Genomic DNA, 57671 nt, shown 5'->3' on the forward strand with positions numbered 1-57671 from the left:
GCTATTCAAATGAGTTGATATTTTTTAATAAATAACTATCGGTCTTACAGTGACCAAACGGTCACGCTATTTTCCCGTTGAAATTGCAGTTTCAGCGTTGCCCGGATTTACATTTCATTACTGGACGCTTGGGGGTAGCAGACCTAGGATCTTTTCGCTGCCCATAACAATTACAACGCCCAGGGAAGGTTTATCCGCATGCACAGCCCCGTGTTGTCTATGGTATTGCCTGTCAGCCTCATTGCCCTGCTCGCGGCCTGTGACGCCCCTGCCCCGCCTTCGCCCCCTCCCCTCGCGGTGCTGATTGTCCATCCGCAGGCGGCGACCGACCTGGCCGATGCCTACCCGGGGGAAGTGCGCGCACGCTTCGAGCCGGAGCTGGCCTTTCGCATCGATGGCAAGGTCAGCAAGCGCCTGGTCGAGGTTGGCCAGAAGGTTCGCGAGGGCCAGCCACTGGCGCAACTCGACCCGCAAGACCTGCATTTTCAGCTCGACGCCCGCCGCGCCCAGGTGGCCGCCGCCCAGGCCAACCTGCGCCTGGTGCAGGCCGAGCGTGATCGCTACCAGCGGCTGTTGCAGCGCAATATGGTCAGCCATTCGCAATTCGAGAATGTCGACAACGCCTACCGCGCAGGCGAAGCCCAGCTCAGGCAGGCCACCGCGCAATTCAACAGTGCCCGCAACCAGGCCGACTATGCCGTGCTGCGCGCCACCCAAAGCGGGGTGATTGCCCGGCGCATGCTCGAAGTCGGGCAGGTGGTCAGCGCCGGGCGCACGGTGTTCAGCCTGGCCGCCGACGGCGAGCGTGAAGTGCTGATCAACTTGCCGGAGCAAGCCTTCGAGCGTTTTCGCATTGGCCAGCCGGTATCGATCGAGCTGTGGTCGCAACCACAACGGCGCTTCAACGGCCAGATCCGCGAGATGTCACCGTCGGCCGACCCCCGCTCACGGACCTTTGCCGCCCGGGTGACCTTCACCGACAACGCAGTGCCGGTGGAGCTGGGGCAAAGCGCGCGAGTGTTCATCGCCCATGAAGCCAGCGCGACCCTGGCAGTGCCGCTGTCGGCGCTCAGCGCTGAAGCCAACCGGCCGTTTGTGTGGGTGGTCGACCCGCAGCAATCGACCCTGCGCCGTGCCTTCGTCAGCATCGGCAGCTTTGGCGAACAGCAGGTCGCGGTGCTGCAGGGGCTGGCGCCGGACGACTGGGTGGTCAGCGCCGGGGTTCAGGTGCTGCGCGAGGGGCAGAAGGTCCAGCCGGTCGATAACCAGAACCGTCAGGTTGCCTTGGCCGGCAAGGAGTAGCCCGGATGAATTTCAACCTGTCTGCCTGGGCGCTGCGCAATCGCCAGATCGTCCTCTATGTGATGTTGCTGATGGCCGTGACCGGCGCCCTGGCCTACACCAAGCTGGGCCAGAGCGAAGACCCGCCCTTCACCTTCAAGGCCATGGTCATCCGTACCCTGTGGCCCGGGGCGAGCGCCGAAGAGGTGGCGCGCCAGGTCACCGAACGGATCGAAAAGAAGCTGATGGAAACCGGCGAGTATGAACGCATCACCTCGTTCTCGCGCCCGGGGGAATCGCAGGTGATCTTCACTGCCAGCCAGACCCTGAACTCGGCGAAACTGCCCGAGCTGTGGTACCAGGTCCGCAAGAAGGTCAGCGATATCCGCCACACCCTGCCCCAGGGCACGCTCGGGCCGTTCTTCAACGATGAATTCGGCACCACCTTCGGCAACATCTATGCCTTGACCGGCCAGGGCTACGACTATGCCGTGCTCAAAGACTACGCCGACCGCATCCAGTTGCAGCTGCAACGGGTCAAGGACGTCGGCAAGGTCGAGCTGCTGGGCCTGCAGGATGAAAAGATCTGGATCGAGCTGTTGAACACCAAGCTGGTCAACCTCGGCCTGAGCCTCGGCGCGGTGCGCCAGGCCCTTGAGGAACAGAACGCGGTGGCCGCCAGCGGTTTCGTCGAGACCCCGACCGACCGCGTGCAATTGCGGGTCAGCGGGCGCTTCGAGACCGTCGAGCAGATCCGTAACTTCCCCCTGCAGGTGGCCGGCAATACCTTTCGCCTGGGTGACGTTGCCGAGGTCAAGCGCGGCTTCAACGACCCGCCGGCGCCGCGCATGCGCTTCATGGGCGAACCGGCGATCGGTCTTGCCGTGTCGATGAAGGCCGGCGGCGACATCCTGGTCCTCGGCCAGGCTCTGCAAGGCGAGTTTGCCCGCCTGCAGCAGCACTTGCCGGCGGGCATGCAACTGCACAAGGTCTCTGACCAGCCGGCGGCGGTAAAGACCGGCGTCGGCGAGTTTGTCCGGGTGCTGAGCGAAGCCCTGGTGATCGTGCTGGTGGTCAGCTTCCTGTCGCTGGGGCTGCGCACCGGCCTGGTCGTGGCCCTGTCGATCCCGCTGGTGCTGGCCATGACCTTTACCGCCATGTACTACCTGGGCATCGGCCTGCACAAGATCTCCCTGGGGGCACTGGTGCTGGCGCTGGGATTGATGGTCGACGACGCGATCATTGCCGTGGAAATGATGGCGATCAAGATGGAGCAAGGCCTCGACCGATTGGCCGCGGCCAGTTACGCCTGGACCAGCACGGCCTTTCCGATGCTCACCGGCACCCTGATCACCGCCGCAGGTTTTCTGCCGATTGCCACCGCGCAGTCGGACACCGGCGAATACACCCGCTCGATCTTCCAGGTGGTGACCCTGGCACTGTTGATGTCGTGGATCGCCGCGGTGGTGTTCGTCCCCTACCTGGGCGCACGGCTGCTGCCACAGCGCAGCCACACCGGCGCGCAAGCCCAGGCGCACGGCGCCCAGGCCACTTACGACACGCCCTTCTACCGCCGGGTGCGGGCACTGGTGGCCTGGTGCGTGGACCATCGCAAAACCGTGATCGCCCTGACCCTGGGGTTGTTCGTCGCCTCGATCCTGCTGTTTCGCTTCGTCCCGCAGCAGTTCTTTCCGGCCTCGGGGCGCCTGGAGCTGATGGTAGATATCAAGCTGGCCGAGGGTGCATCGCTGACCGCGACCGAACAACAGGTCCATCGCCTGGAGCGCCTGCTGGCCGAGCATGACGGCATCGACAACTACGTGGCCTATGTCGGCACCGGTTCGCCGCGCTTCTATCTGCCCCTGGACCAGCAACTGGCGGCGGCAAGCTTTGCCCAGTTCGTGGTGCTGGCGAAAACCATCGAAGACCGCGAAGCGCTGCGCCAGTGGCTGGTCGCGACCCTCAATGAACAATTCCCGGCCCTGCGCACACGGGTCTCACGCCTGGAGAACGGGCCGCCGGTGGGCTACCCGGTGCAGTTTCGGGTATCGGGTGAACACATTCAGGAGGTCCGCGCCCTGGCCCGCCAGGTGGCCGACAAAATTCGCGAGAACCCCCATGTGCTCAACGTCCACCTCGACTGGGAAGAGCCAAGCAAGGTGGTGCGCTTGAACATCGACCAGGACCGCGCCCGGGCGCTGGGGGCCAGCACCGCCGACCTGTCGCGGTTCCTCCAGGGCTCGCTGACCGGCGCTGCGGTCAGCCAGTACCGCGAAGACAACGAACTGATCGAGATTCTTGTGCGCGGCAGCGAGCAGGAGCGCCAGCAACTGTCGCAACTGTCCAGCCTGTCGATGCCGACCGCCCAGGGCCATAGCGTCAGCCTGGCGCAGATCGCGATTCTTGAATACGGCTTTGAAGAGGGGGTGATCTGGCACCGCAACCGCCTGCCGACAGTGACCATTCGCGCCGATATCCAGGGCGACCAGCAACCGGTGAGCCTGGTCAAGCAGATCCAGCCGACCCTGGAGCCGATCCGCGCCAGCCTGCCTGACGGCTACCTGCTGGAAGTCGGCGGCACGGTAGAGAACTCGGCGCGCGGCCAGCAGTCGGTGAAGGCTGGCCTGCCGCTGTTCGTCGTGGTGGTGCTGACCCTGTTGATGGTCCAGTTGCGCAGTTTCTCGCGCTCGATCATGGTGTTCCTCACCGCCCCGCTGGGGCTGATCGGCGTCACCCTGTTTCTGCTGATGTTCCAGCAGCCGTTCGGCTTTGTCGCGCTGCTGGGCACCATCGCCCTGTCGGGCATGATCATGCGCAACTCGGTGATCCTGGTCGATCAGATCGAACAGGACATCAAGGCCGGCATGGACCGCTGGCAGGCGATCATCGAGGCCACGGTACGGCGCTTTCGGCCCATCGTGCTGACCGCCCTGGCGGCGGTGCTGGCGATGATTCCGCTGTCGCGCAGCATTTTCTTCGGGCCCATGGCGGTGGCCATCATGGGCGGCCTGATCGTCGCCACCGCCCTCACCCTGTTGTTTCTGCCGGCGCTGTACGCCGCCTGGTGCCGGGTCAAGCGGCCCTAGCCAGGCACGCGCTCGTCGGCAAAAAAGGCCTTGCGCCCATCCACCTGGCTGGAGGCGCGAGGCAGGTTGGCCGCCTCTGCCGTGGGCTTCTCGACATACCAGTAGCAGTGTTTCGCCGCGCGGGTAATGGCCACGTAGGCCAGGCGCAGGACTTCGTCCTTTTGCGCGTTGTCGAACGCCTGGGCATCGCCGCTGCGGCCCAGGCCCGCCTGACGATAGACCTGGTTCTTGTACGGCGAATGGGTCAGGTGCTGGCAGTCTCCGAGCATGAACACCGCGTCGGCCTGCAGGCCCTTGGCGCTGTGATAGGTCAGCTGGCGCAGGCGCCGTTGCGCCGCCGGCAAACCGGCTTCGTGGTTGACCAGTGCCTGCAGGTGCTCGGCAATCGCCGCCTTGTCGCTGCTCTTGCGGTACAGCAGCATGACCGATTCGCCGTTGCGGTAGTGCTCCAGCAGGGTTTCGGCCAGGCTCGCCTCGTCGCGCTCGAGCACCTTGACCGGCAGCGGCGTCTCGGCCGCCGGGCCGCAAGCCCTGGCCTTCTTGCCGCTGATGGCCGGCGCCGATTTGACGATATGCTCGGCCGCATCGATGATGTGCTGGTGGCTGCGGTAGTTGTCGGCGAGCATCACCCGCGTGCTGCTCGGCGCCGGGAACTCCTTGGCAAACTCCATGAAGTACTTGGGCGAACTGCCACGCCAGCCGTAGATCGACTGCCAGTCATCACCCACGCACAAGAGCGACGAATGCTGCGCCACCCGCCCGACCTGCATGGCCGGGCCACGGCGGCGGATTTCGCGCAGGCAGGCGCGCAGCCAGGACACGATCTGCGGCGAGACGTCCTGGAACTCGTCGATCATCAGGTGTGCCAACGGCCGCAACAGCGGGTCGGGCAACAGTTGCAGGTTCTGCGGGTTGTTCTCGCCGAACAGGGCGAACATGCGGTTGTAGCTCATGATCGGCGGCGACTGGCCCAGCAGGTGCGCCTCCAGGGCTTTCCAGTACAGGCCCAGGGCTTCAAAGAACAGGGCGTCGGTGTCGCCGGCCGGGAAGCTCATGGCACCGACCGCCTTGTTGACCTCAAGCCCGAGGTTCTCGATAAAGCCGGCAGCGCCAACAAAGGCATCCAGCAGCGGCGCTGCGCCCAGCTCGCCCTTGACCTTGTAATCAAAGCCCGGCCCGGCCACGGCATCACCGGCCAGGGACGATGTCAGGCGCTTGGCCGCAGCGTAGTTTTCCAGCCAAATCACTGGCTTATCGCAGAAAGCTTGAAACAGGGTGCGCTTGATCACCCACTCCGCCCACACCGGCAGCTTGGCCCCGGGGCGCTTGTACTGCTGGTTTTCTCCGGGGTCGAAACCGAGCACTACGTAAGCGTCCAACTCGGCGATATGGCCATGGAAATGAAAGCGGCTACCGTTGATTTCGACGGTTTCGCGGCTCGGCTCGATGCCCTTGATCGGCCAGGCACCGGCAGCAAACCACAGGTCTTCAAGGGTGTCGCACAGCTCTTCGTCGCGGCTGGCCGACAGCTGGGTCACCGCCACACGCTTTTGCACATCGGGGTGATCGCGGTCCAGCGCCTTGAGCTGCAGAGCCTCGCGGCGCAGGCCGGCGATCAGCTCGGCAAAGCGCGGGCTGCTGCCCAGCAGGTCGCGGTAACAGAGGTTGAGTTGCTGGCGTTGGGCATCGTTGATACGCAGGTCGAACGGATTGCTGTCAGCATTGGCTTCGCTGCCGCCGGGCATTTCGCTGCCCAGGGTCTCGAACGCGCGCACCTGGCTGAAACCCGGCAGGCTGCGTACCAGCGGCAGGATACGCGAATGGAAGGTGCGCACCAGCTCGCGCGCCTGCACCTGGCTGAGTTCCAGTTGCCACAGGGCAAAGACCTGGACCAGGCGGTTGATGAAGTCCTTGCGCGATTCGCGGGTGAAGGTCACCACGGTCATGGCGTCCAGCTCGTAGCCCAGGTAATGGCGCAACAGCAGGATGCGCAGTACCAGCGAAGTCGACTTGCCGGCGCCGGCACCGGCGATAACGCAGGTCGACGGCGTGTCGCTGAAGATCATCTTCCACTGCGCCGCGCTCGGCTGGGCGTGGGCTGGCAGGCGCTGGGCGACGTCGGCCTTGAAGCGCTTCTTGAGCTCGGCAGTCAGCGCCAGGCGCCAGTCGTCGAACAGGGCGTCGTCGAGCCCGGGCACGCCATGGCCGTCGGGGCGGGTGTCACGGATCACCAAAACCTGGCGCCCGGCTTCGTAGCCATCAATCCGCCCTTCTTCGTAGCCTTCGCGCAAGCCATCGGCGTGACCGGTGCGCTGACCATTGGCATGGCCCTGGAACCAGGAGTCGCGGTGCTGCGCCTGCAAACGGCTCAGGCCTCGACCCAGCAGGCGCGCAGCGAGGCGCCGCAGCCAAGGCAACTGCGCCGGCGCAATCAACTCCAGGGGTAGCTTGGGACGCTCTTCAGACACACCGACTCCAACAGAATGAAAACCAGCGGCCATGTTCGCTCCATCGGGCAAAAATCACCAGCCGATTACTTGTAGATCAGTGAATTAGGCGATGAAGCGTACAAATTACCGCAGCTCTATATATCGACAAACATGATTATTATCAGTCGAAATTTACGCTTATTTTCGATCATTGATTGATGGATCATTTGTCCCATCCACTCACTTCGAGGACAACCATCATGCTGCAACTGCGCCCGTTCAAGAGCCTTGGCCATGCCAACCATGGTTGGCTCGACGCCCATCATCACTTCTCGTTCGCCGAATACCATGACCCGGCGCGCATGCACTGGGGTACCCTGCGGGTCTGGAACGACGACCTGATCGCCGCCGGCAGCGGCTTCCCGCCGCACCCGCACCGCGACATGGAAATCATCACTTATGTACGTGAAGGCGCCATCAGCCACCAGGACAACCTGGGCAATAAGGGCCGTACCGAAGCCGGTGACGTGCAGGTGATGAGTGCCGGCACCGGCATCACCCACAGCGAGTACAACCTGGAGCAGGTCGATGCGCGCATCTTCCAGATCTGGATCATCCCGCAGCGCGTCGGCCAGGCGCCGTCCTGGGGCACCCGGCCGTTCCCCAAAGGCGAGCGCGGCGAAGGCTTCGTGACCCTGGCCAGCGGCCGTGAAGGCGATGAGCAGGCGCTGCAGATTCGTGCCGATGCACGCCTGGTGGCGGCGACCTTGCGCGCCGGGGAAAGCGCCGAATACCGCTTCGAAGCCGGGCGTCGAGGCTACCTGGTGCCGGCCAAGGGCCTGGTTGAAGTCAACGGCGTGAGCGTCGAAGCCCGTGACGGGCTGGCGATCGAGGATGAGCAGGTGCTCAGGGTGATGGCGGTGCAGGACAGCGAGATAGTGCTGGTTGATATCGCGTGAGGGCCATCGCGGGTCAAGTCGGATCGCCGCACCGCCGCTCCTACACCCATCTGTAGGAGCGGCGGTGCGGCGATCCGACTTGACCCGCGATGCTGTTAGCGGTCAGGCAATCGCCGCATCCACCAGTTCCTGGGCTTCGGCCACCAGGCGCTGCAGGTGCGCTTGATCGATGAAGCTTTCGGCGTAGATCTTGTAGATGTCCTCGGTACCCGACGGCCGCGCGGCGAACCAGCCGTTGGCAGTCATCACCTTGAGGCCACCAATGGCCTGGTTGTTGCCCGACGCATGGCTGAGGATCTGCTCGATCGGCTCACCGGCGAGCATGGTCGACTTGACCTGCTCCGGTGCCAGTTTGCTCAGCAGGGCCTTTTGCTGCGGGTTGGCCTTGGCCTCGACGCGGGTGGCAAACGGCTCGCCCAGCGTAGCGGTAAGCTCGGCATAGGCCTGGCTCGGGTCGCGGCCGGTGCGCGCGGTGATTTCCGCCGCCAGCAAGGCCGGGATCAGGCCGTCCTTGTCGGTGGTCCAGACGCTGCCGTCCTTGCGCAGGAACGAGGCGCCAGCGCTCTCCTCGCCACCAAAGCCCAGGGAGCCATCGAACAGGCCGTCGGCAAAGAACTTGAAGCCCACCGGCACCTCGAACAGGCGGCGGCCCAGGCGCGCGGTGACGCGGTCAATCAGGCCGCTGCTGACCACGGTCTTGCCCACGGCGGCGTCGCTGCGCCACTGGGGACGGTGCTGGAACAGGTAGTCGATGGCCACCGCCAGGTAGTTGTTCGGGGCGAGCAGGCCATTTTTGGTAACGATGCCGTGGCGGTCGTGGTCCGGGTCGCAGGCAAAGGCCACGTCGAAGCGCTCGCGCAGGCCGATCAGGCCTTGCATGGCGTACGGCGAGGATGGGTCCATGCGGATCTGCCCGTCCCAGTCGACCGACATGAAGCGGAAAGTCGGGTCGACCTCGGTGTTGACCACTTCCAGGTTGAGCTTGTAGTGCTCGGCAATCGCCGACCAGTAGCGCACCCCTGCCCCGCCCAGCGGGTCGACGCCCAGGCGCAGGTTGGCGCCGCGGATCACGTCGAAGTCGATGACGTTTTCCAGGTCGGCGACGTAGCTGGCGACATAGTCATGACGGTGGGTGGTGCTGGCCGCCAGCGCCTGCTCATGGGCCATGCGCTTGACGCCGTCGAGGCCCGCTGCCAGCAGGTCGTTGGCCTTGGCCTCGATCCACTTGGTGACATCGCTGTCGGCCGGGCCGCCGTTGGGCGGGTTGTACTTGAAGCCACCGCTTTGCGGCGGGTTGTGCGACGGGGTGATGACGATGCCGTCGGCAAGGCCGCTACTGCGCCCGCGGTTGTAGCAGATGATGGCGTGGGACACCGCCGGGGTCGGGGTGTACTCGTCGTCCTTGGACAACATCACCTCAACGCCGTTGGCCGCCAGTACCTGCAGGGCGCTGGCTGCTGCCGGGGTCGACAGCGCATGGGTGTCGGCGCCGATGAACAGCGGACCGTCGATGCCCTTGGCCTGACGGTACAGGCAAATGGCCTGACTGATGGCCAGCACGTGGTTTTCGTTGAAGCTCAGGTCCAGGGAGCTGCCACGGTGCCCGGAGGTGCCGAAGGCCACGCGCTGGGTAGCGATGCTGGCATCGGGCTGGCCGGTGTAGTAGGCGGTCAACAGTTGCGGGATATCCACCAGCACGGAGGCCGGGGCCGGTTTGCCCGCCAAAGGACTGAGCTTCATGCAAAACCTCAAGAAAGGATGTTCAGGGTGATGAAAACACGCAGTTTACTGGCAGTTTGACCAGCAAGCGACCGTGACTATCCCCGCGCCGGCGATTATTTCTGCTCAGGCGCCCACCAGGCCGGAAACATGCGCTGTACGCGGGCTTCGGCGAAGCGGTCATCGATCAGCAACAGCGTGCCACGGTCGTCGTTGCCGCGAATCACCCGGCCCGCCGCCTGGATGACCTTCTGCACTCCGGGGTACAGGTAGGTGTAGTCGAAGCCTGCGCTGAACAGCCGGGCCATGCGCTGCTTGATCTGTTCGTTGACCGGGTTGACCTGGGGCAGCCCGAGGGTGGCGACAAAGGCGCCAATCAGGCGCGTGCCCGGCAGGTCGACGCCTTCGGCAAAGGCGCCGCCGAGCACGGCAAAGCCGACGCCCTGGCCCTGGGGAACAAAACGCTCAAGAAAACCCTGGCGCTGCTGCTCGTCCATGCCCGGCGCCTGGCTCCATTGGCTGATGGCCGGGTAGCGCGCGGCCAACAGGCTCGAGACCTGCTGCAGGTAGTCGAAACTGCTGAAGAACGCCAGGTAGTTGCCCGGCGCCTGGGCATACTGCTCGGCGATCAGCTCGACGATTGGCGCCAGCGACGCCTCCCGGTGCTGGTAACGGGTCGAGACGCTGCTGATCACCCGCACCTGCAGTTGCTCGGCGGCAAACGGTGAGGCGACCTCGAGCCAGGCGCAATCGGCCGGCATGCCGAGCAGGTCGGCGTAGTAATGGCGCGGGCTCAAGGTGGCGGAAAACAGGGTGGCACTGCGCGCTGCAGTCAGCCGCGGGCCAATCAGCGTCGCCGGCACCACGTTGCGCAGGCACAGGGTCGACAAGGCGCGCTTGCCCGGGCCCGGGCGCTTGCTGATATCGAACAGGAAGTGCTCGTCGAACAACTCGCTGACGCGGCTGAACTGCAGCGCCTGAAAGAAGAACTGTAACACCGCAGGGTCAATACCGGTCGGCGTCTGGTTGAGTTGCTCCTGGATCAGCCCGATGCACTGTTGCAAGGCCTTGAGCAGGGCGTCGGGCAGGCCGTCGACCACCCGGTAAGGCGCCAGCTGCGCCTTGTGCAGGGCATTCCACTGGCGATTGAGGCGCTCCAGGGCGCTGCCCAGCCCGGCCGGCTTAAGCTTGCGCAGGGCCAGCAACTGGCCCTGGTCGAGGCTTGCGCTGTACATCTGCCGGGCCCGCTCGACCAGGTTGTGCGCCTCGTCCACCAGCAGCGCCAGACGCCATTGGTTGGCCTGGGCCAGGCCGAACAACAAGGCGCTCTGGTCAAAGTAATAGTTGTAGTCGGCCACCAGCACATCGACCCAGCGGGCCATCTCCTGGCCCAGGTAATAGGGGCACACCTGATGGGCCAGGGCCACCTCACGCAGGGCGGCCTTGTCCAGCACCGCCACGGCCTGGGCGGCCTGGCGCGCCGCTGGCAGGCGGTCGTAGAAGCCCTTGGCCAACGGGCAGGCATCACCATGGCAAGCCGTGCCGGGGTATTCGCAGGACTTGTCGCGGGCCACCAGCTCCAGGCTGCGCAGGGCCGGCTGGGTGCCGCTGGCCATTACCTGGCGCAGCGCCTCCAGCCCCAGGGCGCGGCCGGGGGTCTTGGCGCTGAGGAACAGGATTTTGTCCAGTTGCTGCGGGACCATGGCCTTGAGCAGCGGAAACAGCGTGCCCAAGGTCTTGCCGATGCCGGTGGTGGCCTGGGCCATCAGGCAGCGGCCGGTGCTGACCGCCTTGTAAACGGTTTCGGCCAGTTCACGCTGGCCATGGCGAAACTGCCCGTGGGGGAATGCCAGGGCCTGCAGGCCCTGATTGCGCAAGGCCTGGCGCTGCAGCTGCTGCTCGGCCCAGTGCAGGAAGATCGCACACTGGGCGTTGAAGAACTGTTCAAGCTCCTGGGCACTGCGCTGCTCTTCGACCAGGGTCTGTTCATCGTTGTCGACATTCAGGTACACCAGCGCCAGGCGCAATGCCGGCAACTGGCGCTGCTGGCACAACAACCAGCCGTAGACCCGGGCCTGAGCCCAGTGCAACTGGCGATGGTTGTCGGGCTGGCGCGTCAGGTCGCCGCGATAGGTCTTGATTTCTTCGAGGCGGTTGAGCCGCGGGTCGTAGCCGTCGGCGCGGCCGCGCACCTGCAAGGCCGCATACTGGCCTTCGAGGCTGACCTCGGCCTCGTAGCCCTCGCCGCGCCCGGCCACCACCCGCCGGTGGCCGCTGATGCCCTCCTGGGCCGTGGGTGACGGGGTGAAGCGCAGGTCGAGGTCGCCGACCTTGGCGGTAAACTCGCACAACGCCCGCACCGCCACGCTGTAGCTCATGGCGCCCAGTGCACGTGACAGACTTCCACTGGCAGGCCGTGCCCGGCGCAGAATTCGATCCAGCGCAGCTGGCTGTCCTGCAGGCGGTCACCCGGGCCCTTGACCTCGACCATGCGGTAGCGTTGCTGCTCGGGCCAGAACTGGATCAAATCAGGCATGCCCGAACGGTTGGCCTGGATGTCTTCGAGCAGGCGCTCGAAACAGCTTTTCAGGTGTGCCGGGGGCAGGCAGATCAGCGCCTGTTCGAGCAACTCTTCGCTGAGCACCTGCCAATAGACAAAAGGCGATTGCAGCCCCTGCTTGCTGACAAAATGACGGCGAATGGTCTGCCGGTAACTGCCGTCGTCCAGTTGCCCCAGGCAGCGGGCGAACAGCTCGCTGCGCCGGCCATGGAACTCGGCGTCGTGCAAGTCCTGCGGGGCGCTCTGGAACGGGTGGAAGAACGCCCCCGGCAACGGCGCGAAGATCGCCTCCCAGCACAACAGGCCGAACAGGCTGTTGAACAGGCTGTTCTCGACGTAATGCACCTGCCCGCCGCCCTGCCCCAGGTGCAACTGCACGGCCTGCTCGACGCCCAGCGCCGCCAGTTCGGCCGGCAGTTGCAGCTCGACCAGGCTGACCTGGGGCTTGGCCCGCCGTGGCTGCGGCGGCCCGCCCAGCTTGCGCTGCAAACGCGGCAGCATCCGCGCCAGGGCCTGGACCTCAAGGCTGTTGGCCGGTTGCCGGGCGATCTGCGCGGCCAGTTCGAACGCCTGCGCCCACTGCTCGCTACGCTCCAGTACCCGCACATGACGGATGCGCGCCTGCGGATGCTGGCTGCGCGGGTAGATGCGCAGGGCCAGCGGCCAGTCACCGAGGCGCTCGCTGTGCTGGCCAAGCTGGTACAGCAGTCGCGAGCGACGGCGCAGCAGCCAGGGGTTGTCGCTGTCCAGGCACTCGATGTGCCCGACCACCTGCTCAAGCGACACGCCCTGCTCCAGCAGCTCGGCGCACTGGTGCAAGGCCAGCGCCACATCGATGTCGCTGCGCTGGCGCAAGGCCCGCGAGTCGGCGCTGAAGGCCACCTGCTCGTAGCGCAGCAGGCCCAAGTCGGCCAGCACGAACTCCGACCAGTCCTGGTACAGGTTGCCGAAGAACAGCAGGCGCAGACGGTCGCACAAGGCCTGCAGGCGTAGCTCGATGATCGGCTCGGCAAAGCCCGGCAGCCATTGCTGCAACGGCTGCGGCGGCAGCTCAAGGGCCTGCAACTGGGCCAGCAGTTCGCCCTTGGCCGCCCGTGGCCGTTCGAGCCGGTCGGCAAAGCCCTGGGCCAACTCGTCCTTGCGCAGCAGCTGGAACAGCTGCTCAAGGCTCAGCACGCCGTCATCGACTACCCAGCCCAGGGCCAGCAATGGCGCCAGGGCAGCCTGGGTCGAGCCGATCTCGGCGTAGTCGAGCTTGCTCGGGCGAAACAGCTGACCCTTGCGCATCACCATGCGCACCAGCAAGGCCTGGGCCGCCTGCGGCTGCTGGCGGAACTGGCTGATGAAGGCGTGCTCCTGGTCGTCGAGCAGGTCGGCATAGCGCAGCTCGATCCAGTCGAGCACTTGCTGGAAGTTGTGCAGGTAGTAGAACGGGTCGTCGACGGAATGGGCGATCACGGCGCGGTACGGGCTGGCGGCTGGAGTACTGGTTATACATACAGACGCCGCCCTCTGGCAACCCGCGGGCGACCAACGCGCTGCCTAGGGCATCAGAAGTCCACCGTCGCCGACAGCTGCAGGGTTCGCGGATAGCCCGGCGAGATGGCGCCATAAGAGGCTACCCCCGACCAGTACTCACGGTCGAAGACGTTCTGCAGCGTGGCCCGGAAGGTGGTCGGGCGCCCGTCGATGCGGGTGCTGTAGCGGGCACCGGCATCAACGCGGGTCCAGGCGTCCAGCTCCTGGGTATTGGCCTGGTTGATGTACTGGCTGGCGGTGTAGATCGCTCCACCGGTCAGGGTGAAGCCCTCGGCCCAGGGGGTGTCCCACTCGGCCCAGAGGTTGGCCTGGACATCCGGCACCCCCACCGGCTCATTGCCCCGGTTGGCAGCGGTGGCCGAGTCGGTCAGCTCGCCGTCGAGCAGCGTCACCCCGCCGAGCAAGCGGGTGCCAGGCGCAACTTCACCGAACATGCTCAGCTCGATCCCGCGGTTGCGCTGCTCTGCCTGCACCGCGAAGACATTGCCGCTTGCCAGTTCGCCACTGGGTTTCTCGATCTGGAACAGCGCCAGGGTGGTCATGAAAGTGCCGTGCTCGTACTTGACCCCCAGTTCATGCTGCTTTGACTCGTAGGGCGCAAAGGCCTCACCGGCGTTGGCCGCCGTGGCCGGGGCGATATCGCCCTTGCTCAGGCCTTCGACGTAGTTGTAGTAGAACGAGACGTCGTCCCAGGGCTTGACCACCAGGCCGACCACCGGCGTGGTGGCGCTGTCCTTGTAGCGTGAGCTCACTACCCCGGTGGCGCTGTAGTTGCGCGACTCGATTTCCTGGCGACGCACACCCAGGGTCAGTTGCAGGCGGTCTTCGAGCACCGACAAGGTGTCGGTCAACGCCACGCCGGAGAGTTCCGACTCGGAGATGCGCAGCACCTTCGGCGCACTGATGTACTGCTTGGGCACATCGATCGGGTGGTAGATGTTGGAGAGGATTTCGCTGCCGTTGTTGATGCCCCGGGACAATTCGTCCTGATAACGGGTCGCCATCAGCGTGGCCGTATGGGTGACCGGGCCGGTGTCGAACAGCGCGCGCATGCCCACGTCCGCCGTCGAACGGTCGACGTTGAACTTGTAGTAGCCGGGAATGTTGCTGGTGTCGCCCGCCTCGTTGAGGATTCGCGGTACCTGGTCAGACATCCGCTTGACGTCCGCCTTGCCGCCGCCTGCGTGGGCAAACACCGTGACGGCATCGTTCAGGTCATACTCGCCGCCGAGCAGTGCCGATTGCTCGCGGGTATTGGACCAGCCCCAGTCCTGCGGCAGGTTGCTGCGCCCGTTCGGCGCCGACGGTACGTCGATGCCTGGAGCCACGGTAAAGGGTCGCGAGGAGGCGTCCCATTTTTCTTTCTGGCTGATGAAGTCAAGGTTCAGGCGCAAGCGCTCGCCCTGGTAATCCAGGGCAATGGCGCCGATATCCAGGGCGCGTTGCTGATCGTCAATGGCCGTATCGCCCTGGGCGACACTGCCGTTGAAACGCACGCCCCACGCTTTCTCGCTACCGAAGCGGCGGCTGATGTCCAGGTGCCCGCCTACCTGGGTGTCGGAACTGTAGCTGGCGGTAAAACGGGTCAGGTCTTCGGCCAGCGGGCGCTTGGGCACGATGTTGATCACCCCGCCGACGCCGCTATTGGGGGAAATGCCATACATCAGCGCCCCGGGCCCCTTGAGTACCTCGACCCGTTCGGCGTATTCGGTGAACACCCGGTAGTTGGGCGCCACGCCATACACGCCGTCGAAGGCCAGCTCACCCAGGTTGCCTTCGCCCACAGCAAAGCCGCGAATGAAGAACGAGTCGACGATCCCGCCGGTCTGCCCGGTCGAGCGCACCGACGGGTCGCGTTCCAGGGCATCGGCGACGGTGACCGTCTGCAGGTCGGCCAGGGTCTTGGCGGTGTAGCTGGTGACGCTGAACGGCGTGTCCATCACGTCCTTGTTGCCGAGCATGCCCACGCGCCCGCCACGGGCCACCTGGCCACCGGCATAGGCCTCGGGCAGGCCGCCGGCACGGGTACTGGTGGCCTCGATGGTGGTGGCGTCCAGGGTCAGGCCGTCGGCGCCGGCAGGCAGCCTGGCGAGGGTGAAACTGCCGTCGGCACGCTCAAGCAATTGCAGGCCGCTGCCGGCCAACAGCCGCGCCGCGCCGTCGTGCGCTGTGTAGCTGCCGCGCAGGCCCTGGCTGTGCTGCCCTTCGGTCAGTGCCGGTTCGAACGACAAGGCCATACCAGAGGCCATGGCAAAGCTCGACAGCACGCGCCCCAGCGGCCCTGGCGCAATGTCGTAGGCCTGGGCGGCGACGGCATCCAGTGGCTGCGCGGCGGCAAGCCACGAGGCGCCACTGCCTGCGACCAGGGTAAGACCGAGCATGGCGCTACGCACGGCCAGGGCCAGGGGACGTTGAGCGCGAGGGCGACTTGCAACAGACATGACTGAGGGATCCTTTGGACTGGATAAATGAGGGGTGCACTCCCATTGCCAGTCGAAACGCAAAAAAGTATCAGCGCCAGCCAGGTTTATTTTCCTGCGCCTGACTTAGGCCGGCGTGAGCAACAGCCAATAGCCGTTCAGGTGCGCCTTGACCGCCAGCGGGTAGGTCGCTGCCAGCATGTTCAAGCTGCGCTGGCTGTCGTTGAGCGGGAACGCGCCCGATACGCGCAGGTCGGCGATCTGCGGGTCGCAGCGGATGAAACCGCGCCGATAACGGCCAAGCTCAGCGGCAAAATCTTCCAGGCGCATGCGGTCGGCAAGCAGCATGCCGTGGGTCCAGGCGCTGATGCTGGCGTCGACCGCCTGTGGTGCACGGCTGCTGTGGGCATCGAAGTCGGTCTTTTCTCCGGCGCGGACAACCTGCACCGCGCCAGGGGGTGCATTGGCCGGTTCGATGCGGACGGCCCCTTCGAGCACCGCCAGGTAAGTCCGCCCGCCCTGCTCGCGCACGCAAAACCGCGTGCCCAGCGCTTGCATGCGGCCTTCGCGGGTGCCAACCCGCAACGGCCGTGGCGGCTGCTGGCGGTCGGTGGCGGTGTGCACGAGGATTTCGCCACGCCGCAACTGGATGAAGCGCTGCTGCGCGTCATAGCGCACATCGATGGCCGAGTCGGTGTTGAGGAACACCCGGGTGCCGTCGGCCAGGGTCAACTCGCGGCACTCGCCCAGCGCAGAGCGGTAGTCGGCCATCCACGCTTGCTCGTCGCTGACCTTCCAGCCGGCCCAGGCGGCTGGCACTGCCGCGAGCATCAACGCCAGGCGGGCGATGGCGGCGCGCCGGCGCGGGTCTGCCGGGCGATCGAGCGCCGACATGGCCAGCGCCGGCGGCAAGCCGCCGAGTTTGCCCAGCAACAATTCGGCGCGCTGCCAGGCGCGCTCTCGTTCGACGCTGCTGGTGCGCCAGGCCGCCCACGCCGCCTGCTCAGCCTCAGAGGCCTCGCCTTCGCTCAGGCACATCAGCCATTGCGCCGCTTCATCTAGCGCTTGCGGGTCAATCGCGGTTGACGTCATCACTCCACCAGCGTCAGGCACTGCAAGAAGGCCTGTTTCATGTAGCGTTTGACGCTGATCAGCGAAACGCCGAGCTGTTCGGCAATCTCGGCGTACTTCATGCCGTTCAGTTGCGACAGCAAAAAGGTGCGCCGGACCACCGCCGGCAGGGCATCGAGCATGGCATCGATTTCGTGCAGGGTCTCGAGCACCAGCAGGCGCTGCTCAGGGGACGGCGCCTCGGGCACCGGCAGTTGCGCCAGCGCCGTCAGGTAGGCGCGCTCCAGCGATTTGCGCTGGCACCAGTTGGCGAGAATGCCGCCAGCGACGCAATTCAGATACGCCCGCGGGTTGTCGAACACCGCCACCTTCGAAGCGAGGATGCGGGTGAAGGTATCCTGCGCCAGGTCTGCCGCATCCAGCGCATTGCCCAGGCGCTTGCGCAGCCTGGCGTACAGCCAGCCGTGATGGCCACTGTACAGCGCCTCGACAGTACGCAGGTGGGAGTCGGCAGAAGGCAGCGCATCGCTCATGGGGTGGCGGTTTTTTGTAATTGATAACGATTTTCAATACTAATTTAAACCGTTGCTGCGCCGCAACTCATCACTGAGCACACTCAAGCCGTAGGGCAAGTCCCCTTGCGGCCCGGCTGGCCAGCCCAGGCGCAGGTGCTGGCGAAAATCGCCCTGCAGGCTGAACAGCTCGCCCGGGGCAATCACCAGGCCCTGCTGCAGCAGGCGATGGAACAACGGCCGGGTCTCTACCGGGGCGCATACCCGGGCCCAGATGCAGCCACCGCCGGCGGGCATCTGGAACTCCAGCTGCGAGCCCAGGTACAGCTGCATCTGCCGGTACAGGAGGCCCAGGCGCTCGTGCAGACGCGCCCGCAGTTGCTCCAGGTGCACATCGACACGGCCCTTGCTGTACAGCCTGGCCACGGCTTGCTGGCGCAACGGCGGCAGGCGAAACCCGCGCAGCAGGAACTGGCGCAGCAAGGGCCCGTGCCACTGGCGCGACAGCAGGAAGGCGTAAGGCGCTTCGGCGCCAACGCTGCGCTCCAGCGACGAGAACACCAGCAGGCGCTGCGGGTCGACCAGTTCGCGCAGGTCAGCGCCAGAGCCTGGGCTGAGGCACAGTTCGCTGTCCAGGTCGTTTTCCAGCAGCCACACGCCGTGCTGGTTGAGCAACCTGGCCACGGCCTGGCGCGCGGCCTCGGGCATGATGCTGCCATGGGGCAGGCTCAGGCGCGAGGCCAGCATCGCCAGGCGCACCGGCTCCTCGCGCAGCAGCCGGGCAAAGCGCTCGAGATCAAGGCCGCCGTCGGCCTGCAAGGGCACTTCAAGCACCCGTATCCGCGCCGCCTGAAACACCCGCAGCAAACGCCAGGAACAGGGCGTGGTCACCACCACGGCGCTGTTGTGCAGCTCAAGGGCGGCCAGGGTGGTCTCCAGCAACGAGCGCAGGTCCAGCGCCAGGTAGACATCCTCGGCGCTCCAGTACAACTGCGCCGAGCGGGTATAGCGCGCCGCCAGGGCGGTGCGCAGTTCCAGCTCGCCACAGGGCTGGGGGGCGCCGCCCAGGCGCGGGTACTGGCGCAGCAACTGGCGCTCGATGCCCAGCAAGGTTGCCTCCAGTGACTGCGGCGCCTGCTCCTGGCCGCCGCTGAGCACCAGCATGCGCGCCGAGTTGGCGTGCTGCTGCAAATCCTGGAGCAGATCGCCAGCGCTGGGCCGTGCCGGCTCAAGGGCCGGCCCCCTGGCGTAGTAGCCCGACTTGGGCACCGGCTGCACCCGCCCTTCGTGCTCAAGCAGCGAATAGGCGTACTGGACCGTCGAAATCGACACGTTCAGGCGCTGGGCCAGGTCGCGCAACGACGGCATCCGGCTATAGCTGCCCGGCGCCATCTGCTCGATCAGCTCAACCAGGTAGCGATACACCGCCCGGTAGGCGAACTCGCTACTGTGCGGGGCTTTCATCAGTACCGGCCTGGCTGCTCTGCCTTGAGCCAGGCCCAGGACGGCGGCTGCACCCGCAGGTGGCGCAGGTCGGCGCCGCGGCCCTGGATTCGCGCCAGCAACGAACGCGGACGGGCCCAGCTTTCCGGTTCACGCAGATAGAGCATCTGCAGCAGTGGCAAGTCCAGGCCACTGATGTCGACCATCCACTGCACCACCGGCTCCGGCGCCGGCAATCGTTGCAGGGCCTTGTGCAGGTAAGGCAAGGCCACCAGCATGCCGGGGTGACAGCGGCGCAAAAACACCTCAAGGCGCAGGCCCCGGGAAACAAACGGCGCAAACAACTGGCAGACCAGCTGCGCTTCGCTCAAGCCGTAGGCCTGCAAGGCGAAGTCGCTGGCCTGGCTACGGCGTTGCTGTAACTGCTCGGCGTGCTGCCAGCGGCCCAGCAGGCGCACCTGCAACGTGCGCGGCAGGCCCTTGCGCTGCATGCGCTGGCGCGCCTGGCTCAGGTAGGCATCGACGCCTTCGCGGTAGTCGCTGTCTTCGATGAACTGCCCGTGCAGCCCGCTCAGGTGCGCCAGCAACAGCGGGTTGGCGGTGCCCGCCTGCGCGCAGGCAAAGTACTGCTCGTCGAAGCGACAGCCCAGAAAGCGGTTCAGGCGCTCGTCATACGGCAAGTCGGGGTCATGCACCAGGTCATCGATGATGATGAAACGCATCGCCGGCGCACAGTAATCGCCGTTGGGCCCGATGGCCATGGGCCGGGCCTGGCCGTACAGCTGCTGCAGGTAACGCTGGCGCAACTCGCTCATGCCCTCGCACAGCGACGTGGCACAACTGTGTATCGGCCGGATGCACAGCAGGTCTTCCTCGCGCAGGGCGCGGCGGCTCCAGGCCAGCAGGCGCCTGCGCTCGGGCAGCGGCTGGGCGGTGATGATGGCATCGACACCGCCGCGCCAGCCGATGGCCTGACGGCACAGCTCGGCAAGGCGCAGGGTGCCATGGCTACCGAAACCGGCCCGTGGCCCGCCAGCGAGCAAATGCCCGAACAACAGCAATTCGTGACGCTCGGCCAGTTGCTGGCTCTGGGAAATAGCGTGGCGGCGGTCGAATGGCAGCAACTGCTGGTCATCGAGCATCAGCAGCTCGACCCGCGGATCATCGTGCAGAAACAGCGCCGAGAAGCCCTGCTCGATATTGTTCAAGGCCGTAATACTCATGCCGGCCTGGCGCACCACGGCGATACGCAGCTCGAAGGTGCCCGGCGAGCGCGCGGCAATGCTCAGTTGCGCCGCGCGCAGGCAGGCCAGGGCATGGCTGGCATTCTGGCTGCCATCATGGGCGAACATCAGCCTGAAGCCGTTGATGCGCTCGGCGCCGCCCGCCGCGACAATCAAGCGTTGAATCAATAACTGCAAAGAGGCCCGCTGGGCCTGGGACAAATGCTCCAGCAAGCGCGCCAATACTTGCTGGTAGATATACTGCATGGCTTGATCGTGAATGCTGCTCATAACGCCTACCCGATTTCAATAAACGGCCACCTGAAAGAAAAAGATTCCATCGAAGAACTTTCAATCAGCAAAGAAGGATAAATAAGCTTATCCTCAGAAACTTCCTACAACTTCCTACGGAAATAACTTCAGAAGCTCTTGCTCACCATCGTTCTTCCCTCCCCCAGCCCGGCAGCACAGCGCCTTTAACCCCTGGCTTACGACCCATCATGCCTCGCTCCGTGAGACGACTATTGAAGAACTATTATCGGGCGTTGCCCCGCGAATAAAAGATACAGATCACGGTAAAAAAACCATTCAGATTCATCTTCGACAATACCGACAATCAGACAGGCTGCCTGTGCTTTTTCCTATTGCACAAACATAGCGCAAGCAGGCAAGCGTCAGCAGGCAAAGTTACCTCGGAAATATCCTAAACAACCCTGGGAAATACCCACAAAAAAGGTTCTTCACGGATTTCCGGGTTTAGGGTCCTTGGGATCGGATGTTGAGGCTACGGCTGCGGGCATATCCATTCGATGTGGCGCCGCTGCCGGCCCCTTCCAGACACCTACGTTCAGCCTCCTGAAGTCGCGAAGTTACGGGCGGAGCCTGCACTGACGTATCTGCGAAAGCAGATTCTGGCGCGGTCATACTGAAGCCAAAGCTAGGAACGACTTGCTTGGTTTTGGTTTTGGTCTTGATCTTCATGCACGTACTTCCAGGCGCCGCGAAAGGCGACTTCAGGAGGCCGAGCGTAGGTGCCTGTAGGGGCGGTGCGCAGCACCTTCGGCGGCAGCCGAAGACGCGAGATGTAGACTTGCGAAGCAAGTCGTAGGCCGCGATGCCCCGGAAGGTGCCGTAGCGAGGGGACCCGAAGCGCAGCGTAGGGCCGTATGCAGGAGCAGGCGGTTTTGCCTACCTTTTCCCAAGAGAAAAGTAGGCCGCCGTAAAGGCGGAAGGGGCCAGCAGCAGCGCCACAACGAATGGACAAACTCGCGCCCAAACCCAGGAGTGCGTGAAAAACCACAAAAAAGCCCGAGTCAATGCTCGGGCTTGTTCAGGCCAAGTGTCGCGCAGATTTTACTCCGCCTGCGACAAGTCCAGCACCAGCCGGCCACCGCAAGGGCATTCGTCCATGTAGCGGTGCGCCTCGACCACCTTCTCGAACGGGTAGGTCTTGATGATCAGCGGCGTCAGCAGCTTGTCGGCGGTGAACTGGTTGATATCGCGCAGGGCACGCTGCAGCGCCACCTGGTCCTGGCTGATGCCAAGCTCCGGCTTGCCGGTGAAGTTGCCGATGCAATGCACGAAGAACTGGATGTTCTTCTGGAACGCCGCACAGGCCGGGAACGGCGTCTGGTTGCCGCCTTGCAGGCCATACAGCACCAGGCTGCCACGCGGTGCCAGGGCATCACCGAGCAAGGCCATCTGCGGCCCGCCAAGGCCGTCGAGGACCATATCGACACCGCGGTTGTCGGTGTACTTGTTGATCTGCATGAGCAGGTCCTGCTCTTCGGTGACGATCACCTTGTCGGCACCGAGCTTGATCAGGTAGTCGCGCTGCTCGGCCTCTTTGGTCGCGGCAAACACCTTAAGGCCCAGGGCCTTGCCCAGTTGCACGAAGGCCGGGCCGGCGCAGTGGCTGGCGTCGGTGATCAGCGCGGTTTGCCCGGCCTTGGCCCGCGCCAGGTCGACGAAGGCAAAGTAGGCGATCAGCAGTGGCGTGTAGTGCACGCTGGCCTCGACCGGCGAGAGAATCTCGGGATAACGGGTCAGGGCATTGCGCGGCATGACGATGACTTCGCCGTACACCGGATGCTCGTTGGCACTGCTGGCCGGAAAGCTGGCAACCTTGTCGCCGACCGCCAGGTCATCGACACCTTCGCCCACGGCTGTAACCACACCCGCCATCTCGTGTCCGATACCGGCAGGCAGGCGCGCCTGGGACGGCGCCAGGTTCTGCCGCCAGAGCACGTCGTACCAGCTGATGCCGATCGCTTCAACGCGAATCTGCACCTCGCCAGCCGCCGGTTGCACCGGGGCCTGCTCTTCGATCTTGAGCACCTCGGCCGGGCCGAACTTGTGGAAACGGATCATGCGGGACATCGCAAACCTCGCCAATTGAACCTCTAATGCCCTGAACTCTATCCGGGCTTTGACGGTTAGACCATCAGTGGCCATTAATAGTCAACATGCTTGTCATTGATTGATGGTAATGCAGCGTCCATCAAATTATGCGGTGCAGGGTAGCAGCCTTTACCCGTAAGATTCACCCCTGCCCCATCCGCCTTGTGAAGCCGAGCCGATGAACCGTAACGACTTGCGCCGCGTCGACCTGAACCTGCTGATCGTCTTCGAGACCCTGATGCACGAGCGTAGCGTGACCCGCGCGGCGGAAAAACTCTTCCTCGGCCAGCCGGCCATCAGCGCCGCCCTGTCGCGCCTGCGCAACCTGTTCGACGACCCGTTGTTCGTGCGCACCGGGCGCAGCATGGAACCCTCGGCGCGGGCGGTGGAGATCTTCGCCCTGCTGTCGCCGGCGCTGGACTCGATCTCCACCGCAGTCAGCCGCGCAGCGGATTTTGACCCGGCGACCAGCACCGCGGTGTTTCGCATCGGCCTGTCGGACGATGCCGAATTCGCCCTGCTGCCGCAACTGCTCAAGCGCGTACGCGCCGAAGCCCCGGGCATCGTCCTGGTGGTGCGCCGGGTCAACTACCTGCTGATGCCGGCATTGCTGGCCTCGGGGGAAATCTCGGTCGGCGTGAGCTGGACCAACGACCTGCCGGCCAACGCCAAGCGCAAGGTGCTGCGGCGCAGCAAGCCCAAGGTCCTGCGTGCCGACAGCATGCCCGGGAGCCTGAGCCTGGACGACTTCTGCGCCCGCCCCCACGCCCTGGTGTCGTTTGCCGGCGACCTGGGCGGGTTCATGGACGAAACCCTGGAAAAGGTCGGGCGCAAGCGCCACGTAGTCCTTGCCGTACCGCAATTCAACGGCCTGGGCAGCCTGCTGACCGGCACCGACATCATCGCCACCGTCCCCGACTACACCGCCGAAGTGCTGACCGCCGCCGGCGGCCTGCGCGCCGAAGACCCGCCGCTCGAGGTGCAGACCTTCGAACTGCACATGGCCTGGCGCGGGTCGCAGGATAATGATCCGGGGGAGCGGTGGTTGCGGTCGCGGATTCAGATGTTTTTTGGCGATCCGGACAGTCTCTGAAAGCACTTCAGAACCTGCGCCAACTGTTCAACGCACTCGCAACCCGAGTGAGTACAAGGCCAAGCCTTGCCTGAACGACGCCCTCATCAATCACACTGATGATTACTATCGAGTACCCCAGCTGTCTGCTTGCCACAACCACCCCCTATAATCGCCTGCAGATTTCCCCCGCTCCCCTCGCCTGCCCCAGGCGATATCCCCCCTTGGAACCCCGCACCATGCCAAGCGCAAGCCAAGGCCGTCACGGCCTTCCCGAACATAATCAACAGAGCGTCAAGCAGCAGTGGCTGGCGATTCTCTCGGTCGCCGTGGGTGCCTTCGCCCTGGTAACCAGTGAGTTTCTGCCGGTGGGCGTGCTCAACGATGTCGCCAGCGACCTGGGCATCAGTGCCGGCCAGGCCGGGCTGATGGTTACCCTGCCCGGCATAATGGCCGCCCTCGCCGCGCCCTTGCTGTCGGTGGGCATTGGCGCGCTGGACCGGCGTTATCTGCTGATCGGCCTGACGCTGATCATGATCATCGCCAACGCTGTGGTGGCCTACGCCAGCGACTTCAGTCTGCTGCTGTTCGGCCGCGTTCTGCTAGGCGTGAGTATCGGCGGTTTCTGGGCGACGGCCATTGCCCTCAGCGGCCGCCTGGCGCCCAAGGGCGTGGGCGTGGCCCAGGCCACTTCGATCATCATGGTCGGTGTGACCCTGGCCACCGTGCTGGGCGTGCCCGTCGGCACCTGGCTGAGTGGCTTGATGGGGTGGCGCATGACCTTCCTGGTCACTGCGCTGGTCGGCGTGCCGGTGCTGCTGGCGCAGGTCTTCCTGCTGCCGCGGCTCAATCCCGACAAGGCCATTCGCATCAGTGACCTGCCGGCCCTGTTTATCAATCCACAGGCCCGGGTTGGCTTGATTGCGGTATTGCTGATTGGCCTGGCGCATTTTGCCGCCTACACCTACGTCGCACCGTTCTTCAAACAGAGTGCCGGCTTCGATGGACCGACCATTGGCTCACTGTTGCTGCTGTATGGTGTGGCCGGGGTGGCGGGCAATATCTTTGCCGGTTTCGCCGCCAACCGCAGCGTGCGTCACACCCTGATGCTGGTCGCCCTGATGATCGCCATCAGCACCGCGCTGTTCCCCTACTTCGCCACCGGCATGACCGGCGCAGCGCTGCTGATCGCGCTCTGGGGCTTCGCCTTCGGCGCCTTCCCGGCCTGTGCCAGCATCTGGATGTTTGTGGTCGCACCCAAGGATGTCGAACGCGGCATGCCCCTGTTTGTCGCCATGTTCCAGGTGATCATCGCGCTGGGCTCGTTCTTCGGCGGGCAGATCGTCGACCAGCTGGGCAGCTCGGTGCTGCTGAGCCTGGCCACGGCCCTGGTGGGCTGCGGTTTCGTCACGGTGCTGGTGCTGGGGCGTAACGTCAGCAATCGCCTGGCAGCCCAACCCGCCTAGCCGCTGGACAGACCCGTGGCCAATAGCTAGACCTTCTGTACTGAATCTATTCTCACTGTCGCGTTCAAACGCGACAGTGAGTGGACAGGAAGGCGTGGCAATGACAACAATCGCTGCTAAATCCCACTTCAAAGCAAAGCTTCTGCGCCCGGCAAAGCCTGGCGACGATGCCTCGTGGGCGTTCGTCATCCTGCCAAGAGAGGCAAGCGAACAGCTTCCCCGGCGCGGCCGGACCAGCGTTGACGGCACCATCAACGGGCAGCCTTTCCAGGCAACACTTGAGCCCGATGGCCAACTGAGCCATTGGCTGCAGGTAAAGAGCGCCTTGCTCGAAGCCGCAGGCGCGGCCGTGGGGGATGTCGTTACACTGGAGCTGACCCCGGTGAAGAAGGAGCCCGAGCCCGACATCCCGGCCGACTTTCAGCAGGCCCTGGCCAGCGCTGGCGAGGCGCGTGAAGTCTGGAACAGTACGACAACCCTCGCACGCGTCGACTGGATCCACTGGATCACGTCAGCCAAGCAACTCAAGACCCGGGCAAAACGCATAAGCGATGCCTGCGATATGCTTGCATCCGGCAAGAAGCAGGTGTGCTGTTTCGATTCATCCGGCTACTACAGCAAGGCGTTGCGTGCGCCCGAGGCAGACAGCGCATAGTGCGTGGTCAATCATTTTGCAGAGCGTGTTTTCGCAATCCAGTCGAGATGCGCAGCTACAGGCGTATAAACCCCCGGCGACTCGCGTCCACACACATTGCCGTAGCTGACAATTCCAATCTGGACTGACTGCCCATCTTCAGCCCGCTTGAAAAGTGGCCCACCACTGTCCCACGAGCACGCATCTTTACCCTGTTCTCCCGCACAAATAGCATTTGCCGGTAATGTAGCGTTGTAATGCTTGCTGCAATCACTAAAGCCTACAACCGGCACCTCAACTTCCAACAGCAGATTTGATTTAACGCCAGCCTCGGTCAAGCCCCAGCCGGTGGTCGTTAGGCGCGTCCCCGGCTTGATCAGGGCCGTCGCCTCTGCCTGACTGGGCAAGCGCATAAATCCTCGCACCGGTATGGGTGTGTCCAAGCGAACTAATGCCACATCAAATTCTTTCCCCCTGGGATCATACTTCTCATTCACCACCACTCTCTTTATCTTGACCTTCGCAACAGCTTTTGTAAGGTCGTCAGCGTTGTACCCCACATAAAACTTCGAATCCGGCTTTCTACTTTTTGTGGTCGGATCGAAAAAGCAGTGTGCAGCTGTTAATACCCAAACCGAATCAATCGACACCCCACCACAGACGACTGCAGACCTGGTATCGGCTGCACCAAACTGCAGCAGCGCAACCTGCCAGGGCGAAAACTCAATTTTGACCGGCTTACCGTTATAGATCGTCGGCTCAGCGTATTTTTCTATCCAGGCTTTTAATTCGTCGCTGATCTGTTTCAACGCTTCTGCCGATGTGTTGCCATAGCCAACCGTCGCCAGTGCGACAACGGCAATCACGGCCCACGCTCGAACGCAGTTCATTAGCGCAGACCTACACGCCAGGTATCAACGGAAATGGAACACTGGTTCCCGCTTTGCGATGTGCTTCGTTAGCAGCAATCTTGGCCTTCAGCAACGCAATTCGAGCCGACGTAACGTCCACCGCCACAGGGGTTTCGGGAAGCAACGCATCAGCCAGGGCTTCCTCTGCCTTCTGCACTTCGAGGTCGGCAAGCAAAGCATCTTCGCGCGCCGCTCGCCGGGATGCTTTATCCGCATCTTTAGCGTCTGCAGATTTAGGTATATAGCCTTTAAGCACCGTACTTACCTCTTCCTTTGAAGAGGATAGGGCATTGCCCAGATACAACGCGAACTTGCTTCCCTCACTGGTCTCACTTAACGTTAGCTGCGTTACAAAGTAGGTGAAGACCTTGTCTTCAAGATCAACGTCTTCGCCCATGCTTTCACACGTAGCGGGTTTTTTATCGGCTGTGCGCGCGGGTCTATAATCACACACCGTTCCAGCCCACTTTTTGCGGTGTTTATTTGAGTTGGCAGCCTCAATGGCGTTGTCCAGGCGTTCACGATCAGCCGTCAATGAGTAATTGCATCGATCATCATGCAACTGATGGTCTTTACCCAGCTTGAGGTTCTGGGCGCTCATGGCCGCACAGTACGTATCGACCGCCGCGACAACACGTTTGTCCAGGTAGACACTTTCCGGCTGAGAAGGTGTTGGGTCCTTGGGGTTTAGAATATCGAGCGCCAACAAATAGCGAGCCACCCTGGCTTCCTGTTTTTCCTTAGCCTTAGTGGCATCTGCGGACGCTGGTGGGAATGCAATGGGAAGCGTCGACGCTGAGCTCAGGCGCCAATCGCCTGCCTTTATTTTCTCGCCCCGACGAATGTCCTTGAACGTCATCTCAGCGGAACCAAACGGCGCAGCGCCCCCAGGAACGGTCAAGGTAACGGCGACGATGAAGTCGCGTTTCCTGGTACCAAATAATCGCCAATGGTCAAACTCGGTTACCTCCAGATAGTTTGGCGTCAGCTGAAAGTACTGCAGTCCTCTCAGGCGATTAAGTTTTGCTTCGTAGTAAAAATGTAATTTCGTTAAGCCGTGGAACGCCTCGACTTTGGCTGCAAACTCATGCCGGGTTATCGACTTCGGCTCAAATTCACCACGAACAACCACTAGGCAGTTTGTTCGGCTGAGTATGTCAGCCTCTTGGCTGACTTTATAAAAATAGTCCGCGGATTTCGCTGTCGATGCCGTAGTCTTTGTTTGACCAGCAGCCTTCAATGCCTCGGCAGCCATATCAACTGCCCCCTCTATCAGCTTCGGGGCCATAGCTGCAGCAATCAGGGCGATCACTCCGGACCGATCACTGTCTTTCACGATGGGAGGGGGAGGGTCACTGGGGCACGTTGACTGCCAGACTACACGGGTCTGCAGCGATCCCTCGGCAGCGTAAGCTGGGCTGATCGCCAGAACACAACATGCCATGCTTATGGCGATTCCCCCGCCTTTAACGAAAAACGATAGGGGAATCTGATGAAGCATGAGTGCTCTGGCCATGACTCGCTCCTAGCAGGCTTTAACAACTAATAGCAGTTGGCCATGAACCCTGCAAATTAGTGGCTGCCCACGTGGTTCGCGAGAAACTGATTTTAAGCAGTAAACGGATCGATAACCCGCTCAGACTAAAACAGGCACCCCCTCCTCCTTGCCAACCGCATGCCCACCCGCGACAAAATCCTCTGTGCGCAACACCACCAACGCCAGCAGCGACGCCACCCCGGTGCCCACATAGAAATACCAGGGCGCAGTGATGTCGCCAGTCAGCTTGATCAGCCAGGTAGAAATCAGCGGCGCACTGCCGCCGAACACCGCCACCGGAATGTTGTAGGCCACGGCGATGCCGGTGGAGCGGATGCGGGTGGGCAGCAACTCGCTCATCAAGGCGTAGGTCGAGGACGCGTACAAACCGAACAAAATCGCCACGGCCATCAGCGGCCAGAACAGGGTCGCAGGCGTGGCGCCCGGCGCGGTCTTGAAGAACCAGTACATGGCCAGGGTTGCCAGGGTGCCGATCACCAGCAAGAACGGCTTGCGCCCGTAACGGTCGGTGAAGGCGCCGCCCAGCGGCATCACCAGCGCCGCCGAGAGGCTGGCGACGAAGACGTAGAGCAAGGTGGTGCCGCTGTCGAACTTGAGGGTGTTGGACATGTAGGTCGAGGCGAAGGTCAGCACCAGGTAGAAGATCGAGCTGTGCAGGGTGATGATGAAGAACACCAGGGCGATCGCCCGCTTCCACAGCCAGACCTCGCGCAGTGGCGCCTTGGAGGTCTGCCCGGCCTCGACCAGGGCGAGGAACTCCGGGCTGTCTTCAAGCTTGAGGCGGATGTACATCGAGATGAAGCCCAGTGGGCCGGCCACCAGGAACGGAATGCGCCAGCCCCACTCCTGCATCAGCTCGGCGCCCAGGGCCCAGGTCATGCCATTGGCCACGGCGCCGCCCAGCAGCAGGCCGAGCACCGCGGTAACCATCAACCAGCAGGTGGCAAAGCCGCGGCGGCCGGGGCCGGCGTATTCGGAAATGAAGCTGGTGATGGTGCCGATCTCGCCACCGGCCGAGAAGCCCTGCACGCAGCGGATCAACACGAGAATTATCGGCGCGGCGATGCCGATGCTGGCGTAGGTCGGCAACAGCCCGAGCAGGAAGGTCGAGCCGGCCATCATCACCAGCACGGTGATCAGGGTTTTGCGCCGGCCGATCTTGTCGGCCAGAGGGCCGAAGAACAGCCCGCCCAGGGGCCGGATGAAGAAGCTCAGGGCAAAGGCGGCAAAGCTTGCCAGCAAGCTGCTGGTAGGGTCGTCAGAAACAAAAAACGCCTTGCCGATGTACACGGCGAGAAAGCCGTAGACGCCATAGTCGTACCACTCGATCAAGTGGCCGGAGGTGGCGCCGATAAAGGCCCGGCGCCGCTGGCGCAGGGGGTTGGAAGCTGGCACACCCATAGTGGGGACTCCTGTCGTAGTGCTATCCATGAAATACCGCGCGTCAGAGGTTGATCAGAGGCTGCGAAGGCTCCTGTAACCACTGACGCAAGCGGGTCTTGAGAATCTTGCCATAGCTGTTCTTCGGCAGCTCGGGGCAAAAGACGAACTTTTTCGGTTTTTTGAACGAGGCCATACGCGCCAGAAACCACTGGTTGAGGGCCTGCGCATCGAGGCTATCGGGTGAACGCAAAGCAACGAAGGCTACCACCGATTCGCCCCATTCGGCATCGGCCTCGCCGACCACACACACCTCGAACACTTCGGGGTGCTGCATCAGCACTTCCTCGACTTCGCGTGGGTAGATGTTGCTGCCGCCGGAGATGATCACATCCTTGCAGCGATCGGTGAGGGTCAGGTAGCCCTGCTGGTTGAAAAAGCCAATGTCGCCGGTCAGCAGCCAGCCGTTTACCAGGGCCTCTTGGGTGGCTTGCGGGTTGTCCCAGTAGCCCTGCATCACTACCGGCCCGCGCACCACGATCTGCCCCGGCTCGCCCGCGGCCACCGGCTGGCCTTGGGCATCCACCACGTGCACCTCGACGCAGGCGTGGGCACGCCCCACCGAGGCGGCGATCTGCGCCCAGTCGGCGTGTCCGCGATCGGCGATGGCCTGGCGCGACAGCGCGCTGATGGTCATCGGGCATTCGCCCTGGCCGTAGATCTGCACCAGACGCGGGCCAAAGGTGTCCAGGGCCTGGGCAAGATCGGCCAGGTACATTGGCCCGCCACCGTAGACGATGGTCTTGATGCCTTCGCCGGCATACCCCTGCAGGCGCGCCTGGTCGACCATGCGCTTGACCATGGTCGGCGCGGCAAACAGGCTGACCTGGCCCAGTTGCTGCGCAAGCTCAAACAGCTCCGCCGCCTGGAAGCCGCGCGAGGCCGGCACCACATGGCGGGCGCCACAGCGCACATGAATGAAGTTGTACAGGCCGGCGCCATGGGACATCGGCGCGGCGTACACCACCGCGTCACCAGCGGCCACCGCATCGACGTCCAGTGGATAGCACAGGGACATGGCGATCAAATTGCCATGGGACAGCATCACACCCTTGGAGCGCCCGGTGGTGCCGGAGGTGTAGAACAGCCAGGCCAGGTCGCTGTCCTGGCGCGGGTACGGCTCGGGCAGTTGCTCATCCGCCAAGGGGCCTTGCGGGCTCGGCGTGTGCGCCGCCAGTTCTTGGCAGCCGCTCGGCAACGCGCCGCTGGCGAACACCTGGCCGTCATCTGTGTAGACCAGCCGGGCGCCGGCATTGGCGGCAATCCAGGCGGCTTCCAGGGCGTGCAGCTTGCTGTTGATCGGCACCGCCACCGCGCCGCTCCACCAGATGGCGTACAGCAGTTCGAGATAGCGGCAGCTGTTCTTCATCAACAGCGCCACCCGCTCGCCGGGCGCAATGCCGTACTGCTCGCGCAGTTGCACGGCGCGGGCCCGGGCCTGGGCGGCGAACGCCTGGTAGTCGGCAACCTGGCGCTGCCCCTCGAACAACGCCGGGCGCTGCGGCCAGCGCTGGGCCGCATCGCGCAGCCAATGGGCGATGTTCATCCTCAGGCCTTGACCGCTTGCAGGACACTGGCGTAGTTGGCCACGGCCATGCCGCCCATGTTGAACAGCAAGCCGAACTCAGCACCGGGTACGCCCAGGCCGATGGGTTCGCCGGTCAGCTGGGCAAAGCCCAGGGCATGCATCGAAACCCCGGTGGCGCCCACTGGATGGCCCTTGGCCTTGAGCCCACCCGACAGATTGACCGGCAGGCGCCCGCCCTGGCGCACGATACCGTCGTCGAGGGCGCGATGGCCTTCACCGCGGGGGACCAGGCCCATGGCTTCGTAAATCAACAACTCGGCGATGGTGAAGCAGTCGTGGACCTCGGCAAAGTTCAGGTCGCCAAGGGTCACCCCGGCTTCGCGCAAGGCACCCTGAATCGCCCGCTGCGGCCCCTCGAAGGCCAGCACATCGCGGCGCGACAGCGGCAGGAAGTCGTTGACCTGGACCATGGCACGAATCGCCACCTGGCGGCGCATCGAACGTGCACGCTGCGGCGAGGCGAGGATGATCGCCGCCGCGCCGTCACTGATCAGCGAGCAGTCGGTCAGGCGCAGGGGCGGTGCGATCAGCGGGTTGCCCGAGGAAACATTGTTGCAGTGTTCGAAATCCATCAGCCGGTGCATCTGCGCCAACGGGTTGGCCATGGCATTGGCGTGGTTCTTTACCGCAATCGCGGCCATCGAGGCCAACGGGCTGTGGTAGCGCTCGGCATACTGCTGGGCCACCTGGCCAAACAGCTGGGCGAAGCTCAGGCCGGCCTCCTGCATGGCGTTCTGGTAGCCGGCACCGGCCAGGGCGCGGGTGACTTCGACGGTGCTGTTGCCGGTCATTTTCTCGGCGCCGACCACCAGCACCAGGTCGGCGGCGCCGCTGCGAATCGCGTTGATGCCGGCCTGGATCGCCGCCGAGCCCGAGGCGCAGGCGTTCTCGCAGCGGGTGGCGGGCTTGAAGCGCAGTTGCGGGTCGGCCTGAAGCATCAGCGAGGCAGGAAAGCCATCGGCCACCAGGCCTGAGTTGAAGTGCCCGAGAAACAGCGCGTCGATCTCGCCGGCGTCGATCTCGGCGTCTGCCAGGGCTTCGCGGGTGACCTTGACGATCAGGTCTTCGAGGTTGAGGCCATCCAGGCGACCAAAAGGGCTGTGGGCAGCCGCGACGATGGATACGGAATCGTGTGTCATGGTGATTTTCTTCTGTCCTTGAAGCGCGTATTCCATACAATGATTCAGCGCCCGAATCCCACGCTAGTTGGGGCAACTACTTACGCCAGTAAGTAGTGCCCGCCAACCCGGTGCACACCGACAAACCCGAGGCAGGACGCCCGATGATCGAAGACGCCCCGCACTTCCAGGACCTTGAGCGCCTGGCCTTCCAGGTTTCCCCCGCGCCGCAGATGATCACCGGCCATCGGCGCATGCTCGACTGCAACCAGGCCTTTGAGCGCCTGTTCGGCTACGAGCGCGAGCATTTGCAAGGCAACCTGACCCTGTTGCTGTACCCCTCCCACGCCGACTACCAGAGCATCGGCGAACGCAGCGAGCACTGGCTGCGCAACGGCCCCGGCGCCTTTTACTCCGACGAGCGCTTCATGCAGCATCGTAATGGCGAGGTCTTCTGGGCCCGGGCCCACGGCTTTTCGCTGACGGTCGAGGACCCGTTCAAACTGATGGTCTGGCATTTCGAGCGCCTGGACCGCCAGCCGGCGCCGACCATCCAGCTGACCCCGCGCGAACGCGAGATCTCGCTGCATATCGTCAACGGCCTGACCTGCAAGGAGGTGGCGCGCAAGCTGGGTATCTCCCACCGCACCGTGGAAGTCCACCGCGCCCGGCTGATGAAGAAGCTTCAGGCCAAGAACAGCGCAGAGCTGGTGTCGAAGATCATCTTCATCAGTTGAGCGGCGTCAGGCGTTTCCCTTGGCCTGCTGTTCCAGGTGCACCTGCAAGGCCGGATCGATCTGCAGCGCGCCGGCCAGTTCGTCAAGGTAGGCCCGCTCTGCGTCCTGCTGGTCATCCACCAGCATTACGCTGGCCAGGTACATTTCCGCGGCCATGCCTGGGTCCTGGGCCGACTGTGCCACCTCGCCAGCATCCAGTGGCTTGCTGACTTCCTCATCCAGCCATTGCTGCAGTTGCGGGTCGTTGGTGTGACGTTTGATTTCAGCGTAAATCAACGCTTGTTCTTGCTCATCAATACGACCGTCAGCCTTGGCTGCCGCAATCAGCGCGCGCAAGATTGCATGACTGTGGCCCTCGGCCTCGGCGCCGGACAATTGATCGACCGTACGCAGCGCCTGTTGCGGGGCCGCCGCCTGGCTGCGCTGCCAGCTTTGATAGGCCTGGAACGCCATCATGCCCAACGACGCCAGGGCGGCGTAATTGGTGCCACCGCCAGAGCGGCCCTGGGTAGAGCCACCCGCGTTGCCCCCCAACAGCCCGCCCAGTAGACCACCCAGGCCAGCACCGCCCGCCGATGCACTGCCGCCGCCAAGCAGCCCGCCCAGCAAGCCGCCCAGACCGCCCAGCCCGTCTTGCGCTGACCTGCCGCTGCTCCCTTGTTGCGCTTGCGAGCCCTGCCCGGCGCGAAGCAGCTGTTCGAGTAGATCACTGGTGTTCATAGCACCGCCCTCGGTCGGTAGTTGCTGTTTAGACAAGCAACGATAGCCCCCGCAAGGCGATCTGCCATGACCGTCTGGCCGACGGCAAAGCCGGGGCTTACCGAGCATGCAGGTTTATGTGAGCATATCCACCCCGCCCTGCCCCGCGTCCCACGAGAGACTGTATGACGATTTTCCACAAAACCGCCCTGACGCTGACCCTGGCCGTTGTCGGCCTGTTGGCACTACCGAATCTGCATGCCGCGAGCAAAGCCGGCAGCCAGGCGAAAGCTGAAGTAAAGGTCGCGGTGCTCGGCGGCAAGTTCAGCTTCACCCTGCCGGCAGGCTTCATCGCCAGCCCCTTGAGCGCCGACGAACAGAGCAGCGAAGGCGCCGGCGCCGTGGGCACCCTGTATGCCAATTCGCAGGAAAAGCGCGTGGTCATGGTGATTGAAAAACCGCTCCCCGAAGCATCGCGCCCCGGCGACAACGACGACGCCTTCCTCGACGGCGCCGTCAGCGGTTTCGTCGAACGCCAGAGTGCCGGGCTGCCAGACTTTCGACAAACCGGCGAAGCGCGCCTGAACCGCAACGGCCTTGGCGTGCGACAAATCGACAGCACGGCGACCCTGGGCGGCGGCAAAACCTTGAACAGCACCTTTATCGCAGGCTCCGGCGAGCGCATGGCGGTCATCCAGGTCATTTCCCGCAGCGACCAAGCCAGCAGTCATGCGGCGCTGGTCAAGCGCATCGTGGGGCAATCCTCGGTGCCGGTTGCGCAATCTGGCAACAAACAGGGTAAATAGCATGCAAGCGCCCCCCCGCTTGCGAGGGGTAATCCATCAGAACAAATTATCTATTCCTGCGGACCGTTCCATCTCAGGTCGCAAAACCTCAAGCACCAGCCTTTCAGTTATTTGCTTGACAACGTTAAGGCCCTGCATGAATTCGCCTTCCGGTATATCTTTTTCACACAGCAGGATCTTCTCATAGAGAAAATTAAAGCTACCTTCTTTATTCCCGGCCTTCTGGTTAGCCATCAGGATAAACATGCTCACCAGCGCATCCTTGACCACCTCGTCATTCATCAAGCCCGACAGTTCCTGCATTCGATCCTTGTTACCCTCAAGCAAAAAGACAAAGGGCGCAAGGAAAACCTGGTTCAGCCCAGACGCTTGCAACAGCTTGCGGGTCGCCAGGGTGTAAAGATAAAAATCAAGATGGGCAGTGAAGACAAACCAATACGCAGATTCGTTCATCTGGTATTTTCTGGAATAGCCATTCACCACTGACAAAAAGGCGTCCATGAAATCCGACGCAGGTTCGCCCTTGACGGCGAACACATTGATAAATGAGCATACCCTTGAAGCCTTGACTGCTGTTTGTGCTTCGGCCTTTGCTTTACTTCTTGCAAGATCTTCCGTGCGCTGCAGTTCCAGCTCCCGGGCTTCGGCCCGCGCCAAATCTTCTTTGTAATAGTTCAACTCATCATAGAAAAATGACGAATAGTATTTGAACGCCATGTAAAAGAAATCGGTGGTTTTTGCGAGCACATCGCCCTCCAGCCCCGAACACCCTACCAGGGCCGATGACAGCGCCTTCAAGTTATCATCATGCACAATGAACTCGCGAATATGCTCCTTGCCCTTGAAGTTATGCTCACCTATAAGCGCTACAATCTTCTCTTTATTTTGATTTGCCTTAACAAAAAGGAAAAAACCTACCACCTCATCTTTCAGCGAAATATTGCTGAGAATTCCTCTTCCGCCAACATGATTACGCACATCAATGAGGGATGCATCATTCCTTTTCAGCGAGGCATACACCACCCTGAAAACATCAAAAACCAATCCCAGGGGGATTTTCCTGAAGGTCAACGCGAGCGATGCGTTTATGACCACATCCGAACCCACGAATTCGATAGTTGAAATACTGCAAAGCGGCATATGCCCGCGCTCGCCCAGCAGGTTATACACCAGATAATTTTTTGTAAAAAGAACCCCCTCGCCCCACAACCCTAAAAAACTATCATCGAGAAAAACCAGACAGTCATCCTCCGCCATGATCTTCAGATCAACGCGGGTCAAGAAATTATTCAGCTTGAGCTTTTCAATTTTCCCGTCAACAAAAACTCTTTTCAATGAGCTGAACTCATCAAAATCGCCGACTCTTAACATAGACCTTTCGCCTTAACAAAAAACCGGCTGTCCCAGCAGCGCGTGAGAGGGGGTTCCCAGCGCTCCAACATAGCAGCAATCTGCCAGCACCATCAACGAAACAGCCCATCTTCAGAACCGAAGATGTCCAACGAACCCAGCTTCACCGAAAGAGCGTGCTCGAGCGCACGCCCCCCCCTACTGCGCAATAACCCGATACCGCGCCAAATTCAGCGCCACCAGCAGCGCCACCACCGCCATCAGCGCCCCGGTGAGGAACCCGCCGCTGTAACCGACCTGCGCGGTCAGTCCCAGCAACAGCGAGGACGACAGCATTTCGCCAAGGTCGCGGGTGCTTTGCACGGCGGTCATGTCGGTGCCGGCCTGGTCGCTTTGCCCGGCAAACGCCATCGAGGCGGTCATGATTGCCACTGAGGTCGCGCCGGTGGCAAACGAGCCCAGCCCCACCGCCAGCCAGATCAACTCGACCCGGGGCGCCACTGGCCCGCTTGCCTGCAGCAGCCAGACCAGCGCCGCCACCCCGGCCATGGCCACCGCCAGCATGAACGCCGGCCACAAGCCCAGCACACGGATCAGCCAGGCACCGCCGCCGCAACCGAGCACGATGGTCACCACGCCGCCGCTCATGCCCAGTTGGCCGATGGCCTGCAACGACCAGCCAGCATCGTTGAGGAACAGTTTCGACAGGCCGAAGCCAGACACCGCGGTCATCGCCGAGAGCAATGCCAGCACCACCAGCGACAGCGCCCCGGGCCGTTTGATAAAGCGCAGCAGGCTGGCGTGGGCGACGTCGGGTTGTTTCTCTTTAGCCGGTGCCACGTGCAGCCAGGCTACGCAGCACAGGCTCGCCAAGGGCACCAGGGCCAACAGGCCGAAGGCCGTGGTTTGCCCGAAGTGGCCACTGAGCAGCAGCGCCCCGGCGCCGCCGACGAAGAAGCCGAACATGGTGCCGCCGACCTGGATGGCGTTGATCCGCGCAAGCATGTTGTCGCTGAAATACTCGGCGGCCATGCCGTCGGTGGCGATGTCCTGGGTGGCGCTGGCGAACGAAGCGAGGATCAGCAGGCCCACGGCCCAGCCGGCGGTATCGACACTCAGGCCGATGCTCGCCAGGGTCACCAGGCACAGCAGCACAAGGATCTGCATCGGGATGATCCAGCTGCGCCGCCGCCCCAGGCGCGGGCTCCAGTGGTTGTCGACCTGCGGCGCCCAGATGAATTTCACCACCCACGGCAGGCCCACCAATGGCAGGAAGGCCAGGGCATCGAGGGCCGCGCCATCGTGGCGCAACAGGGTTGGCAAGGCGTCCATGGCGATGCCGAAGCAAATGCCCTGGGACAGGTACAACAGGGCGAAGGTCAGCACCATGCGCCAGTGTTTCAACAGATCCAGCATGCGAGTCTCCAATCAGATAGCGTTGGCGTCGGCAGCCCGTGCCGTGCGCGAAAAAACAGTCAGGCGGCGCACCGCCCACAGGGCACTGGCACCGGCGAGCAACAGCACCAGGTCGATCGGCCATAGGCCCAGGTTGGCGTGCACCAGGCTGCCAGCCAGGTGCAAGGCACCAGCACTCAGGAAGGCCAGGCCGGCCACGCTCAACAGCAGGCGTAGCGGTTGGCGCTGCGGCGGCATCAGCGCGGCCAGCAGCAGGCTGGCGATCCAGCAGCCCCAGAACCACGCCGTCAGTGAACCGCGCGGCAACAGCCCGAGGTTGGCCAGCGCCCCGGCGCACAGCAGCACGGCGCTGGCCGCCAGCAGCCCGCCGCCGACCCCGACCACCAGGCGCAGCAGCACTTGCCAGCCTGCCCCGCCCTTCAGCCGCCGGCGCTCCAGCCACAGGTACAGGCCGCTGAGCACCAGCACTGCGGCGCCCAGGGCCATGCTGAAATGCACGACGCGCAACAGCGGCCCGGCGTGGGGTAGCCAGCGATAATCGGCAAAGTGCAGCGGCTGCACCGCGATAAACGCCTGCAGCCAGAAGCCTCGGCCACTGGCACTGCTGGTGGCTAGCGGCTGGCCGTCATCGCCGCGGTAGGCATGGCGTTCGAACACTGCGGTGCTGGGCAGGCCGGACTCGATGCCGGCCACTTCCAGCCAGGCTCCGGGCTCGCCCCAGTGATGCAGGGTGACGCTCTGGGCGGTGAAGCCCGGGTGCACCGCCGCGTCGTTGCTCAGCAGTTGATCGAGATCGAAGGGCTGGGCCGGCGCCGCCTGCGGATCGACCTGCGGTGGTGCGCCCAGCAGCTGCATGAACGCCTGTTGCGGGGCCCCGGGAAACGCCTGCCCGGCCAGGGTCAGGGTACCCAGGGCGCCAAGGCCGGACATCGCCCCGGTAACCCCGAACAACAGCAGCCACGGCCCGGCCCAGCGGCCGATCAGGCTGTGCAGGTCGTGGGCCAGCAGCCGCGGGCCACGGTCACGGCGCAAGCGCGTGAGGTCCTGCAAGCGGCCACTGTGCAGCACGCTGCCGGCCCAGATCATCAGCAACAGCACCACCCCCAGCAGGCTGATCAGCACCCGCCCGGGGAAGCCGGCAAACAGGCTTTTGTGCAGGTTGAAGAGGATATCGGCGGCGTTCTCTGCCGCCAGCTCCCGGCCAGTGGCCGGGTCCAGGGCCAGGTTGCACGGCTTGGCAGGCGCGCACAGCTCGACCACCGCGCGCTCGCCGTCGGGCAGGCGAATCTGCAACGCCTCGGGCGCCAGGCCGTGGCGGCTGGCCACCGGCAGCCATTGCGCCAAGGGCAACAGCGGCCCTGGCGCCAAGGCTGCCGGGCCGCGAAACCAGCTGCGCAGGTCCTCATGGGCCATGCTCCAGGCGCCGCTGAGCAGAATCACCAACAGCAGCACGCCGAACACGCCGCCGGCACCGGCATGCACGCGCTGCACCAGCGCCCGCGGTGCGCCCATCATGACCCGGCTCCTGCCCATGCCAGGCAAGGGCTGAACAGCAGCAACCAGGCGCTGGAGCGGTAGACCACGCGCTTGCAGTCCGGCGCCAGCAGCGCCCACAACAGCACCGTGACGAGAAACCCCAGGCCGAGAAAGATCGCCGCATAAAGCCGCTCAAGCCCGTCGCCCAAGGGGTAGTGGCGGGCCAGCAGCACCGCCAGTTGCAGGCTGCTGAGCACGCTGCCGGCCAGCGCCAGGCTGATGCGCAGCCACCATGGCCCAAGGCCCGGGGCTGCCATCAGAACGTGCCTCGCAGGGTCATGTTGAGGCTGCGCGGCTCCCCGTAGCGGTTGTTCCAGTTGGGGTTGGAAAGGCTCTGGTAATACTTGCGGTCGGCCAGGTTGTTGCCGTTGAGCGAGGCCGTCCAGTGCTCGTCAATGCGATAGGCAACCCGTGCATTGAGCAACGCATAGCCGCCCTGCTGCATCGATACGGCGCCCGACTGCGCAGAGAAATCACTCTGCGCCTGCACCCCGGCACCGACGCTCCAGCGCCGCTCCTGCCAAGGCAGCTCGTACTGGCTCCACAACCGCAGCATGTGCCGCGGGGTGAACTCGGCATAGCGCTCGCCGGAGTTGCTGCGGGTGTCCTTGAGGTATTCGGTGGTGGTGTAGGTGTAGCCGGCGAACAGGCTCCAGTCCGGGGTGATATAGCCGGTGCTTTCCAGCTCGAAGCCCTGGCTGCGCACCTTGCCGCCGCTGATGTAGTAGGTGTTGGGGCCGGCGCCGGGGTGTTCCGGGTCGACCTGCGGATTGTTCTCCAGGTCGATGCGGAACGCCGCCAGCGACACGTTCAGGCGGCCCTCCAGCAACTCGCCCTTGACCCCGGTCTCGTAGGTCTTGCCTTCCACCGGCTTGAGCAGGTCGCCGCTCCAGGTCTGCCCGGTCTGCGGCTGGAACACCTCGGCGTAACTGGCGTACCACGACCAGTCCTGGGCGAAGTCCCAGATCAGCCCGCCGTACGGGGTGATCTCGCGCCCGGGCTTGAAGTGATCGCTCGGTGCATCCTGGTCCCACCAGCTGGCCCGGGCACCGACCACCAGGGTCAGCGGATCGAGCAGCTTGAAGCGGGTCAGCGCGTAGACACCCTTGGAGGTGGTGGTGGTCGAACCCGGCGATGTGTAGGCGCCGATACCCGGCTTGGGCACGCTGTGCGGGTCCCAGCGATAGACGTTGACCGGCACGTTCAACGACGTGGTGAAGTCCGCCGTGCGCTGCTCGGTTTCACCCTGGCTGTAGTTGCTGCCCAGCAGCAGTTCATGGCTGCGGCCGAACAGTGAGAACGGCCCGTTGACCGAGGCATCGACGCTCTTCTGGGTGCTTTCGAACTTGTACGCCGCGCCCATCAGACGGCCGCCGTCACCGGTGACGGGGTCAATCGCACCGTAGGCGCCGGCATAACGCAGGCTGGAGTCGGCGTCCTGGTATTCGGCGGCGACCTTGGCTTTCCAGCCGTAGTCCAGTTGCTGCTCGAGCGAGCCGAACACCCGGCGCGTGGTCCACTTGAAGCGGTCCCAGTCGACATCCAGGTAAGTGGAGCGCGGCAGGTTCAGGCTCGAGCCGTCCTTGGCCATCGGCACACCAGCCATGTTGGTCACCGAGTCGATGGTCTGGTACTGCGCGCCCAGGGTCAGCAGGGTGTCCGGGCTCAGGTCGAACTCGCTGATGCCGTACAGCAGCTGAGTGTCTTGCTTGCCGATGTCGTAGAAATAGTCGCGGTCCTCGTAGGCGGCGACCATGCGCCCGCGCACATTGCCAGACTCGGTCAACGGCCCGCCGACATCGACCTCGCCGCGGTAACGGTCCCAACTGCCACCGCTCAAGGTGGTGCTGGCGGCAAACTCTTTTTGCGGGCGTTTGCGCACCAGGTTGACCGTGGCTGCCGGGTTGCCACTGCCGTGCAGCAAGCCATTGGAGCCCCGCAGGATCTCGACCCGTTCGTACACCGCCATGTCCTGCGGTGAGCTGGCGGTGTCGCCGAGCAAGGCCGGCACGCCGTCGAGTTCGAACGAGTTGACCTTGAAGCCACGTACGTAATAAGCGGTGGTCAGCAGCTGGAACGGCTGCACGGTGACGCCAGTGGCTTGCTGCATCACCTCATCGAGACTGAACAGGTTCTGCTGCTCGATGCGCTCGTGGTCGATCACGCTCACCGACTGCGGCGTCTCGCGCAGCTTGAGCGGCATCTTGCCGATGGTGGTGACCCCGGGTGCGGTCACGCTGCTGGCGCTGTCCTTGCCGGTGATCTCGATGTTGCCCAGTTGCAGCGTGCCGTTGCCGTTCTCTGCAGCAATCGCCAGCGCCAACGGATTCAGGCCCAGTACCAGGACCATCGCCAAGTGCGCCCGGCTGCGTTGCCCACTCCGTCCTGCCTTTTTGACTCCCTGATGTAACATTGCCCCGCCCCAATTTCGATAATAATTCTCATTAGTATCCTTCAAACGAGTGGGCGAACTTTTCGATTTAGGGACTTTTTCAATTGATGCCCGGCACCGGTGCATTCAATCGACGACACCGTGCTGCTCGACGAACTGCGCATACCACGGGTGGGTGGCCAGCAGTTGCTCATGACTGCCGCTGCCGCTCAGGCGCCCGGCCTCCAGCACCAGGATCTGATCGGCGTCGCGCACCAGCGCCGGGTTGTGCGACACCAACACCAGCGTGCGCCGGCCGCGCAATGCCCGCAGGCTGCGATTGACCCGCGCCTCGCTGCGCGCATCGAGGCTGGCAGTGGGCTCGTCGAGCAACAGGATCGGCGCCGGCGACAGCAGCGCTCGCGCCAGCCCTACGCGCTGGCGCTGGCCACCGGAGAGCAAGGCGCCGCCCGGGCCGACCTCGCTGTGCCAGCCCTCGGCCAGGCTGGCGATCACCTCATCCAGCGCCGCTGCTTCAGCGGCCTGCTGCAATTGCCCAGGCGTTGCCTGTGGCCGCGCCATGCTGACATTCCATAGCAGGCTGCCGGCGAACAGGCCGCTGTCCTGGAACACCTGGGTCAAGTGCGCGGCAAGGGTTTGCTCGCTCAACTGGCGGATGTCCACCTGGCCCAGACGCACTTCGCCGGCCTGGGCATCCATGCCCCGCCCCAGCAACGCCAGCAGCGTACTTTTACCGGCGCCCGACGGCCCGACAATGGCCGTGAAGGTACCAGACGCGCAGTACAGGTCGAGGTCCTTGAGCAGGTGCTCGCCATGTTCGCCGTAGCTACTCAGGCCCTGGCCCTGCAGGCTGGCGTCCAGGGGTTGCAAGCCGGGTTGCGGGCTGTGCAGGATCGGTTGCGCCAATACCCCCAGCACCTGTGCCAAGGCCTGCCAGGCCATGCGCAGGGCCTGGTCCAGTTGCGCCAGTTGTGACAGCGGCTCGACAAAGCGCACCAGCAATACCAGCACCGCCACCAGCAGCGCCCCCGGCAAATGCCCGGCGGCGACCGCCAGCACGCCGCCGACCAGCAGCGCCGAAAACACCAGTTGCACTGCGCTGGCAAAGCCCAGGCTGGCGGGCAATGCCTGGCGGTTGAGCGAACGGGTCGCCTGATGTTGCTGCTGCAGGGCCTCGCGCAGGGCCACCTGGCCCTGGCTGGCAACGGCGCTGCTACGCATCAGCGCCTGTTGTTCGGCGAAAGTTTGCAGCAGTTGCCCGGCATGCCGATCAACCGTCTGGCGCTGTTGCTCAAGGTCCAGGCTGCGCCGCCCGGCCCAGCGCAGCAGGCCGAACAACGGCAGGTAGGCCACGGCCAACGCCAGCGCCACGGATGGCGCCAGGGCGAACAGGCCAAGGACCACCACCGTTGGCGTCACCAACGCGGTAATCAACGGCGCCAACAGGTGCGCCGGGATACTCATGCTGCTGAACACCGGCCCGCGCACCAGGTCGTCGAGATGGCGCTGGCGGCCCCGCGCCAGCCGTGGCAAATGCTCCAGCAAGCGCGACACCAGCCCCGCTGCCAGCCCTGCCCCAGCGAGGTAACCACGCCGCTGGGCGATGTAGCTGACCAGGGCCTGCAGCAGCGTCAGGCCCAGCAGCAGCCCCACCGGCTGCAGCACATCGGCGCCTGCGCGGTCGAACCAGGCCAGCACCAGCGGCACCAGTGCCAGCCCCGCCAGACCATCAAGCACCGCGGCCAGCACCATCCATATCAGCGCCGCGCGCAGGGCTTGCCAGGTGCGCTGCGGCAACTGGCGCAAGGACGAAAAAACACTCATGACACAGGCTCCATTTGCTCGGCATCGGACATTTGTTCACGCCACAACTGACGGTAAAGGCCGTCCATGGCCAGCAACTGCTGATGACTGCCACGCTGAACGATCCGGCCCTGGTTCAACACCAGGATCTGCTCGGCATGGCAGATGCTCTGCAAGCGGTGGGCAACGATCAACCGCGTACGCCCGGCCGCGCCCTCGTGCAGGGCCATGCGCAAGGCCCGCTCGGTGTGCGGATCGGTGGCCGAGGTCGGCTCATCGAGGAGCATGATCGGCGCACTCGAAAGCAGCGCCCGGGCAATGGCCAGGCGCTGCAGTTCGCCGCCCGACAACTGCACATCGTCACCGGCTATGCTCGCGTAGCCCTTGGCCAGCGCCATGATCCGGCTGTCGAGGCAGGCCGCCCGTGCAGCCTCGCGAATCTGCTCGAGGCTGGCGTCGGGCTGGTACAGGGCGATGTTCTGCGCCAGCGACAGGCGCAGCACTCCGGCGTGCTGGAACACCAGCGCCAGATGCCGTTGCAGTTGTGCGCTGGCGATCTGCCGAACATCCACCCCGCCGACCAGCACCTGGCCGCTGTCGACGTCCATGAACCGCGCAATCAAACCGGCCAGGGTACTTTTGCCCGCCCCCGACGGCCCCACCAGGGCCGTGGTGGTGCCTGGCTCCAGGCGCAGGTTGATCGCTGACAATACCGGCACCTCGCCATGGGCGAAGGACACCTCGCGCATTTCCACGCTGGCGTCCCTGGGCGCTTGCGGCGCGTCGGGCTCGGCCAGCGGCGGCGTGCTCAACACTGCCTGCAAGCGCTGCGCACTGACCCGCGCGCTATTGAGGGCATCGAGGCCGTGCCCCATGGCCAGCACCGGCGCGGCCATGGCCCGGACCAGCAACAGAAAGGCGCACAACTGCGCCGCGCCGACCTCGCTGAGCCCCGGCAGCAACGCGCCAAGCACCACCCAGGCCAGCAGCCAGGGCGCACTGAGCAGCACCTGGACCAACGCCGCCAGTTGACCGGCGCGGCTCACCCAGTGGCTGAAACGCTGATCAAAACGCTGCAGCGCCTGTTGCAGGCTGCGCTGCACGCCGGCCCCCGGGAACTGGCGCACCAGGCGCAAGTTGGCGGCGAACTGGCTGTAGTCGCTGAACAACTGCTGCACCGCCGCATTGCGCTGCTCGACATCTTCACGGTAGTGCGCCGAGCCCAGCCGCCAATACCCCAGCACCCCCAGTGCCAATGGCAGCAGGCACCACAGCGCCAGGGCGCTGTCGCTCCACAGCAGGTAGCCGAAGGTGGCCAGGGGGATCAGCAGCAGGTTGACCAGATCGGTCGGCGCATGGCCGACCAACTGGTGCAATGCACGTACGTCCTGCTCGGCATAGCGGGTCACGCCCTCGGGCCCGAGCCGGGCGAACCAGCCCAGCGGCAAGCGTTGCAGATGCTCGGCCAGGCGCACGCGCAAACGCTCGCACAGGTCGGCATCGACACCGTGGGTGAGGTGCAGGGCCAGGGTCTGGCCACACAGCCACAGGGCCGAGCCGAGCACCGCCAGCAGCACCCAGTTCATCACCCCGGGCGCCAGCGGCGGCGCCTGTTGCAGGCTGTCGGCCAGGTGCGCCAGGGCAATCAGCGGCAACAGCGAGCTGACCCCGGATATGGCCTGCACCACCACCGCCAGGCACAAACGCACCCGGAACGGGCGCAGCAGTGCCTGCAGTTCAGGCCCCAACAGGTTCATTGGCACCCCTCCAGCGCCTGCGCCAGGGTGGCTGCCGGCAAGGCCTGTGCGGGCGTTTGCGGAAAACCGATGGCGGCTGTCACCTGCTGCCACAGCGCGACCACTTCCAGGCTGCGCTGTTGCCGGCGCACCAACCCTGCACCGTCGAGCAACGGCTCCAAGGCCCTGGCCGCAGCCTGTGGCCAGAGCTGCCGATAGACCTGGCCCCAGTCCGTGGCGGCGTCCATCAGCACTTCGGCACACGGCAAGGCGCCGCCGCTCAGCACAAACAGGCCGTCCTCGTCCTCGCGCGGCGCGCGCACCGCTGGCATCCACAGCAGCGGCCCGTGCGGTGAGGCCAGCAGCAAGGTGCCGCTGTCGGTGGCCAGGCTGATGCGCTGGAGCATCTGCATGCGCCCGTCATCGGCCGCCGCCAGTTCATTGAGCACCCGTAACGACACCGGCACCTCGGCCATCACCAGGCTGACATCGCGCCACGGCGACAGCGCCGGTGCCAGGTTGTCCAGCGACCACGGCCCCACCGACTCCAACAACGCCGCCAGGATGTCGAGGGTGGCGTAGCTGACCTGCACCGCACAACTGGCCTCGATATGGCGGATGCCCTGCTGACGATGCAACTGCCGGCCCAGCTCGATGAAGCGCGCCACCCACGGCAACTGCGGGTAAAAACTGTTGAGCAGGCAACGGCGCTGCAAGCGTGCCGCGCAGCGCAACAGCTCGTGCAGCTCCTGAGGCAACAGCGGGTGTTCGATCAACACATCGATACCGCGCGCCATCAACGCTTGCGCCAGAGCCGGGCCCTGCTCGCCGCGCGCCGCGCCGCCCACCGCCACGCAGGCCAGGCGGGTGTCGTCGGGCAGCTGTTCGAGGGCCGCGAAACACGGTACACGAAGATGCCGGGCCAGGGCCTGTGAACGGCGACTGCCCTGGCCCAGCACGCCGACCAGCTGCAGGTGCTCGGCAGCGGCGACACCGGCGGCGTAGAACTGGCCGAATCGGGAACCCACTACCAGGGTTTTGACGGGAGTGTTCATGGGCGCTGTTCCTCCAGCAAGTAACGACTGAGCCCGGCGTTCAGGCAATCGAAGTGATTGCCGCGCAGGGTCTGCACACTGAGCGGCGCCAGCGACGCGGCCTGCCACCAGGCCTGCAGGCTGGCCTGGTGATTGGCGATCAAGGGGTTGCCGACACTGGGCACGAACAGGCGCACGGCACCGATGTACGGCGCACTGTCGCTGTAGTGGCTGGCCCGTACCGAATGGGCAAACACCCGGTACAGCTGTTCATCGGCGATGCCGCTGGCGGCGCTCAGCACCCGGGCCTTGAGCTGGGCAACGTCGAAGGCCGGCAAGGCTGCGCTCAAGCTGCCCGCCGGCAGGTGTTGCACGGATGCCTGCAGCAGCGGCGCCAGGGCCGCCTGTAACTGTTCGGCCGACGGCAAGCCGAGCGCCTGCGGGTCCAGGCCGAGGGTGGCGGCAAAGCTGTAGAGGATCAGCAACTCGTCATCCAGCCGATACGGGATGCGGTAGCTTGAGACAATGTCCACCCGGCGCACCTCGGCGCCCAGTTGCAGCAGCGCCTTGGCCAGTTCCAGGGTCACCAGCCCGCCGGAGCAGTAGCCCAGCAGGTCGAAGCTGCGCCGGCCGCTGTCCCACAGAGCCTGGGCATAACGCTTGCCGAGGGTGGCATTGACATGCTGCGGCGCCAGGCGCAGGTAGGCCTCGCTGTCGTGCACCGCCAGCCCCAGCAGCGGGCCGCTGCCGGCAAGCTCGGCAATCAGCCGGCGATACGGCAACAGCGTGCCGAGGCCTTCATGCACCAGCACCCGGGCGATGCCCTCGCCTGCGGCCAGCTCGCTCAAGGCGTCGACCCGTACGCGCCCGGCCAGCGGCGCGCGGGTGGCTTGCAAAACAGGCGTTGCCGGCTGTTCAGCGGCGGGCGCCTCAGCCCCTGACTCACTACGCAAACGCTGGGCCAGGCCGGCCGGGGTCGGCTGGCTGAGGGCCCAGCGCAACAGGCGATCGAAGGGGTGTGCACGGGCCAGCGCTTCCTGCTCGCGCAGGCCGGCGATCAACTGGGCGATCAGCAGCGAGTCGCCACCGGCGGCGAAGAAGTCCTGATCGGCCGACAGCTCGTTGCAGTCGAGCACCCGCTGCCAGTGCCCGACCAGGCGCTGGACCAACTCATCGCTGACCTCGCTGCGCGCCTGGCGCACCGGCTCCAGCTGGCGCTGCTGGGCCTGATGGCTCAGGGCGCGGCGGTCGATCTTGCCGTTAGCGGTCACCGGCAGCGCGTCCAGCACCCGCACCTGGGCCGGCACCATGTAGCGCGGCACGCGCTCGGCGATAAACGCCAGCAGGTCGTTGCTGGCGTGCACGGGCCGGTCGGTTTTCATCCGTGCCACCAGCAGGTCATAGCCCAGCAACGACAATACGCTGTCCGCTGACCCCAGGGCCTGGGCATGGTCGCCGGCCTGCGCGTTGAGCCAGTCCAGCCACTGCTGGCGGTGCACGAACAATTGCCCGGTGCTCGCCCGCAGGTCTTGCGGTGCTTCCATCATCAGGCTCTGGCTGATGCTGATTTCCCGGTGCTCGCGGGTCAGCTCCTGGATCACCAGCCAGGCATCGGCCTGCAACAGCTGGCGCAGGCCGGCCAGCAAGCACGGGGTGTCGAGGGCATTGTTCAAGGCCCCGGAACTGAGCAGCAGGTCCACCGAGCCTGGCTGCAGGCCCTGCTCGCAGGCGGGTTTGTTCATGTCGAAATGCATGAAGCGCACCCACGGGTACTCGGCAAAGCGCTCCCGGGCAGCATTGAGGAAGTAGCTGGAGACATCCGAGAACAGGTAGTCGATCTGCACCCCGGCTGCCGCCAAAGGCGCCAGCGCGGCAATGACCGAGGCACTGGCGGCAGCGGTGCCGGCGCCGACTTCAAGAATGCGCCAGTTGCGCTGGCCTTCACGGGCAACAATCGCCCTGACCGCCTCGGCCATGGCCTTGTGCAGCACCTGGGCATGCAGGCCACGGCTGTACATGGCCTCGGCAATATGCGCCGAGCCCTCGGGGAACATCAGGCTGGCCGGGCTCAGCCGCCCATCCAGTTGCTCGGCCAGGCGCATGGCGCTGCCACGCAGGTAATCCACCAGTTCCACCGGCCACAACGGCGCCGGGGCCAATTGGGCGAAATGCGCCCAGGCCTGGGCCTGATCGAACGCGCCGGGGTCTACCAGGCAGCGCCAGCCTGCACCCGCACGTTGCAGATAACCGCTGTCGGTCAACAGCATCAGCCAATGCTGCAGCAGCCGCTGCTGACCGGTTTCAAGCTTGAGCGCCTGGCACAGCGGGGCAAAAGCCACCTCCTCGCCCGCTGCGAGCAGGCCGCTGCTGGCCAGCCAGTGCAGCAGCGAGGCATCGGCCGCCCGGTCCAGCGCCGCCAGGGCGGCCTGAATCTCTTCACGCGGGCCGAAATCGGCCTGTTCCAGGGTGTCACGCGCCTTGGCCATAACCTCGGCCAATTCCTCGCCAACCCGTTGTGGATCGTTAGCCGAAGTTTGTGCAGTGACAAAGCTGCACAGCGAACGCTCGTGACGCTCGCCCACCAGTACCGTGGTGCTGGCAGCGATCTGTGGGTGAGCGAGCCAGGCAGCGTCGATCTCCGCAAGCTCGATGCGATGGCCGCGGATTTTCACCTGATCGTCCTGGCGCCCGAGGAACTCGATCAGGCCGTCCTCGTCCAGGTAGCGGCCGAGGTCGCCGGTGCGGTACAAGCGCCGGCCGCTGGCATGGGTGATGAAGCGCTCGGCGGTACGTTGCGGGTCTTCGGCGTAGCCCAATGCCAGGCCCAGGCCGCCGATATGAATCTCGCCGCGAACCCCCGGCGGGCATTGCCTGCCGAGGCTGTCGAGCACTTCCAGGGTCTGGCCGTTGAGGGCGAGGCCGTAGGGGATGCTCGGCAAGGCCGTGTCGGCGGGGCGAATCGGGTGCTCCACCGACCAGATCGCCGCCTCGGTCGCACCGCCGAGGCTGAACAGCTGGCTGTCGGGCCAGCGCTGCCACCAGCGGGTTGGCAAGGTGGTGGGAATCCAGTCGCCAGACCACATCACGCAACGCGGCCCGGGAATGGCTGCCGGTTCGCTTTCCAGGTAATCGATCAGCATCTGCCCCTGGGCCGGCACCGAGTTCCACAGGGTCACACCGTACTCGGCCATCAGTTGCGCCCAGTGCGAAGGATCGGCGCCACGCTCGGGGTCTGGCAGTACCACCTGCGCGCCCACAGCCGTTGCGCCGAAAAAGTCGTACACCGACAGGTCGAAACTCAGCTCCGCCAGCCCCAGCACCCGGTCCCGGGCATTGACGCCGTAGCGCTGGTTGATGTCGTCGAGGGTGTTGACCACCGCGCCATGGCTGAGCATCACGCCCTTGGGCGTGCCGGTGGAGCCGGAGGTGTAGATGATGTAGGCCAGGTCGCCAGCCTGCACCGCCAGCGGTTCGCGCGGCGGCCAGTGGCTGGCGGCGGTGAGGCTGTCGATGGCAATGCGCGGCAGCGCAAGGCCTGCAGGCAAGGCTTCGGTTTCCAGGCAGATGAGCGCAGCAATTCCGGCATCGCGCAAAATGGCTTCGCGGCGCAGAGCCGGTTGGCGGATGTCGATGGGCACATAGGCTGCGCCCATCTGGTTGATGCCGAGCACGGCCATCAGTTGCCAGGCGCTCTTGGGCAGCATCACCGCCACCCGCGCCCCGGGGGCAACATCAAGGGCCTCCAGCGCCGCGCGCACGGCGTCGGCGTGCCGGGCGACCTGGCGATAGCTGTAAACGCCGTCGCGATCGCTGATCACCGGCGCATCCGGGCTGCGCAACGCCTGACCGGCAAAGCCGCTGGCGATGTTGCGGTCCTCGGCTTTCACCGCCGACAGATGCGCGACCCGCTGCTGCGCCAGGACGATATCGCCGCGCTGCTGCCAAAGCTGTGCATCCGCAGACAGGCGCTGCAGCAACGCGACATAGGCCTCGAACATCTGCGCCGCCATGCCGTCTGGCAGGACGCCGACGCGCACGTCCCAGCCGATCTGCAAGCCGCCATATTGGTCGCTGACCTGGCAATCGATCCACACCTGAGGGGTCTGGCTGATCATGTAGCTTGGCGGCTGCAACAAGCGCCCGCTATCCCCCAGCAGGCGCTCGACGCTGCCGATGCCGCTGGTGAACACCACCGGCATCAGGTCGGCGCCACGGCCCTGGACCCGTGCCAGTTCGCGCAACACCTCGACCCCGGTAAAGCGGCTGTGGTCGAGGTCGTCGAACAACTGCGCGCCGATGCGCCGTGCCCGCTGGACGAAGTTGGCGCCACTGGCGCCATTGACCTGCAACAGGCTCAAAGCGGTGAAGTCGCCCAGCACCTGGCCCAGTTGCGGGTGCAGGTCCGGGCGGTTGAGGACGGTGAGGTTGAGGCAAAAGTCAGCGCTCTGGCTCCAGCGCCCGATGACCTCGGCGAACGCCGCCAGGGTCACCCCCGCCGCACTCAAACCCTGGGCGCTGGCCAGGGCACAGAGCGCATTCCACTGGGCCACGCTCAAGCTGGCATGGTGGTGCTGGAAGCGCCGCGAGGTGATCCCGGCGTCATCGCTCAAGGGCAGGTCCGGACGCCCCGGCAGGCTCTCCAGGCGCGCCAGCCACCAGGCCTTGTCGCTCTGCCAGGCGGCGCTTTCACGGCTCTGTTGTTCATGCTGCAGGTAGTCGCGAAAGGTCGCCTCCAGCACCGGCCAGTGCCGGTTTGGCTCCAGGTAGCGCTGGCTCAGTTCTACCAGCAGCAGTTGCAAGCTGGCGTAGTCGATCAGGGTGAAATCCACCGAGCAATGCAGAACCGCGCGATCGGCGCCCAGGCTCAGTTCCGGCAGCAGGACCGGCCACTGGTCGAGGGCATGACAGGCATGATCGAGGCGCTCGCGTACCTGCTGCAGGTGCGCATCGAAGGCTTGCGCCGAAGCCTGGCGCAGGTCATGCAACGGCAGGCATTGCCAAGGCACCTGGGCCTGCACGCACTGACGGCTGTTGTCTTGCACCACCGCGCGCAGCATCGGGTGGCGCTGCACCAGGGCGTTCCAGGCCTGGTTCAGTTGCTCGCTGTCGACAGTGGCCGGCCAGGGGTATTCAACATACAGGTGGCAGGCATTGCCGCCATAGTCGAAGGCCGGATTGCGCCCCAGCACGTAGGCGCCCTGCACCGCGCTCAGGGCAAAGGGCTGCAGCGCCTGTTCGGGCTGCGAGCGCCACTGCGAACGCGGCAACAGATGGTCCATCAGCGCCTCGCGCTGGGCGCGGATACGTTCGGCCAGGGCCGGGTCCAGCGCCCCTTGCGGCGCACGAAAATGCAACTGGCCTTCAGTAGCCCAGAGTTCGATCTGGCGCTCACGGCAGATGTGCAACAGGTCATTCAGGCTCATAGCACGCCCTCCTCTACTGCGGCACTGCTGGCCAGCAGCGCGGCCATGCCGGCCAAGGTTGGCTGCAGGTAGAAGTCACTCATGCGCAGGCTCACGCCCAGTTGCTCGCGCACGCTGGCCAGCAGCCGGGTCGCCAGCAGGCTGTCGCCGCCGAGGCTGAAAAAACTGCCCTGGGCGCTGCGCACCGGGCGTCCGAGCACCGCCTCCCAGCACCCGGCCAGGGGTTGCAGTGCAGGATTGAGCTCGCCCTCCTCGCTGCTGGCCGGTTGTTGACGCTGCAACGCTTGCGTCATGCAGGCTTGCAGGCGCTTGCGGTCGATCTTGGCATTGGCATTGAGCACCAGGCGCGGCAGATACCACAGGTGTTCAGGGCGCATCGCTTGCGGCAGGCGTTGTTGCAGCCAGTGCTGCAGACTGTCGGCGCTCAGGGCATCGGCCGTGGCGCTGGCGCTGAGCAACAGCATCGCCGGGTTCTGCCACAGGCTGTGCAGCTCGGCAAAGCCACTGCGGCCAAGCAGCTGGGCGATCTGCGCAGGGTCAGGCAGCACTGGCCTGCGGCTGTCGAGCAGTGCTGCGCTGACCAGCCTCAGCGGCGAGTCACGCAACAGCTCGGCGAGCAGCAGGCGCCCGCCCGGCTTGAGCAGCGCCTGGGCCAGGTTCAGGCAGTCAGCCGGCTGCGCATAGCTGTGCAAGGCGGCGAAGCTGATCACCAGGTCGTACTGCGCGCACTGCTCGACGGGCAGCAGGCCATCCACCAGCAGTTGGCTGGCAACGCCCGGGCGCTTGCCGGCAGAGGCGGCCAAGAGGCCGGGGCTGGTGTCGAACAGGGTCAATTGCAGCTCGCGCTGGCCGAGGTGGTCGAGCCATTGATCCAGCAACTGGCCACCGCGCACGTCCAGCACCGCGACCCTCAACGGCCCGACCTGGGCGCTGCACACCTGCTGCAGCGCCTGGCTCATGGCATCGAGCAACTGGCGCCCGGCCGGCAGGTTAAGGGCCATGGCCTGGGGCGCCAGCAGCGGATCGAACAGCACCTGGGCAGCGCCACCCTCGACCGCCAACAGCGACTGCAGCGAAGCGACCATGGCCTGCAGGTCGGCCTCGCGCCAGCCCAGTTGCGCCAGGGCATCACCGAGGCTCATGGCTTGGCTGGGTTGTTCGCCCAACCACTGGCGCCAGGTGTCCAGCAGCGCCGGCGCCGGCAACGCTTGGCCATTGAGCAGGCGTTGCAGCAGCTCGGCGCTAACCCGTGCTTCAGCTTGCAGGGTGTCGTCCAGCATTGAGCCGCCTTGCAGGGCATCCGTGGCCACAGTCACCGGCGCCGGGCTGCTCACCAGCACCGCGCCAAGGCTGGCCACCGTGCCTGGCAGCACCGTCGCGCAGGCGTTGTCGATCAAAGGATGGGCACTCAGCGCCGCCTCGATCTCGCCCAGTTCGATGCGTTGCCCACGCACCTTGACCTGCTGGTCGATACGGCCGAGAAACTCAATGGTGCCGTCGCCCCAGAAACGCCCGCGATCGCCGGTGTGGTACCAACGCCCGCGCTCGTCGCTGCGAAAACGCTGGGCAGTCAATTGCGGGTCGTTGCGATAACCACGGGCAAGGCTGGCGCCGCCGATCAGCAATTGCCCGACCACCTGCTCGGGCACATCGCGGCCGCTGTCGTCGACCACCCGATAGGCCTGGCCGGCCAGAGGTTTGCCATAGGGGATCGAGGTCCAATGACCCGGCACCTCGTCGATGCTGTGCAGGTTCGACCAGATCCCGGCCTCGGTGGCCCCGCCCAGGCCATACACCCGGCACTGCGCCGTGGCATGCCGGCGCAGGCGCGCGGCAAGGTCCAGGGCGATCCAGTCGCCGGACAGCAACACCGCCCGCAGGCTCTGGTAGTGGCAGTCGCTGGCGGCAATGCCCAGGGCCATTTCCAGCAACGCCGGCGCCGAGTTCCACAGGCTCACCCGGTGCTCGGCAATCAACTGCGCCCAGCGCGCCGCATCGCGGGTTTCTTCGGGCTCCAGCAACACCAGGCGCGCGCCCTGCCCCAGCACCCCGAACAGGTCGAACACCGACAGGTCGAAATCCAGCGCCGACACTGCCAGCAGGCAGTCGTCGCGGTCGATGCCAAGTTCGGCCTGCAGCGCGTCGATGGTATTGATCGCCGCGCCATGGCTGACCTCGACGCCCTTGGGCACGCCGGTGGAGCCGGAGGTGTAGATCACATAGGCACTGGCCTGCGCCGCCACCGCCCGCGGCGCTGCCAATGCTGCGCACTGTTCCAGCTGCGCCAGGTTGAGCCGGCGCAATGACGGGCTATGCGCCGTGGGCGTTGGTGCTTGCTCCGCAATCACCAGGCTGATGCCCGCCGCCGATTCGATCAGGCTACGGCGCGCCGGCGGTTGCGCAGTGTCGACCGGTACATAGCAGCCGCCTGCCGCGAGCACGCCGAACACCGCGACGATCTGCCCAAGCCCGCGCGGCAGGCAGACTTCCACCGCCTCGCCCTGGCGCATGCCGGCCTCCAGCAAGCCGGCAGCCACCCGCAGCGCGCGCGTGGCCAGTTCGCCGTAGCTGCAACGCTGGGCGCCACAGATCAGCGCCAGGTCATCCGGGCGCTGGCTGGCGTGGCGGAAAAAGTCGTCCAGCAGGCCGCGCCCCGGGGCCAGCGCCGGTACGCTGTTCTGGCGCTCGCGCCGGGCCTGTTGCGCCAGCGGCAGGAGCACCGGTTGCGGCAGGCTCCAGTCACTGTCGGCAAGGCGCTGCAGCAATTCGATGTAGGCCTGGAACATCGCCGCCAGCACACCCTCGGCGAACAGTTCGCTGATGCTGTCCCAGGCCAGCAACAGGCCGTCGTCAACCCGGTACAGCTGGTGGTCGAGCCATACCTGCGGGGTTTGCGAAAGCATGTCGTCGAGGTCGCCAAACACCTGGCGAAAGCTTGCCGGAACAAACCCCGTCTCGTTGAGGTTGCTGGAAAACACCACCGGCGCTGAGCGCGGATGGCCCTGGCGACGGCCTTCGCGCAACACTTCCAGGGCCGCAAAGGCCGAACGGTCGATGGCGCCGTGCAGGCTGCGCTGAAACTCGCGCACCGCCTCGGCGAAGGGCAACTGCGGCGCGTCCTGGCATTCCACCAGCAGCAAGGTGGTGAAGTCGGCGATCGCCCGGTCGATGTCCGGATGGTCATCATGGCGGTCGAACAACGGCACGTTGAGCAAGAACTTCGACTGCCCGCTCCAGCGCGCCAGCACTGCGTTGAAAGCAGTGGCGAACACACAGGACAAGGTCAGGCCATGGTCGCTGGCCTGGCGCTGCAAACGCTCGGCTTCAGCGGCGCTTAAGACAAACGCCTGGCGACTGAAACGCGGTTCGCGGATTGACTCGGGGGCGCAGGCCAGCGCCAGCGCCGGGCCATCGGGCAATTGCGCCAGGCGCTGGCACCAGTACTCGCGGTCGCGGCCGTAAGCCTCGGCGCGCCGTTGCTGGCGGCGGCTCAGGTAGTCGGCAAAGTGCAGGGCCGGCGGCGCCGGCAGCAACGCCGGCGTTTGGTAAGCCTGGCCCAGTTCGGCCATCAGCAGGCGCAGGCTTTCTACGTCGGCGGCCAGCAGGTCGACACTCAGCCAGACCCGGTCGCGGCCACCCGGCAGTTGCACCAGGCCCACCAGCATCACCTGCCCCGCCTCCACCGCCAGGCACTGGTGCGAGCGCCAGCGGCGCAGTTCAGCCCAGGCCTGCTGCGCGTCATGGGGCGACTGCTGACGCCAGTCCTGGTGGTCGAAGACCTGCGCGGTCGGCGCCGCCAGGATCTGTTGCTGGCCGTCGTTGAAACGGGCGCGCAGCATCGGGTGGCGACGTTGCACCAGGTTCACCGCCGCTTCGAGGCGCTGCGGGTCGATGCTCTGGCAGTCGAACTCGAGCCAGGCGTGACAACTGATATTACCCAGCACTTCGGCGGCGCCCCGGCCCAGCCAATAGGCTTGCTGCACGGCGCTGAGCTCGAAGTGCTGCTCGCCAACTGATGCCGGTGCAACGCCAGGCGCCAGCGCAGGTTGCAAGGTTTGCCCGTGCAGCAGCGCCAGCCAGGCGGCCACGCTCGGTTCAGCGCTCAGCTGGGCAAACTCGACCTGCAGGCCGTGGCTGCGCAGGCGCTCTTGCAGGTACATCAGGCGGATCGAATCAAGCCCGCAGCCGAGCAGGTTCTGCTCGTCGCCCAGGCTGTCGATTTCAGCCACCGAGGCGCCCAGCAACTGGGCGAGGTGTTCGATCAGCCAGAAGCGCAGCGGGTTGGCCGAGGGGGTGTCTGCTGTTGTCAGCTCGCGCATGAAAAGCTTCCTGTAGCCCGTAAGAATAAAGTCTGTGTGGCTCACCAAGATGCAAGCCATTATCAAATGAGACTTTATCGCAGGCGGGTTTTCAGGAAGCGCTCAAGGCTTTAGATGCACAGGCCTTTTTATTCGATTCAGAGTCAGCGCGCGTCAGCGGATCTCGCTGGGCGATACGCCATAGCGTTTGCGAAAGGCAATGGAAAAATGCGCCGGGCTGTAGCCCACGCCATAGGCGACGGTCGAAACGTTGCTCTCTTCATCGCTGAGCATGCGGTGCGCTTCGCTCAGGCGATGCTCGTGCAGGTAGCCGAACACACTGGTGCCAAACACTTTGCGAAAGCCTGCGGTGAGCTTGCGCGGGCTCATGCCGACATGGGCGGCCAGGGCATTGAGGCTCGGCGGCTCGAGCAGCGAGCGCACCAGCAGGTCACGGGCGGCGTGCACGCGCTCGACATCCGAGGCGGTGATGCGCAGTTTCTGCTCTGGCTGGGCGCGTTCATCCAGTAAAAACTGGGCACTGAGCGCGGTCAGCTCGAGGGCCTTGCCACCCAGGTACAGCGAGCGGCTCGGGCCCTGCATCGGGCAGGTGGCGATCTGCGTGGCCAGGGCCTGCATTGCCCGCGGCGCCGGGCGCACCATCATGTAGGGGTCGCCGCCCCTGGCCGCCAGCAGCTTGCGCGGGGCCATGCCCAGGTGGCGGTCGAGCGACTCCAGGTCGAGCTGGACGATGGTGTAGCGCAACGGCGTCGAGGTGCCGTAGATCTGCGACGAGGTGAACTCGCCGTCATTGACGATGGTGCACAGGCTCGGGCCGCGGATCGATTGCTCGGCGTGCCCCGGAATCCGGCAGGACAACTCGCCGCTCTGCACCAGGATCAGCTTCAGACCGCGCTCCAGCGGGTCCTCGACCCAGGCCTCGCTCTCGGACCAGAGGGTGCCGGTAACCAGGGTCATGTGCGGTTCCAGGTAGACCGTCCCGGGCTGGTTGCCCTTGGGGTCGGCCTGCTTCTCTGGGTGAGTGGGGGCGATGATCGTAATAGTCATTGGGTTTTCCCTTTTCCTGAGGCCATTACGTAGGGCCTGACCTGAAATAACGGGAGGTTTGTAAACCCTCAACCTCCCTGTTTGAAGCCACTGCGTATTTCATCTAATGAAAAAGTCGCGGCACCGAAAGCCTTGGCGTTGAGAAGCGCTCGGCGAAGGATAATGATAATAGATCTCATTAAGCCATTTGTAGCCAATTATTTCTACAAATAGGAGATTTCATGTCCTTGAACACTTCGCCCCCCCTGCCAGATGCCGTAGGCGACGCTCCCGACTGGCCGCCGGCCTTTGCCCGGCGCTATCGCCAGGCCGGCTACTGGCAAGCGCAGACCTTTGCCCAGGCCCTCGACACCGCCGCGGCCCGCAACCCGGCAGCGATCGCCATCAGCGACGGCGCCCTGCATTTGAGCTACGCCAGCCTGGCAGAACGCTGCCAGCGCCTGGCCGGCGGCTTGCGTGCCCTTGGCCTCAACGCCGGTGACAACGTGGTGGTGCACCTGCCCAATGGCAGCGCCTTTGTCGAAGTGTGCTTTGCCCTGTTTCGCCTCGGCGCGCGGCCGATCCTGGCCCTGCCCGCTCATCGTCAGCACGAGATCGGCGGCTTATGCAGCTTCGCCCAGGCCACGGCCTACATCGGCTGCGATCAGCTCGAAGGTTTCGACTGCCGGCAGATGGCGCGCCAGTTGCGCACTGCCAACCCGCACCTGCGGCATGTGCTGATCGACGGTGACGCCGAAGAATTCATTGCCCTCGGCACGCTGTACGGCGGCGAAGCAATGGAGCAGGACGCCGGCGATCCCGAGGCGGTGGCGTGCTTCCAGTTGTCGGGGGGGACCACCGGCACGCCCAAGCTGATTCCGCGCCGGCACGCCGAATATCTCTACAACGTGCGCGCCAGCAGCGCGGTCTGCGGGCTCGACGCGCAGACCGTGTACCTTGCCGCG

At 64.7% G+C, this 57671-nt stretch carries 36 protein-coding genes (1 of these 36 running past the window's edge); 9 read left to right on the forward strand and 27 right to left on the reverse strand.

The window, feature by feature from the left end; translation table 11 throughout:
• Positions 1 to 198 precede the first annotated feature (198 nt).
• Complete coding sequence (locus LOY22_RS14570; RefSeq protein ID WP_283817204.1) at positions 199 to 1302, forward strand: efflux RND transporter periplasmic adaptor subunit; 1104 nt, start codon at positions 199 to 201, stop codon at positions 1300 to 1302.
• Between the two features lie 5 nt (positions 1303 to 1307).
• Entirely contained in the window at positions 1308 to 4367 is a 3060-nt protein-coding gene (locus tag LOY22_RS14575) for an efflux RND transporter permease subunit (RefSeq protein WP_045198189.1), read from the forward strand.
• Here LOY22_RS14575 and LOY22_RS14580 read toward each other — a convergent pair.
• A complete protein-coding gene (locus LOY22_RS14580) occupies positions 4364 to 6868 on the reverse strand; it encodes a UvrD-helicase domain-containing protein (protein ID WP_213604296.1) in 2505 nt (834 codons plus the stop codon). The two genes, LOY22_RS14575 and LOY22_RS14580, sit on opposite strands and share 4 nt — an antisense overlap.
• Before the next feature lie 188 nt (positions 6869 to 7056).
• Here LOY22_RS14580 and LOY22_RS14585 point away from each other — a divergent pair, with 188 nt between their 5' ends.
• The gene (locus tag LOY22_RS14585) at positions 7057 to 7755 is read left to right on the forward strand and encodes a pirin family protein (protein WP_093382094.1); all 699 of its coding nucleotides are present in this window, start codon (positions 7057 to 7059) and stop codon (positions 7753 to 7755) included.
• Between the two features lie 102 nt (positions 7756 to 7857).
• On the opposite strand, the gene pgm is transcribed toward LOY22_RS14585, so the two are convergent.
• The 9 genes from pgm to LOY22_RS14630 all read right to left on the reverse strand — a co-directional run bounded on the left by pgm (position 7858) and on the right by LOY22_RS14630 (position 22621).
• Positions 7858 to 9495 carry a phosphoglucomutase (alpha-D-glucose-1,6-bisphosphate-dependent) gene (gene pgm, locus LOY22_RS14590; protein WP_258593667.1) on the reverse strand — a complete coding sequence of 546 codons (1638 nt, stop codon included), beginning with the start codon at positions 9493 to 9495 and terminating at the stop codon, positions 7858 to 7860.
• Between the two features lie 95 nt (positions 9496 to 9590).
• Positions 9591 to 11852, reverse strand: coding sequence for an ATP-dependent DNA helicase (locus LOY22_RS14595; RefSeq protein ID WP_258593669.1), 2262 nt, complete (start codon positions 11850 to 11852; stop codon positions 9591 to 9593).
• On the reverse strand, positions 11849 to 13492 hold the full coding sequence (locus tag LOY22_RS14600) for a VRR-NUC domain-containing protein (protein WP_258593671.1): 1644 nt from the start codon (positions 13490 to 13492) through the stop codon (positions 11849 to 11851). The genes LOY22_RS14595 and LOY22_RS14600 overlap by 4 nt, the downstream gene beginning before the upstream one ends.
• A gap of 92 nt (positions 13493 to 13584) precedes the next feature.
• Positions 13585 to 16014, reverse strand: coding sequence for a TonB-dependent receptor (locus LOY22_RS14605; protein WP_093382080.1), 2430 nt, complete (start codon positions 16012 to 16014; stop codon positions 13585 to 13587).
• A 105-nt stretch (positions 16015 to 16119) separates the two neighbouring features.
• Positions 16120 to 17085 (reverse strand): FecR domain-containing protein, encoded by a 966-nt coding sequence (locus LOY22_RS14610; protein WP_258593673.1) that lies wholly within the window; start codon positions 17083 to 17085, stop codon positions 16120 to 16122.
• Complete coding sequence (locus LOY22_RS14615) at positions 17085 to 17597, reverse strand: sigma-70 family RNA polymerase sigma factor (RefSeq protein ID WP_123566563.1); 513 nt, start codon at positions 17595 to 17597, stop codon at positions 17085 to 17087. Before LOY22_RS14615 ends, LOY22_RS14610 begins: the two co-directional genes overlap by 1 nt.
• A gap of 39 nt (positions 17598 to 17636) precedes the next feature.
• Positions 17637 to 19040, reverse strand: a complete 1404-nt coding sequence (locus tag LOY22_RS14620; protein WP_258593675.1) for a PLP-dependent aminotransferase family protein — start codon at positions 19038 to 19040, stop codon at positions 17637 to 17639.
• Positions 19040 to 20533, reverse strand: coding sequence for a hypothetical protein (locus LOY22_RS14625; protein WP_258593677.1), 1494 nt, complete (start codon positions 20531 to 20533; stop codon positions 19040 to 19042). Before LOY22_RS14625 ends, LOY22_RS14620 begins: the two co-directional genes overlap by 1 nt.
• Before the next feature lie 1062 nt (positions 20534 to 21595).
• Positions 21596 to 22621, reverse strand: coding sequence for a zinc-dependent alcohol dehydrogenase family protein (locus tag LOY22_RS14630; RefSeq protein WP_258593679.1), 1026 nt, complete (start codon positions 22619 to 22621; stop codon positions 21596 to 21598).
• A gap of 199 nt (positions 22622 to 22820) precedes the next feature.
• Here LOY22_RS14630 and LOY22_RS14635 point away from each other — a divergent pair, with 199 nt between their 5' ends.
• The 3 genes from LOY22_RS14635 to LOY22_RS14645 all read left to right on the forward strand — a co-directional run bounded on the left by LOY22_RS14635 (position 22821) and on the right by LOY22_RS14645 (position 25835).
• Complete coding sequence (locus tag LOY22_RS14635; protein ID WP_093382064.1) at positions 22821 to 23735, forward strand: LysR family transcriptional regulator; 915 nt, start codon at positions 22821 to 22823, stop codon at positions 23733 to 23735.
• A 218-nt stretch (positions 23736 to 23953) separates the two neighbouring features.
• Positions 23954 to 25180 (forward strand): MFS transporter, encoded by a 1227-nt coding sequence (locus LOY22_RS14640; protein ID WP_093382059.1) that lies wholly within the window; start codon positions 23954 to 23956, stop codon positions 25178 to 25180.
• 100 nt (positions 25181 to 25280) lie between these two features.
• On the forward strand, positions 25281 to 25835 hold the full coding sequence (locus LOY22_RS14645) for a YdeI/OmpD-associated family protein (protein WP_258593680.1): 555 nt from the start codon (positions 25281 to 25283) through the stop codon (positions 25833 to 25835).
• 11 nt (positions 25836 to 25846) lie between these two features.
• Here the strand turns inward: LOY22_RS14645 and LOY22_RS14650 are convergent, their stop codons facing one another.
• The 5 genes from LOY22_RS14650 to LOY22_RS14670 form a co-directional block, all read right to left on the reverse strand.
• Positions 25847 to 26680: a trypsin-like serine protease gene (locus LOY22_RS14650; RefSeq protein ID WP_258593681.1), complete on the reverse strand. Its 834-nt coding sequence runs from the start codon at positions 26678 to 26680 to the stop codon at positions 25847 to 25849.
• Between the two features lie 34 nt (positions 26681 to 26714).
• Entirely contained in the window at positions 26715 to 28241 is a 1527-nt protein-coding gene (locus LOY22_RS14655; RefSeq protein WP_258593682.1) for a hypothetical protein, read from the reverse strand.
• 120 nt (positions 28242 to 28361) lie between these two features.
• Complete coding sequence (locus tag LOY22_RS14660; protein WP_258593683.1) at positions 28362 to 29684, reverse strand: MFS transporter; 1323 nt, start codon at positions 29682 to 29684, stop codon at positions 28362 to 28364.
• 43 nt (positions 29685 to 29727) lie between these two features.
• Entirely contained in the window at positions 29728 to 31269 is a 1542-nt protein-coding gene (locus LOY22_RS14665) for a class I adenylate-forming enzyme family protein (RefSeq protein ID WP_258593684.1), read from the reverse strand.
• A gap of 2 nt (positions 31270 to 31271) precedes the next feature.
• The gene (locus LOY22_RS14670; RefSeq protein ID WP_045198156.1) at positions 31272 to 32450 is read right to left on the reverse strand and encodes an acetyl-CoA acetyltransferase; all 1179 of its coding nucleotides are present in this window, start codon (positions 32448 to 32450) and stop codon (positions 31272 to 31274) included.
• Positions 32451 to 32593: 143 nt separating this feature from the next.
• On the opposite strand from LOY22_RS14670, the gene LOY22_RS14675 reads away from it, so the two are divergent.
• A complete protein-coding gene (locus LOY22_RS14675) occupies positions 32594 to 33166 on the forward strand; it encodes a LuxR C-terminal-related transcriptional regulator (protein WP_213604280.1) in 573 nt (190 codons plus the stop codon).
• Between the two features lie 6 nt (positions 33167 to 33172).
• Here LOY22_RS14675 and LOY22_RS14680 read toward each other — a convergent pair whose 3' ends face one another.
• Positions 33173 to 33886, reverse strand: a complete 714-nt coding sequence (locus LOY22_RS14680) for a tellurite resistance TerB family protein (protein WP_258593686.1) — start codon at positions 33884 to 33886, stop codon at positions 33173 to 33175.
• A 164-nt stretch (positions 33887 to 34050) separates the two neighbouring features.
• Between LOY22_RS14680 and LOY22_RS14685 the strand changes: the two genes are divergently transcribed.
• Positions 34051 to 34671 carry a hypothetical protein gene (locus LOY22_RS14685; protein ID WP_258593688.1) on the forward strand — a complete coding sequence of 207 codons (621 nt, stop codon included), beginning with the start codon at positions 34051 to 34053 and terminating at the stop codon, positions 34669 to 34671.
• Between the two features lie 36 nt (positions 34672 to 34707).
• Here the strand turns inward: LOY22_RS14685 and LOY22_RS14690 are convergent, their stop codons facing one another.
• The 11 genes from LOY22_RS14690 to LOY22_RS14740 all read right to left on the reverse strand — a co-directional run bounded on the left by LOY22_RS14690 (position 34708) and on the right by LOY22_RS14740 (position 56727).
• The gene (locus tag LOY22_RS14690) at positions 34708 to 36042 is read right to left on the reverse strand and encodes a hypothetical protein (protein WP_258593690.1); all 1335 of its coding nucleotides are present in this window, start codon (positions 36040 to 36042) and stop codon (positions 34708 to 34710) included.
• 177 nt (positions 36043 to 36219) lie between these two features.
• Positions 36220 to 37437, reverse strand: a complete 1218-nt coding sequence (locus LOY22_RS14695; protein WP_258593692.1) for a RhtX/FptX family siderophore transporter — start codon at positions 37435 to 37437, stop codon at positions 36220 to 36222.
• Between the two features lie 12 nt (positions 37438 to 37449).
• Positions 37450 to 38952, reverse strand: coding sequence for a PepSY domain-containing protein (locus tag LOY22_RS14700; protein WP_258593694.1), 1503 nt, complete (start codon positions 38950 to 38952; stop codon positions 37450 to 37452).
• Positions 38949 to 39230, reverse strand: a complete 282-nt coding sequence (locus tag LOY22_RS14705) for a hypothetical protein (RefSeq protein ID WP_213604266.1) — start codon at positions 39228 to 39230, stop codon at positions 38949 to 38951. Before LOY22_RS14705 ends, LOY22_RS14700 begins: the two co-directional genes overlap by 4 nt.
• Positions 39230 to 41323 (reverse strand): TonB-dependent siderophore receptor, encoded by a 2094-nt coding sequence (locus LOY22_RS14710; protein WP_408980921.1) that lies wholly within the window; start codon positions 41321 to 41323, stop codon positions 39230 to 39232. Before LOY22_RS14710 ends, LOY22_RS14705 begins: the two co-directional genes overlap by 1 nt.
• 168 nt (positions 41324 to 41491) lie before the next feature.
• Positions 41492 to 43189 (reverse strand): ABC transporter ATP-binding protein, encoded by a 1698-nt coding sequence (locus tag LOY22_RS14715; protein ID WP_093382017.1) that lies wholly within the window; start codon positions 43187 to 43189, stop codon positions 41492 to 41494.
• Positions 43186 to 44925 (reverse strand): ABC transporter ATP-binding protein, encoded by a 1740-nt coding sequence (locus LOY22_RS14720; protein ID WP_258593700.1) that lies wholly within the window; start codon positions 44923 to 44925, stop codon positions 43186 to 43188. The genes LOY22_RS14715 and LOY22_RS14720 overlap by 4 nt, the downstream gene beginning before the upstream one ends.
• The gene (locus tag LOY22_RS14725; protein ID WP_195884297.1) at positions 44922 to 45959 is read right to left on the reverse strand and encodes a Gfo/Idh/MocA family oxidoreductase; all 1038 of its coding nucleotides are present in this window, start codon (positions 45957 to 45959) and stop codon (positions 44922 to 44924) included. The genes LOY22_RS14720 and LOY22_RS14725 overlap by 4 nt, the downstream gene beginning before the upstream one ends.
• On the reverse strand, positions 45956 to 51361 hold the full coding sequence (locus LOY22_RS14730) for a non-ribosomal peptide synthetase (protein WP_258593702.1): 5406 nt from the start codon (positions 51359 to 51361) through the stop codon (positions 45956 to 45958). The genes LOY22_RS14725 and LOY22_RS14730 overlap by 4 nt, the downstream gene beginning before the upstream one ends.
• The gene (locus LOY22_RS14735) at positions 51358 to 55680 is read right to left on the reverse strand and encodes an amino acid adenylation domain-containing protein (protein ID WP_258593704.1); all 4323 of its coding nucleotides are present in this window, start codon (positions 55678 to 55680) and stop codon (positions 51358 to 51360) included. The genes LOY22_RS14730 and LOY22_RS14735 overlap by 4 nt, the downstream gene beginning before the upstream one ends.
• A gap of 153 nt (positions 55681 to 55833) precedes the next feature.
• Positions 55834 to 56727: a helix-turn-helix transcriptional regulator gene (locus tag LOY22_RS14740; protein ID WP_258593706.1), complete on the reverse strand. Its 894-nt coding sequence runs from the start codon at positions 56725 to 56727 to the stop codon at positions 55834 to 55836.
• Between the two features lie 227 nt (positions 56728 to 56954).
• On the opposite strand from LOY22_RS14740, the gene LOY22_RS14745 reads away from it, so the two are divergent.
• Positions 56955 to 57671, forward strand: partial view of a (2,3-dihydroxybenzoyl)adenylate synthase gene (locus tag LOY22_RS14745; protein ID WP_258597806.1) — the start only. Its footprint extends 945 nt past the window's final position; the window shows 717 of its 1662 coding nt (coding positions 1-717); its start codon is at positions 56955 to 56957; the stop codon falls past the right edge of the window.

Origin of the sequence: Pseudomonas sp. B21-035 (genome assembly GCF_024748945.1) — a bacterium.
GTDB lineage: Bacteria > Pseudomonadota > Gammaproteobacteria > Pseudomonadales > Pseudomonadaceae > Aquipseudomonas.

Excerpts from the sequence above, each read along its gene's own strand:
- LOY22_RS14570 (WP_283817204.1), top strand. The coding sequence starts at position 199 with ATGCACAGCCCCGTGTTGTCTATGGTATTGCCTGTCAGCCTCATTGCC.
- LOY22_RS14575 (WP_045198189.1), top strand. The coding sequence starts at position 1,308 with ATGAATTTCAACCTGTCTGCCTGGGCGCTGCGCAATCGCCAGATCGTC.
- LOY22_RS14580 (WP_213604296.1), bottom strand. The coding sequence starts at position 6,868 with ATGGCCGCTGGTTTTCATTCTGTTGGAGTCGGTGTGTCTGAAGAGCGT.
- LOY22_RS14585 (WP_093382094.1), top strand. The coding sequence starts at position 7,057 with ATGCTGCAACTGCGCCCGTTCAAGAGCCTTGGCCATGCCAACCATGGT.
- pgm (WP_258593667.1), bottom strand. The coding sequence starts at position 9,495 with ATGAAGCTCAGTCCTTTGGCGGGCAAACCGGCCCCGGCCTCCGTGCTG.
- LOY22_RS14595 (WP_258593669.1), bottom strand. The coding sequence starts at position 11,852 with ATGAGCTACAGCGTGGCGGTGCGGGCGTTGTGCGAGTTTACCGCCAAG.
- LOY22_RS14605 (WP_093382080.1), bottom strand. The coding sequence starts at position 16,014 with ATGTCTGTTGCAAGTCGCCCTCGCGCTCAACGTCCCCTGGCCCTGGCC.
- LOY22_RS14610 (WP_258593673.1), bottom strand. The coding sequence starts at position 17,085 with ATGACGTCAACCGCGATTGACCCGCAAGCGCTAGATGAAGCGGCGCAA.
- LOY22_RS14615 (WP_123566563.1), bottom strand. The coding sequence starts at position 17,597 with ATGAGCGATGCGCTGCCTTCTGCCGACTCCCACCTGCGTACTGTCGAG.
- LOY22_RS14620 (WP_258593675.1), bottom strand. The coding sequence starts at position 19,040 with ATGAAAGCCCCGCACAGTAGCGAGTTCGCCTACCGGGCGGTGTATCGC.
- LOY22_RS14625 (WP_258593677.1), bottom strand. The coding sequence starts at position 20,533 with ATGAGCAGCATTCACGATCAAGCCATGCAGTATATCTACCAGCAAGTA.
- LOY22_RS14630 (WP_258593679.1), bottom strand. The coding sequence starts at position 22,621 with ATGTCCCGCATGATCCGTTTCCACAAGTTCGGCCCGGCCGAGGTGCTC.
- LOY22_RS14635 (WP_093382064.1), top strand. The coding sequence starts at position 22,821 with ATGAACCGTAACGACTTGCGCCGCGTCGACCTGAACCTGCTGATCGTC.
- LOY22_RS14640 (WP_093382059.1), top strand. The coding sequence starts at position 23,954 with ATGCCAAGCGCAAGCCAAGGCCGTCACGGCCTTCCCGAACATAATCAA.
- LOY22_RS14645 (WP_258593680.1), top strand. The coding sequence starts at position 25,281 with ATGACAACAATCGCTGCTAAATCCCACTTCAAAGCAAAGCTTCTGCGC.
- LOY22_RS14655 (WP_258593682.1), bottom strand. The coding sequence starts at position 28,241 with ATGGCCAGAGCACTCATGCTTCATCAGATTCCCCTATCGTTTTTCGTT.
- LOY22_RS14660 (WP_258593683.1), bottom strand. The coding sequence starts at position 29,684 with ATGGGTGTGCCAGCTTCCAACCCCCTGCGCCAGCGGCGCCGGGCCTTT.
- LOY22_RS14665 (WP_258593684.1), bottom strand. The coding sequence starts at position 31,269 with ATGAACATCGCCCATTGGCTGCGCGATGCGGCCCAGCGCTGGCCGCAG.
- LOY22_RS14670 (WP_045198156.1), bottom strand. The coding sequence starts at position 32,450 with ATGACACACGATTCCGTATCCATCGTCGCGGCTGCCCACAGCCCTTTT.
- LOY22_RS14675 (WP_213604280.1), top strand. The coding sequence starts at position 32,594 with ATGATCGAAGACGCCCCGCACTTCCAGGACCTTGAGCGCCTGGCCTTC.
- LOY22_RS14680 (WP_258593686.1), bottom strand. The coding sequence starts at position 33,886 with ATGAACACCAGTGATCTACTCGAACAGCTGCTTCGCGCCGGGCAGGGC.
- LOY22_RS14685 (WP_258593688.1), top strand. The coding sequence starts at position 34,051 with ATGACGATTTTCCACAAAACCGCCCTGACGCTGACCCTGGCCGTTGTC.
- LOY22_RS14690 (WP_258593690.1), bottom strand. The coding sequence starts at position 36,042 with ATGTTAAGAGTCGGCGATTTTGATGAGTTCAGCTCATTGAAAAGAGTT.
- LOY22_RS14695 (WP_258593692.1), bottom strand. The coding sequence starts at position 37,437 with ATGCTGGATCTGTTGAAACACTGGCGCATGGTGCTGACCTTCGCCCTG.
- LOY22_RS14700 (WP_258593694.1), bottom strand. The coding sequence starts at position 38,952 with ATGATGGGCGCACCGCGGGCGCTGGTGCAGCGCGTGCATGCCGGTGCC.
- LOY22_RS14705 (WP_213604266.1), bottom strand. The coding sequence starts at position 39,230 with ATGGCAGCCCCGGGCCTTGGGCCATGGTGGCTGCGCATCAGCCTGGCG.
- LOY22_RS14710 (WP_408980921.1), bottom strand. The coding sequence starts at position 41,323 with ATGGTCCTGGTACTGGGCCTGAATCCGTTGGCGCTGGCGATTGCTGCA.
- LOY22_RS14715 (WP_093382017.1), bottom strand. The coding sequence starts at position 43,189 with ATGAGTGTTTTTTCGTCCTTGCGCCAGTTGCCGCAGCGCACCTGGCAA.
- LOY22_RS14720 (WP_258593700.1), bottom strand. The coding sequence starts at position 44,925 with ATGAACCTGTTGGGGCCTGAACTGCAGGCACTGCTGCGCCCGTTCCGG.
- LOY22_RS14725 (WP_195884297.1), bottom strand. The coding sequence starts at position 45,959 with ATGAACACTCCCGTCAAAACCCTGGTAGTGGGTTCCCGATTCGGCCAG.
- LOY22_RS14730 (WP_258593702.1), bottom strand. The coding sequence starts at position 51,361 with ATGAGCCTGAATGACCTGTTGCACATCTGCCGTGAGCGCCAGATCGAA.
- LOY22_RS14735 (WP_258593704.1), bottom strand. The coding sequence starts at position 55,680 with ATGCGCGAGCTGACAACAGCAGACACCCCCTCGGCCAACCCGCTGCGC.
- LOY22_RS14740 (WP_258593706.1), bottom strand. The coding sequence starts at position 56,727 with ATGACTATTACGATCATCGCCCCCACTCACCCAGAGAAGCAGGCCGAC.